The 57671-nt window shown below is 50.6% G+C and carries 51 protein-coding genes, 1 riboswitch and 1 other annotated feature (1 of these 53 only partly in view); of the genes, 27 read left to right on the top strand and 24 right to left on the bottom strand.

Annotation, left to right across the window (positions count from 1 at the left end):
• The 3 genes from ABT56_RS02695 to ABT56_RS02705 all read left to right on the top strand — a co-directional run.
• On the top strand, positions 1-1137 hold the 3' portion of the coding sequence (locus ABT56_RS02695; RefSeq protein ID WP_047877284.1) for a MalY/PatB family protein. It extends 21 nt beyond the left edge of the window; 1137 of the gene's 1158 nt are visible here — the last part of the coding sequence; its start codon lies off the left edge, out of view; its stop codon occupies positions 1135-1137.
• A 132-nt stretch (positions 1138-1269) separates the two neighbouring features.
• The gene (locus ABT56_RS02700; RefSeq protein WP_047877285.1) at positions 1270-1797 is read left to right on the top strand and encodes a VC2046/SO_2500 family protein; all 528 of its coding nucleotides are present in this window, start codon (positions 1270-1272) and stop codon (positions 1795-1797) included.
• A 285-nt stretch (positions 1798-2082) separates the two neighbouring features.
• Positions 2083-2766 (top strand): SDR family oxidoreductase, encoded by a 684-nt coding sequence (locus tag ABT56_RS02705; protein ID WP_047877286.1) that lies wholly within the window; start codon positions 2083-2085, stop codon positions 2764-2766.
• A gap of 114 nt (positions 2767-2880) precedes the next feature.
• On the opposite strand, the gene adhE is transcribed toward ABT56_RS02705, so the two are convergent.
• Positions 2881-5580, bottom strand: coding sequence for a bifunctional acetaldehyde-CoA/alcohol dehydrogenase (adhE, locus tag ABT56_RS02710; RefSeq protein ID WP_047877287.1), 2700 nt, complete (start codon positions 5578-5580; stop codon positions 2881-2883).
• A gap of 701 nt (positions 5581-6281) precedes the next feature.
• Between adhE and ABT56_RS02715 the strand changes: the two genes are divergently transcribed.
• From ABT56_RS02715 to ABT56_RS02725, 3 genes are all read left to right on the top strand, one after another.
• Complete coding sequence (locus ABT56_RS02715; protein ID WP_047877288.1) at positions 6282-6920, top strand: YchE family NAAT transporter; 639 nt, start codon at positions 6282-6284, stop codon at positions 6918-6920.
• A 144-nt stretch (positions 6921-7064) separates the two neighbouring features.
• Positions 7065-7883, top strand: a complete 819-nt coding sequence (locus ABT56_RS02720; protein WP_047877289.1) for an ion transporter — start codon at positions 7065-7067, stop codon at positions 7881-7883.
• A gap of 282 nt (positions 7884-8165) precedes the next feature.
• Complete coding sequence (locus tag ABT56_RS02725; protein WP_047877290.1) at positions 8166-11270, top strand: cadherin repeat domain-containing protein; 3105 nt, start codon at positions 8166-8168, stop codon at positions 11268-11270.
• 54 nt (positions 11271-11324) lie between these two features.
• Here ABT56_RS02725 and glpQ read toward each other — a convergent pair whose 3' ends face one another.
• Together glpQ and cysS are read right to left on the bottom strand one after the other, a co-directional pair.
• Positions 11325-12407 (bottom strand): glycerophosphodiester phosphodiesterase, encoded by a 1083-nt coding sequence (gene glpQ, locus ABT56_RS02730; RefSeq protein ID WP_047877291.1) that lies wholly within the window; start codon positions 12405-12407, stop codon positions 11325-11327.
• Positions 12408-12660: 253 nt separating this feature from the next.
• Positions 12661-14046 carry a cysteine--tRNA ligase gene (gene cysS, locus ABT56_RS02735; protein ID WP_047877292.1) on the bottom strand — a complete coding sequence of 462 codons (1386 nt, stop codon included), beginning with the start codon at positions 14044-14046 and terminating at the stop codon, positions 12661-12663.
• A 287-nt stretch (positions 14047-14333) separates the two neighbouring features.
• Between cysS and ABT56_RS02740 the strand changes: the two genes are divergently transcribed.
• A complete protein-coding gene (locus ABT56_RS02740; protein WP_047877293.1) occupies positions 14334-14831 on the top strand; it encodes a peptidylprolyl isomerase in 498 nt (165 codons plus the stop codon).
• Between the two features lie 41 nt (positions 14832-14872).
• Positions 14873-15628 carry a UDP-2,3-diacylglucosamine diphosphatase gene (gene lpxH / locus ABT56_RS02745; RefSeq protein ID WP_047877294.1) on the top strand — a complete coding sequence of 252 codons (756 nt, stop codon included), beginning with the start codon at positions 14873-14875 and terminating at the stop codon, positions 15626-15628.
• 64 nt (positions 15629-15692) lie between these two features.
• On the opposite strand, the gene ABT56_RS02750 is transcribed toward lpxH, so the two are convergent.
• A complete protein-coding gene (locus tag ABT56_RS02750; RefSeq protein ID WP_047877517.1) occupies positions 15693-16592 on the bottom strand; it encodes a sulfite exporter TauE/SafE family protein in 900 nt (299 codons plus the stop codon).
• Positions 16593-16959: 367 nt separating this feature from the next.
• On the opposite strand from ABT56_RS02750, the gene ABT56_RS02755 reads away from it, so the two are divergent.
• The 10 genes from ABT56_RS02755 to hisIE all read left to right on the top strand — a co-directional run bounded on the left by ABT56_RS02755 (position 16960) and on the right by hisIE (position 26417).
• A complete protein-coding gene (locus ABT56_RS02755) occupies positions 16960-18183 on the top strand; it encodes an EAL and HDOD domain-containing protein (protein ID WP_047877295.1) in 1224 nt (407 codons plus the stop codon).
• Between the two features lie 2 nt (positions 18184-18185).
• The gene (locus tag ABT56_RS02760; RefSeq protein WP_047877296.1) at positions 18186-18698 is read left to right on the top strand and encodes a YchJ family metal-binding protein; all 513 of its coding nucleotides are present in this window, start codon (positions 18186-18188) and stop codon (positions 18696-18698) included.
• Between the two features lie 399 nt (positions 18699-19097).
• Positions 19098-19235: a sequence feature (His leader region), on the top strand.
• A gap of 34 nt (positions 19236-19269) precedes the next feature.
• Positions 19270-20166, top strand: a complete 897-nt coding sequence (gene hisG, locus ABT56_RS02765) for an ATP phosphoribosyltransferase (protein WP_047877297.1) — start codon at positions 19270-19272, stop codon at positions 20164-20166.
• Positions 20167-20169: 3 nt separating this feature from the next.
• Positions 20170-21486, top strand: coding sequence for a histidinol dehydrogenase (gene hisD / locus ABT56_RS02770; RefSeq protein ID WP_047877298.1), 1317 nt, complete (start codon positions 20170-20172; stop codon positions 21484-21486).
• A 1-nt stretch (position 21487) separates the two neighbouring features.
• The gene (gene hisC / locus ABT56_RS02775) at positions 21488-22561 is read left to right on the top strand and encodes a histidinol-phosphate transaminase (RefSeq protein ID WP_047877299.1); all 1074 of its coding nucleotides are present in this window, start codon (positions 21488-21490) and stop codon (positions 22559-22561) included.
• Positions 22558-23628 carry a bifunctional histidinol-phosphatase/imidazoleglycerol-phosphate dehydratase HisB gene (gene hisB / locus ABT56_RS02780; protein ID WP_084722138.1) on the top strand — a complete coding sequence of 357 codons (1071 nt, stop codon included), beginning with the start codon at positions 22558-22560 and terminating at the stop codon, positions 23626-23628. Before hisC ends, hisB begins: the two co-directional genes overlap by 4 nt.
• Positions 23628-24263, top strand: a complete 636-nt coding sequence (gene hisH / locus ABT56_RS02785) for an imidazole glycerol phosphate synthase subunit HisH (protein ID WP_047877300.1) — start codon at positions 23628-23630, stop codon at positions 24261-24263. The genes hisB and hisH overlap by 1 nt, the downstream gene beginning before the upstream one ends.
• Before the next feature lie 17 nt (positions 24264-24280).
• Positions 24281-25015 carry a 1-(5-phosphoribosyl)-5-[(5-phosphoribosylamino)methylideneamino]imidazole-4-carboxamide isomerase gene (gene hisA / locus ABT56_RS02790; protein WP_047877301.1) on the top strand — a complete coding sequence of 245 codons (735 nt, stop codon included), beginning with the start codon at positions 24281-24283 and terminating at the stop codon, positions 25013-25015.
• Positions 25016-25029: 14 nt separating this feature from the next.
• Positions 25030-25803, top strand: coding sequence for an imidazole glycerol phosphate synthase subunit HisF (hisF, locus tag ABT56_RS02795; protein ID WP_047877302.1), 774 nt, complete (start codon positions 25030-25032; stop codon positions 25801-25803).
• Positions 25800-26417 (top strand): bifunctional phosphoribosyl-AMP cyclohydrolase/phosphoribosyl-ATP diphosphatase HisIE, encoded by a 618-nt coding sequence (gene hisIE / locus ABT56_RS02800; RefSeq protein ID WP_047877303.1) that lies wholly within the window; start codon positions 25800-25802, stop codon positions 26415-26417. The genes hisF and hisIE overlap by 4 nt, the downstream gene beginning before the upstream one ends.
• Positions 26418-26490: 73 nt before the next feature.
• On the opposite strand, the gene ABT56_RS02805 is transcribed toward hisIE, so the two are convergent.
• The gene (locus ABT56_RS02805; RefSeq protein WP_047877304.1) at positions 26491-27069 is read right to left on the bottom strand and encodes a thymidine kinase; all 579 of its coding nucleotides are present in this window, start codon (positions 27067-27069) and stop codon (positions 26491-26493) included.
• 150 nt (positions 27070-27219) lie between these two features.
• Positions 27220-28815, bottom strand: coding sequence for a Na+/H+ antiporter NhaC family protein (locus tag ABT56_RS02810; protein WP_047877305.1), 1596 nt, complete (start codon positions 28813-28815; stop codon positions 27220-27222).
• Between the two features lie 101 nt (positions 28816-28916).
• Positions 28917-29101, bottom strand: a riboswitch (Lysine riboswitch).
• 360 nt (positions 29102-29461) lie between these two features.
• On the opposite strand from ABT56_RS02810, the gene ABT56_RS02815 reads away from it, so the two are divergent.
• Positions 29462-29860, top strand: coding sequence for an H-NS family histone-like protein (locus ABT56_RS02815; RefSeq protein ID WP_047877306.1), 399 nt, complete (start codon positions 29462-29464; stop codon positions 29858-29860).
• 186 nt (positions 29861-30046) lie between these two features.
• Here the strand turns inward: ABT56_RS02815 and ABT56_RS02820 are convergent, their stop codons facing one another.
• The gene (locus ABT56_RS02820; protein WP_047877307.1) at positions 30047-31018 is read right to left on the bottom strand and encodes a lytic murein transglycosylase; all 972 of its coding nucleotides are present in this window, start codon (positions 31016-31018) and stop codon (positions 30047-30049) included.
• Positions 31019-31021: 3 nt separating this feature from the next.
• On the bottom strand, positions 31022-31306 hold the full coding sequence (locus ABT56_RS02825) for a YcgL domain-containing protein (RefSeq protein ID WP_047877519.1): 285 nt from the start codon (positions 31304-31306) through the stop codon (positions 31022-31024).
• A gap of 232 nt (positions 31307-31538) precedes the next feature.
• Between ABT56_RS02825 and minC the strand changes: the two genes are divergently transcribed.
• The 3 genes from minC to minE are packed head-to-tail and all read left to right on the top strand — an operon-like array spanning position 31539 to position 33316.
• Positions 31539-32213, top strand: coding sequence for a septum site-determining protein MinC (gene minC, locus ABT56_RS02830; RefSeq protein ID WP_047877308.1), 675 nt, complete (start codon positions 31539-31541; stop codon positions 32211-32213).
• A 20-nt stretch (positions 32214-32233) separates the two neighbouring features.
• Positions 32234-33046: a septum site-determining protein MinD gene (gene minD / locus ABT56_RS02835; RefSeq protein ID WP_047877309.1), complete on the top strand. Its 813-nt coding sequence runs from the start codon at positions 32234-32236 to the stop codon at positions 33044-33046.
• A gap of 6 nt (positions 33047-33052) precedes the next feature.
• On the top strand, positions 33053-33316 hold the full coding sequence (gene minE / locus ABT56_RS02840; RefSeq protein WP_047877310.1) for a cell division topological specificity factor MinE: 264 nt from the start codon (positions 33053-33055) through the stop codon (positions 33314-33316).
• A 62-nt stretch (positions 33317-33378) separates the two neighbouring features.
• Here the strand turns inward: minE and rnd are convergent, their stop codons facing one another.
• The 7 genes from rnd to ABT56_RS02875 all read right to left on the bottom strand — a co-directional run bounded on the left by rnd (position 33379) and on the right by ABT56_RS02875 (position 40996).
• The gene (gene rnd, locus ABT56_RS02845) at positions 33379-34506 is read right to left on the bottom strand and encodes a ribonuclease D (protein WP_047877520.1); all 1128 of its coding nucleotides are present in this window, start codon (positions 34504-34506) and stop codon (positions 33379-33381) included.
• A 61-nt stretch (positions 34507-34567) separates the two neighbouring features.
• Positions 34568-36256: a long-chain-fatty-acid--CoA ligase FadD gene (gene fadD, locus ABT56_RS02850; protein WP_047877311.1), complete on the bottom strand. Its 1689-nt coding sequence runs from the start codon at positions 36254-36256 to the stop codon at positions 34568-34570.
• A 96-nt stretch (positions 36257-36352) separates the two neighbouring features.
• Entirely contained in the window at positions 36353-37273 is a 921-nt protein-coding gene (locus tag ABT56_RS02855) for an alpha/beta fold hydrolase (protein WP_047877312.1), read from the bottom strand.
• 14 nt (positions 37274-37287) lie between these two features.
• Complete coding sequence (locus tag ABT56_RS02860) at positions 37288-37842, bottom strand: Slp family lipoprotein (RefSeq protein ID WP_047877313.1); 555 nt, start codon at positions 37840-37842, stop codon at positions 37288-37290.
• A gap of 79 nt (positions 37843-37921) precedes the next feature.
• A complete protein-coding gene (locus ABT56_RS02865) occupies positions 37922-38200 on the bottom strand; it encodes a hypothetical protein (protein WP_047877314.1) in 279 nt (92 codons plus the stop codon).
• Between the two features lie 135 nt (positions 38201-38335).
• Entirely contained in the window at positions 38336-39037 is a 702-nt protein-coding gene (tsaB, locus tag ABT56_RS02870) for a tRNA (adenosine(37)-N6)-threonylcarbamoyltransferase complex dimerization subunit type 1 TsaB (RefSeq protein ID WP_047877315.1), read from the bottom strand.
• Entirely contained in the window at positions 39038-40996 is a 1959-nt protein-coding gene (locus ABT56_RS02875; RefSeq protein WP_047877521.1) for a DNA repair helicase YoaA, read from the bottom strand.
• Between the two features lie 210 nt (positions 40997-41206).
• Here ABT56_RS02875 and purU point away from each other — a divergent pair, with 210 nt between their 5' ends.
• The gene (gene purU / locus ABT56_RS02880; protein WP_047877316.1) at positions 41207-42040 is read left to right on the top strand and encodes a formyltetrahydrofolate deformylase; all 834 of its coding nucleotides are present in this window, start codon (positions 41207-41209) and stop codon (positions 42038-42040) included.
• 79 nt (positions 42041-42119) lie between these two features.
• Here the strand turns inward: purU and ABT56_RS02885 are convergent, their stop codons facing one another.
• Positions 42120-42710 carry a VOC family protein gene (locus tag ABT56_RS02885; protein ID WP_047877317.1) on the bottom strand — a complete coding sequence of 197 codons (591 nt, stop codon included), beginning with the start codon at positions 42708-42710 and terminating at the stop codon, positions 42120-42122.
• A gap of 409 nt (positions 42711-43119) precedes the next feature.
• Here ABT56_RS02885 and argS point away from each other — a divergent pair, with 409 nt between their 5' ends.
• Positions 43120-44850 (top strand): arginine--tRNA ligase, encoded by a 1731-nt coding sequence (gene argS / locus ABT56_RS02890; RefSeq protein WP_047877318.1) that lies wholly within the window; start codon positions 43120-43122, stop codon positions 44848-44850.
• Between the two features lie 127 nt (positions 44851-44977).
• On the opposite strand, the gene ABT56_RS02895 is transcribed toward argS, so the two are convergent.
• A complete protein-coding gene (locus ABT56_RS02895) occupies positions 44978-45583 on the bottom strand; it encodes a DUF924 family protein (protein WP_047877319.1) in 606 nt (201 codons plus the stop codon).
• Between the two features lie 189 nt (positions 45584-45772).
• Here ABT56_RS02895 and ABT56_RS02900 point away from each other — a divergent pair, with 189 nt between their 5' ends.
• Positions 45773-46204 (top strand): HIT domain-containing protein, encoded by a 432-nt coding sequence (locus ABT56_RS02900; protein WP_047877320.1) that lies wholly within the window; start codon positions 45773-45775, stop codon positions 46202-46204.
• Positions 46205-46295: 91 nt separating this feature from the next.
• Here ABT56_RS02900 and ABT56_RS02905 read toward each other — a convergent pair whose 3' ends face one another.
• From ABT56_RS02905 to znuA, 6 genes are all read right to left on the bottom strand, one after another.
• Positions 46296-46541 (bottom strand): FeoC-like transcriptional regulator, encoded by a 246-nt coding sequence (locus ABT56_RS02905; protein ID WP_047877321.1) that lies wholly within the window; start codon positions 46539-46541, stop codon positions 46296-46298.
• Entirely contained in the window at positions 46538-48817 is a 2280-nt protein-coding gene (feoB, locus tag ABT56_RS02910; RefSeq protein WP_047877322.1) for a Fe(2+) transporter permease subunit FeoB, read from the bottom strand. Before feoB ends, ABT56_RS02905 begins: the two co-directional genes overlap by 4 nt.
• A complete protein-coding gene (locus ABT56_RS02915; protein WP_047877323.1) occupies positions 48817-49044 on the bottom strand; it encodes a FeoA family protein in 228 nt (75 codons plus the stop codon). Before ABT56_RS02915 ends, feoB begins: the two co-directional genes overlap by 1 nt.
• Positions 49045-49220: 176 nt before the next feature.
• Positions 49221-52781: a hybrid sensor histidine kinase/response regulator transcription factor gene (locus tag ABT56_RS02920; protein WP_169753879.1), complete on the bottom strand. Its 3561-nt coding sequence runs from the start codon at positions 52779-52781 to the stop codon at positions 49221-49223.
• A gap of 416 nt (positions 52782-53197) precedes the next feature.
• Positions 53198-54550, bottom strand: coding sequence for a murein DD-endopeptidase MepM (gene mepM / locus ABT56_RS02925; protein ID WP_047877325.1), 1353 nt, complete (start codon positions 54548-54550; stop codon positions 53198-53200).
• An 8-nt stretch (positions 54551-54558) separates the two neighbouring features.
• Positions 54559-55551 (bottom strand): zinc ABC transporter substrate-binding protein ZnuA, encoded by a 993-nt coding sequence (gene znuA / locus ABT56_RS02930; RefSeq protein WP_047877326.1) that lies wholly within the window; start codon positions 55549-55551, stop codon positions 54559-54561.
• A gap of 93 nt (positions 55552-55644) precedes the next feature.
• On the opposite strand from znuA, the gene znuC reads away from it, so the two are divergent.
• Positions 55645-56427, top strand: coding sequence for a zinc ABC transporter ATP-binding protein ZnuC (gene znuC / locus ABT56_RS02935; protein WP_047877327.1), 783 nt, complete (start codon positions 55645-55647; stop codon positions 56425-56427).
• Entirely contained in the window at positions 56420-57205 is a 786-nt protein-coding gene (gene znuB, locus ABT56_RS02940) for a zinc ABC transporter permease subunit ZnuB (protein ID WP_047877328.1), read from the top strand. The genes znuC and znuB overlap by 8 nt, the downstream gene beginning before the upstream one ends.
• Positions 57206-57268: 63 nt before the next feature.
• On the opposite strand, the gene ABT56_RS02945 is transcribed toward znuB, so the two are convergent.
• Entirely contained in the window at positions 57269-57580 is a 312-nt protein-coding gene (locus ABT56_RS02945; protein ID WP_047877329.1) for a VF_A0006 family four-cysteine protein, read from the bottom strand.
• Positions 57581-57671: the final 91 nt, after the last annotated feature.

The raw sequence follows: 57671 nt of genomic DNA on the forward strand, positions 1-57671 counted from the left end.
CCCCTGTTTGATCAAGCTATCGACCGCAACCAGAGCAACAGCATCAAATGGAAAAAATACCAAGGGCAGGACATCTTGCCTATGTGGGTGGCGGACAGTGACTTTAAAGTCCCCTCAGCAATTACCGACGCATTGCAGCACCATGTAGAGCATGGCGTTTTCGGTTATGGCCAAGCACCTGATAGCCTGAGTGCGCTAATCGTCGAACGAATGGCCCAGCGTTACGACTGGCAGATAGAGCCAGAATGGATTGTCTACCTGCCCGGCTTGGTCTGCGGCCTCAACCTTGCGGTACGGTCGGTAACCGACGATGATCAAGGCGTGCTGTGCCCGACCCCAATCTATCCGCCATTCAGATCATCAGCAAAACTGGCCAAGCGCCCTTTGACGACGTTGCCTGTTACTCTTAGCGATGAGAAACGCTGGCTGATGGCACTGGAGGATACACGGGTTGCCCCCAACAGCCGCCTGTTGCTATTTTGCAATCCGCTCAATCCCGGCGGGACAGTCTACCGCCGCAACGAGCTAGAGGCCGTGGCCGACTTTGCCCAACGCCATGATCTTGTAGTCTGCTCGGATGAGATACATTGCGATCTTATCCTCGACCCAAGCTGCCACCATATTCCTTTTGCCAGCCTCAATGATGATGCCGCACAGCGCTCAATTACGTTGATCGCACCGAGCAAGACCTTCAATATCGCAGGGCTTGGCGCTTCGATGGCAATTATTCCCAACCCAGCATTGCGACGCGCCTTTCTCCACGCCAAGGCCGGCATCGTGCCAGACGTGAATGTCCTCGCCTACACCGCCGCCGAAGCCGCCTACGCCGATGGCCAAGCATGGCTCGACCAGCAACTAGCGTATCTGCGCCGCAACAAGCAAAGGCTGGAAGCCGAAATTAATGCCCTGCCATACTTGACCCTTCACCCGATAGAAGGCACCTATCTGGCATGGATTGATGCATCTGCGCTACCTGTAAGCTCACCGTTCAAGTTCTTCGAACAAGCCGGAGTTGGGGTCTCTCCCGGCGCGGATTTCGGCGACTCTCACTTTGTCAGGCTCAACTTCGCCTGCCGGTATGAGTTGCTTGAGGAGGCCCTGAGGAGAATTGATATTGCCGTTAAGCGCTTGAGGTAGCCGAACACGTATCAAATATGGAAGAAGAAGGCCGTTCTCAGAAAATAATTTGAGAAATTTCCTAAAGTTATAGCAATATGTGCCGATAAGGCTATCATACCCTGATATTTTGCTCATTCGGCACAGCGTTACATGCAAATCCATACCATCGACAAAGCACAGCTGATCCATGAAGGCCAGCTCGGAAACCAGCTCAACCACGCGGTTGAACATGGTCGCCGTGCTGATTTTGCCTTGATGCTCGCTATGCTGTCGCCGGATCGCTTGGAAACAACGCCGATTGATATCCATCAGGATCCTGTCCACACTGATGAGACAATGCGGGCATACTTTGAACTGCAGCCACCGAAACCGCTGACAACCAGCGAGAACTGTTACAACCACAGCGCACGACAGGCAAAAGCCTTCCATGAGAGTGGCTTGGCTGATGTTCGCCTGCTTGATGGCCTAAAACCCATTGCCCTGACTTTCCCGCCACAAGGGACTAAAGGTATGCCGGAAGAGCTGTACCACAACCTGTCAGGCCACGAGCGCCGCCTACTGCCGCCAACAGAAACGACTCCGCTTAAAGTTTCACCACAGTCTCTTTACCGTTCTCTGATCGAAGCCAAGCGCTTTGACGAAATGTACGGCAGCCAGCGCTTATCTGTCGCAGCATAATCTTCTGCAGCTAGTCCCTTATCAACGTACTTTTTTCGTGACTCCCCTCATAGCTTTGTTCTCCCGTTGCGGCACGATGATCACACTTCACTAACATTCTATTACGTGTCTTGACGGATTGGGCGACCATTCACAGAACACCTGTTCGATACACGCTATCGTCAAATAAAATCACAAACAAAACTGCATTGGCACAAACAAAAATTTTTTAATACAAAGACTTAAACTATAAACATAAAGCCGCCATGCAATTATCATAGCCAGTAACAGAAGGCAGCAAGGATCATGAACATTTCTGAGTCAGTCATCCTTATCACCGCAGCAGGCAGTCCGTTAGGCAAAGCTATCTCTCTGCATTTTGCCTCACTCGGAGCAAGCCTCGCCTTGGTCGATACCCACAACAAAGCTCTGCAGCAAACCCTACGTGCCTGCCAAGCTATCGGAAGCCAGTGTCAATCGTACCTCATTACCAGCCAGGACGAACACTCGGTTGCCAGCATGATCAATAGCGTTCACCACCGCTATGGTAAAATCGATGTATTAGTCAATTGCTGGCTTGGGATGAAAATGCCACCGCTGCTAGGTCCCGAAGCCGTCGATCAATTCCGCCATACCATGAACGAGGCCGCTACCCCGTTTTTTATCTTCGGCAAGCACGCTGCACAGTACATGTGCGATCACCACCACCCAGGTGTGATCATCAATCTAGCAACCCACAACGACAGCGAACAGTACGCCATCAATGCCGGCTGCAAGGCCATGATTACCGGGCTAACCCAAAGCTGGGCCAAAGAGCTGGCTGCATTTAACATCCGGGTTGGTGGGGTCGTCCCGCTGACCATTGACCAAGGCGAACAGCCGATAGCCGCCGCGGGCCAGCCGATGCAGTACGAGATCGTGAGAAGTGCCGAGTATATTGTCGCCAATGACTATTTTAACGGACGAATGATTGAAGCTGAGGTGATATAAGCCTTCAGGCATAGCTACACCGCTATCCCCTTCTACCAAATACACCATATACACCGAATACAAAAAGCCCGCCAAAATGGCGGGCTAAAGATTTTGCGCTAGCTAAAACAATAATTATGCTTCGGCTTTATCTGATTTCTTAGCTTTGGCTGGTTTAGCTTCAACTGGCTCAGACTTCTTGATAACTGTTGTGCCTTCGAACGTCTCGCCCTCAACAAACGCCTTACCGTAGTAAGAAGCAAGCAGTACGTCTTTCAGCTCAGAAATCAATGGGTAACGTGGGTTCGCACCAGTACACTGGTCATCGAATGCTTCCACGGCCAACTCGTCAACTTTCGCTAGGAAGTCAGCTTCTGGTACGCCTGCAGCCTGAATAGACATAGGGATTTCCAGATTAACCTTCAGCTCGTCCAACCAGCCTAGTAGGCGCTCGATTTTCTGTGCTGTACGGTCACCAGCTTGGCTCAGGCCTAGGTGGTCTGCCACTTCTGCGTAACGACGACGTGCTTGCGGACGGTCATACTGAGAGAATGCAGTCTGCTTAGTTGGGTTGTCGTTCGCGTTGTAACGTACCACGTTAGAAATCAACAATGCGTTAGCCAAGCCGTGTGGAACATGGAACTCTGCACCTAGCTTGTGAGCCATTGAGTGACAAGCACCCAAGAAGGCGTTAGCAAACGCGATACCCGCGATAGTTGCCGCATTGTGTACTTTTTCGCGAGCGATTGGGTCGTTAGCACCATTCGCGTAGCTTGATGGTAGGTACTCTTTCAGCATCTTAAGTGCCTGAAGAGCCTGGCCGTCAGAGTATTCGTTCGCAAGAACAGATACGTAGGCTTCCAATGCGTGAGTCACGGCATCGTAACCACCGAATGCAGTCAGAGACTTAGGCATGTTCATCACCAAGTTGGCATCAACGATTGCCATCTGTGGTGTTAGCTCGTAGTCAGCCAATGGGTACTTAGCACCAGTCTTGTCATCGGTAACAACCGCAAATGGTGTTACTTCAGAACCTGTACCTGAAGTGGTTGTGATACATACCAACTCAGCTTTCTGACCCATTTTAGGGAACTTGTAGATACGCTTACGGATGTCCATAAAGCGCATTGCCAGTTCTTCGAAGTGAGTTTCTGGGTGCTCGTACAGAACCCACATGATCTTCGCCGCATCCATAGGTGAACCACCACCTAGCGCAAGGATTACGTCAGGCTGGAAGCTCTTCATTGCTTCAGCGCCCTTCTCAACCACAGAAAGTGTTGGATCCGCTTCTACATCGAAGAACGTCTGTACTTCCATGCCCTGTGCTTTAAGCAGGCGAACAACTTCATCACTGTAACCGTTGTTGAATAGGAAACGGTCAGTAACCAGGAATGCACGCTTCTTGCCTTCCAAATCGCCCAGTGCCACTGGCAGGCTGCCGCGACGGAAGTAGATAGACTTAGGTAGTTTATGCCACAACATGTTCTCAGCTCGCTTCGCTACAGTTTTCTTGTTGATCAGGTGTTTTGGACCTACGTTCTCAGAGATAGAGTTACCACCCCAAGAACCACAACCTAGCGTTAGAGACGGAGCCACGTTGAAGTTATACAAGTCACCGATACCACCGTGGGTTGTCGGGATATTGATAAGGATACGAGCCGTTTTCAGCTTATCGCCAAAGTACTTGATACGGTCAGCGTTAACATCTTGGTTAGTGTATAGACCAGACGTGTGGCCGATACCGCCGATTTCAACCATTGTCACAGCTTGGGCAACAGCGTCTTCGAAATCAGTCGCACGGAACATACCTAGCGTAGGTGACAGTTTCTCGTGTGCAAATGCATCATCGTAAGATACTTTACCTAGGCCTTCACCAATCAGTACCTTGGTATCAGCAGGAACAGTAACACCCGCCATTTCAGCAATAGCAGTTGCTGGCTGACCTACGATATTTGCGTTCAGGTTACCGTCGATAAGCAATACTTTACGTACTTTGTCAGCCTCAGACTTGCTTAGTACATAACCTTTGTGCGTTGCGAAACGCTGTTTCACTTCCTCGTAAACTGCATCTACAACGATAACAGCCTGCTCAGACGCACATACAACACCGTTATCGAATGTCTTAGACATAAGAACAGAAGCAACCGCACGTTTAACGTCAGCCGTTTCGTCGATAACAACAGGTACGTTACCCGCACCAACACCGATTGCAGGCTTACCAGAAGAGTATGCAGCCTTAACCATGCCTGGACCACCAGTAGCAAGGATCAATGCAATGTCATCGTGCTTCATCAGGGCGTTAGACAGCTCAACTGATGGCTCATCAATCCAGCCAATGATGTCTTTTGGCGCACCGGCTGCAATTGCAGCATCAAGTACTAGCTTGGCAGCATCGTTAGTTGAGTTTTTCGCACGAGGGTGTGGCGAGAAGATGATCGCGTTACGCGTTTTAAGAGAGATGAGAGATTTGAAGATGGCTGTAGATGTTGGGTTAGTCGTTGGGACGATACCGCAGATGATGCCGACAGGCTCAGCGATAGTCATCGTGCCCATGTTGTCATCTTCATCAAGAATGCCACAGGTCTTTTCGTCTTTGTACTTGTTGTAGATGTACTCTGACGCGAAGTGGTTTTTGATAACCTTATCTTCAACGATACCCATACCTGATTCCGCTACCGCTTGCTGGGCTAGAGGAATACGAGCTTGGTTAGCGGCCAGTGAAGCAGCACGGAAGATCTTGTCAACTTGCTCTTGAGAGTAAGTTGCAAACTCTTTTTGAGCCGCTTTTACGCGTGCAATCATTGCATCAAGTTCAGCCACATTAGTTACAGGCATAGTTAACTCCTAACTTAAGATTGAAAACTTTTTAGTAAGGACGCGTTCCACATCCTTTTCGTTACCTTCCGAGCATCCTGCGCAAACAATTCGGTAACACACACACTTAGTAAATTGCTTTCAAAACTGATTATATTCTTTCACACCGCGAAAAAAATTGATTTAGATCACTTGTTAATGTTGCTAATTACATTTTGTCAAAATTAGAACTTCATCATATAAAAACAGTAATTTATACGAAGAAAATGTGAAGTTTTCTATTTTAAATGCAACCAAGCGATTATGACCGCGGTAACTAACCGCCCTGATTATTACGTAATAAAGCTACACAATCACTCATAAGTAGAAAGAAACTGTGATAGCACTCACGTAAAGATTTCATTACAGGCATCAAATTTCAGCTTCGAAAGTAGCACATAATTCCCCCTTAGAGGGTACGCCAAAAAGCTTGCACTTTACAGTGGTGCAACATGAAATTCATAAATAACCGTTGCTATGTAGTACGGATGGCTATTTTTTATTGGTTAAAAGCAAACGATTAGCTTAAAGTAACGTCAACTTACGCTATCCAACAGTATTACTCGGTTTAGCCATGCGGTACGGCCTCTCGGCAACGCCCGCGTAACTCACCTCAGAATATGCGCAGGAATACGGGTAAGGATTAACACAGTGTCCACTCTCTAAATGTCCAGAATAATAAAATGCAAACATTTGACATCGCCATCTTCTTGCAGTTTTTTGTCGGCCTGATCGCCGCCGTCAACCCCATCGGCATTATGCCTATATTTGTCTCGTTAACCGGACATATGCCAGCGGAGGAGCGTAACAAAACAGCACTAACAGCCAATATCGGCGTTGCCGTGATCCTCACGGTCTCCCTGTTGGCGGGGCAACTATTGCTCGATATGTTTAGCATATCCCTTGACTCATTTCGCGTCGCCGGCGGCCTACTGCTGCTCACTATCGCCTTTTCGATGATGAGCGGCAAGCTCGGTGAAGATAAACAGAACAAACAAGAAAAATCAGAATCCATCAGCCGCGAGCAAATTGGTGTCGTTCCTCTTGCCATGCCCCTGATGGCCGGCCCCGGTGCCATCAGTTCGACGATTGTCTACGGCTCGCGCTACCCAGATCTCGGCAATACCCTCGGCATTGCTGCCACCATTCTCGCCTTTGCGTTCTGCTGTTGGATGTTGTTCCGTGCCGCACCGATCATTGTACGCGTCCTCGGCCAGACCGGGATCAACGTTATCACCCGTATCATGGGCCTGATCCTAGCAGCACTGGGGATCGAGTTTATCGCCAACGGCCTCCGCGCCCTGTTCCCCGGATTGGCATAATCCCGTCAGGTTAACCAGAATATCACCATCAGGCGGCAGGAAACCCCTGCCGCCGTTGCCTCGCCTTGCTATCTTTTATATGCTCATGCCTGCAAATTTACACTCCCCAGCCAAGACAACACCGAGCCTCAGGAGCCAAACAGGTTGAACCACCCTAACATCAGAAAAAAACTCTATAACATCATCTTCGGAACCCAGAGCAAGGCCGGGCAGTATTTTGATATCGCCCTGATTATCGCCATTCTGAGCTCCGAGCTGATCTTGATCCTCTCTTCCGTCCAAGATGTTGAATCCCAGTTCAGCCGAGTGCTGTATGTCCTCGAATGGACATTCACCATTTTGTTCACAATTGAGTATTTGCTTCGGTTGTATTGCTCACCCAAACCCTGGGCCTACGTACGCAGTTTTTATGGGGTCATCGATTTGATCGCCGTTTTGCCGAGTTACCTAGCGTTCTTGTTCCCTGGATCCAACTACCTGCTCATCGTTCGGCTTATCCGGGTAATGAGGATATTCCGAATCCTCAAACTGGCTAGATACTTACAAGACTCCAACATCTTGCTGCGCTCTTTACTGATGGCCCAGCGGAAAATTCTGGTCTTCTTCAGCACCGTTGCGATTTTGGTCACCGTGCTCGGCTCAATGCTGTATGCCATCGAAGGGCCTGAAAATGGCTTCACCAGTATTCCGACAAGTATTTACTGGGCCATTGTCACCATTACCACCGTAGGTTACGGCGATATCGTGCCGCAAACAGACCTTGGCAAAGCGATAGCTGCCTTTACTATGTTGTTAGGCTATTCCATCTTGGCGGTTCCAACCGGCATCATCACAGCAGAACTCAATCAGGAGATGAAGCACCACCGCAACCTGATCCGCTGCCCAAACTGCGCCACCAGCGGCCACGATACCGACGCGAACTACTGCCGAGAATGCGGAACCGAGCTTCCCGAACACCTCTAATACGTGGCGATAAGCCTGCAAAACTGAAAACATAACTTACGTTATTATTCCATATACCAATACCAGCCATACCCATGGGTATGGCTATCCTCCCGCCCAGTAACAATTTTTTACTTTTTTGCGATATTCATTCATCTAAAGATGCAAGCAATATGCATTTTTCTTTATTTTTCAGCCCATTGCACTTATTGCAACACCCCCATAGAATCGCCAAAAGGAATACCCCTTCACAAAACTTCAGGATTGAAGATCCATTTTTTATAACCATCCCAAAAGAAATCTATGAAAAAATTCAAATATTCTATGCTGACTGCCCTAGTCTGTGGCAGCCTGACACTATTCGGCTGCGGTGGCGGCGGTGATGACGGCGGAAGCTCTTCTGCCCCAGCAGGCTCTCTTCAGCCCACCAAGCAGGCACGAGAACCACTCACTAGTGAGGATACCACTCTCAACTATACCGATAATCTCACCTTCACCCCCGCATTGGGCAACCAGTATGGTTCCATCAAACTGCGCATTATCGACAGTCAACCTGCAGGAATGGCGACTCTATCACCCGACGCCACATCTATATCAGTCCTAAAACCTGGCATTCTAACTATCACAGCCATCGACCATAGCGGTGACTACCAAGATTCTGATACGACCTTTACCTTGTATGTCAACAAAGGCATCAACCCCGTTTTCCATGGTCAGGATCTCTCGGTTCACCTTAACGATGGCGACAAACAGCGTATTACCGTCAACAATGCCCACGGCGAGCTCTTTTTCTCGGTCGATCCTGCCAGCCAAAACCTGATTGATGTCGACCCAGTCACTGGTGAAATCACACCTTATGCTGCAGGGATCGCTACCGTCCATGTCACAGACCAAGGCAACGATCGCTTTGAGCCGGCCACAACCACTATCAATGTCACCATCTCGGCCCTTAATGCCCCTAGTCTGGGATTTGCCCCGCTGAGCGAACCCTATGCTCCCCAATATGAAATGCTGCCATGGCGAATTTATGGTAATGAAAATGCCATATATCACTACAGCTTGAGTGACGATAGCCCTGACAATGTCATCAATATTGATAAAGATTCCGGCTTGATCACTGTACTCAATGTCGGAGAGGTGACCGTTAATGTTATTGCTACCAACGGTGAAAGCTATGATCACCCGGTACAAACGACCTCATTTCCAGTAACGATCACCCAAGGAAACCGCCTTCCTATCACGGTCGATCCCGTCTCAGTAATCTTCCAGCCCGATGCGCTAATCGAGCCCAACGTTCGTTCTGTCATTGCACCTCCACGCTATGTTTTAGAAGGCAACAGTGACGCGGTCATGATCAACCCACTCAGCGGCCTGCCTCAAATTATCGGTACAGGCTCCGCCAGCATTACCGCCATTGACGATCGCGACCCGAACTACCCATCCTCTAATTACACCTTCAGCGTCGTCATAAACAAAGGTGAACACCCTGGGATAACCAAAACTGCAGCAATAGACGTCCCCTTCAATGATGGGCAGATCCTAAGCCCCCGTCTTGAGGGACAATTCGGAACCCTGACATTTAAGCCCGATCCAGCCAGCAGCGACAATCCAGTGGCAATCAACGGCGATAAGCTGATTATCCAGCATGCCGGAAAAACAACCTTGCGGGTAACAGATTCCGGCGGTACAAACTACCGAGAATCCACCCCGGTGCCGGTGGCGATCAACATCGAAAAGATTCCCCATCCAGGATGGGCAGTCAAGGATCTCAAGCAACCCTATCAGGCCATGTGTTACCCACTATCAAACCTTGTCAGCGGTAACCAGGCAGCGTTGGATATCACGGCCAATAGCAACCCTAATGTTGCCGATTACGACAGCGCCCTAAATTGCCTGAATATCAAAAATACAGGTACCACGACACTGACCCTGAATGTCAAGGAGAGCCAAAATTACCTCGCCTCGAAGAGCCAATCGCTCTCAGTGATCATGACCCCAGCCGACACCCAGCTCTCGGCATCCAGTGTCAAAGCCATCTACAAGGCTGGCAATGCCTCTCTCGCACCACCAGCCATCATAGGGAAACACGGCACCCTTCTCTATGCACTTGCCGACGGTGCCGACAACAGCGTTGTCCGTATTGATCCCGCCAACGGCCAAATGACTATTCTGAATGCAGGCAAGACAACCGTGGCAGTCAAGGACAGCGGATCGGCACTGTACAAACCGGCAGAGACTTTCTTCAACGTCGAGATAACCCCGTCGGTAGCGGTTGTCGAAGCCCACTATCCCGACACTACCTATACGCCCGGCAAATCGATTCTTCCTGTCGTTGAAGGACTCCCTAGCGATACCGTGCTGCGTTATAGCCTAGTGGACAAAGGCGATACGCCCGTCAAGCAGATCAGCTCAACATCCGGCGCTCTTGAAATCCAAAGCGCAGGTAACTTCACCGTGATGATCAATGCCGACTCGCGCAACTACACCGTCGATCCTTTCTCCGCCAACGGTAACATTGCCAAAGCTGAGCACCCTGGACTGAGCGTCAAACCGCTTCAGGTAACCTATGCACCGGGCAAACAGGTAACCCTGCCGATCGAGCAAGCGCCTATCGGCACCCGCCATTTTTCTGAAAGTGGCTCTAGCTACCTTGTTGATATAGATAATAATACCGGCCTGATTTCACTACTGGATTACACCTATCTATACTCCTCGGCCAGCCTGTATATCAGTGAAAGCGGTGATGAAAACTACTACCCGCTCAGTGACAACGCACAAACCAAAGTCACGGTTCTACCACCGCCAACGGGCAGCTCGAACCGTGATATCACCTTGGATCATGTCGGCACCCTGTTCGAAAGCCGACTCAACCCGACAGCAGACAATGACAGTTTCAAGAACCTTCAAGAAACCAAAGTCATGTTTGCAGGTACCCGACACGCCCCAGCTAGCGGGGAACTGCTAAAAAAACATGGCGCAGGGGAAATGGTCGTCGTCAGGATGGTGCCGGAGGGCGAGAGCCCAACACCGAGCAATATCAAGCCGGTCATGTTCCTTGTCCAGCGCTTTGATGGCTGCCCGTCACAAGTCAACCGTGATTCAGTGGCCGCCAAACGCGCAACACCGCAGCCAATGGACGAATACATCCGCTGTGACGGCGGTACGACTAACCGTTTTCTGACCTTCACCCTGATTGACGACAGCGCGCTCAATGCCGGCAACTGGCAAGCCGCCGTCCCGTTTGTGGCCTACCGCCAGTCACCCATGCCGTTCAAACCAACAGCAAACGGCGGCTGCAACGAAGGCACAACGGCAAACGGGGATATTGAATACTGTTCAGACAAAGGTCTCGAATCCCCTTCTACAATCAATGAATGGAACCGGATCGATATACGCCTGAGCAAGTAACCCGTACAAAAAAGCCAGCCTAATGGCTGGCTTTTTTGTACCTATATAAACGCTTTATTTCTTCTGCTCTGACAAATAATCAACGGCTTTGTCTGGGAAGTCAGTAAAGACCCCGTCAACACCGGCAGTCTTGTAGAACACATCGAGCATCCCATTAAAATCATCGGCATAAGCTGGAATACGGCCTTCGTCAGCTCGGAAGGTATACGGATGAACCTGCATGCCCTGTTCATGGGCCGCTTCAACCAGACCTGTCAGCTTGATATTCCCCTTGGTCGATGCATCGGATACCACCATTGGTTTCCATGGGCCAATACCGTCAGCATACTTCGCCACGGTTGCCATACCGCCCGGCTTGAACATCCAATCATAGTTGTATGGGGTTGCCTTACCATCCTTGCCGTAAACCATGGTCTCGTTCCAATCGGTGTAGGCCATTAGCTGAACCAATTTAACGTCCATCCCCATCTTGGGCATCAGCTCGTCGTGAATGCGTTTTAGTTCATCAAAATCAAAAGTTTGAAGATATACCTTGCTGTCTTTGCTGGTATAGCCGTAATCTTTAAGCACTTTCAATACGGCAGCACTGATATCTTTGCCTTCATGGCGATGGAACCACGGGGCCTTGATCTCAGGATAAATACCGATCCCATAGCCTAGCGACTTGTTCAGACCTTGGATCATTTCGATCTCTTCTTGGAAGGTCGGCACTTTAAAGTCTGACTTCCACATCGGGAAGCGCTGCGGGAACCCCTGTACCTGCTTACCGTCTTTGATATTGAAGCCTTCCGTCACACTCATCTGCTTAATTTCATCCAAAGTGAAATCAATCGCGTAGTAACGGCCGTCTTTACGGGCACGATCTGGGAAGAGTTCGGCCACATTGGTGACGCGATCCAGATAATGATCATGCAGCACCACCAGCTGGTTGTCCTTGGTCATCACGACATCCTGCTCAATGTAGTCTGGCTTCATCGCATAGGCCATCGCCTTGGCTGGCAAAGTATGCTCAGGCAAATAGCCTGACGCGCCACGGTGGGCAACCACAATTTTGTCGTCCATCGACTGGGCTGCAAACGATGCAGTCGCAGACAAACAAGCACAGCCAATCATTGTCGCAAGATAAATCTTATTCATTATTATCGTCCTGATGTGAATGTAGAGTTATTGGAAATATGATGCAGAATAATAGTCCAATAAATTTCCTTTTCAGCCACTTAAGTCACTGTTTACGAAAATCATCAGGGAAATAAGACAAATTAATATTCGAATGGTGATCTTTAGCCCGCGTTCAACAAGTTAGGTATATATCCAGCCACCATATCCAAACCATAAAAAACCGGAGCCAAAGCTCCGGTTTTCTATTCTTTAATAACTTATCTTGCGGCGATTACTTACGACGCCAAGTTGTACCCTGTGGGCCATCCTCTAGGATAATCCCCATTTCCGTCAACTTGTCGCGCGCCTCATCGGCTGCCGCCCAATCTTTTGCCGCACGGGCATCAAGACGCTGCTGAATCAATGCTTCAATTTCTGCAACGTCATCATCCTGACCGCTTGCACCCGCTTGCAAGAACGCCTCTGGCTCCTGACCCAAAAGACCAAGAACATCCGCCAGCTCACGCATACGCGCACCCAATACCGATGCTGCTGCCATATCTTCAGCTTTCAGACGGTTTACTTCACGAGCCATGTCAAACAGCGCCGAGTAAGCTTCTGGGGTGTTGAAGTCGTCATCCATCGCTTCTTTGAAGCGCGCAACAAACTCATCGCCGCCAGCGGCAATTGCTGTCGTATCCAAACCGCGTAGTGCGGTGTACAGACGCTCAAGAGCCGAACGCGCCTGCTTGAGGTTGTCTTCGCTGTAGTTCAGCTGGCTACGGTAATGGCCAGACATCAGGAAGTAACGCACAGTTTCAGGATCGAAGTACGCCAGTACATCACGGATGGTAAAGAAATTACCCAGTGATTTAGACATCTTCTCACGATCCACCATCACCATGCCGCTGTGCATCCAAGTGTTCACATACTGTGTACCGGTTGCGCAGCAAGATTGGGCAATTTCGTTTTCGTGGTGCGGGAACATCAGATCCGAACCGCCACCGTGGATATCGAAATGGTCACCAAGAATCGCGGAATTCATCGCAGAACATTCGATATGCCAACCTGGACGGCCAGCGCCCCATGGCGATTCCCAAGTCGGTTCGCCCGGCTTAGACATTTTCCACAGTACGAAATCAAGTGGGCTACGCTTGGCTGCCTCGATATCCACACGGGCACCCGCCTGCAACTGCTCAAGATCCTGCTTGGACAGCTTGCCGTACTCGTTGAACTTGCTCACTTCGAACATCACGTCGCCGTTGTCGGCAACATAGGCAAAGCCACGTTCGATAAGACGTTCACACAGGGCGATAATTTCAGCAATAAACTGTGTTGCACGCGGCTCGATATCAGGGCGCTTCAAACCCAGTGCATCAAAATCGGCATGCATTTCGCCGATCAGGCGCTCAGTCAATGACTCGCACGTTTCGCCGTTCTCCGCCGCTCGCTTGATAATTTTGTCATCGATGTCAGTAATGTTACGGACGAATGTCAGATCATAGCCGCTGTAACGCAGGTAGCGAGAAACCACATCAAACGAAACAAAGGTACGCCCGTGGCCAATGTGACACAAATCGTAAATGGTAACCCCACAGACATACATGCCTACTTTGCCAGGCTGGATGGGTTTGAATTCCTCTTTCTGTCTTGTCAGTGAGTTATAAATCTTCAACATGTCTCTTTTATACTCATGTGGTGGGATTACTGAATTTAGTCGGTTATTACACCTTTAATGACTATATATAGCAAGGAAAATCATGGATATTCCACCTTGCGGCAAACAGGTGACAGATACAATCTGTACCGAACAATGGCCTGCGCTCATCTATAATTATGCAAGCGGTTAATATCTCACCGATTTACTATCAACGGCACTCTCACGGGCTATCATTATTGACGCTTGATGCGGATAAGATAGAATTCAGTATTCAAAGCAATAGATATCCATTAAAGGACAAGCTCATGGTAACGCTTCACACTACTTTTGGTGACATCAAAATCAAGCTGAACACGGAACAAGCGCCTGAAACTTGCGCTAACTTCCTACAGTACTGCCGTGACGGTTTCTACAACGGTACTCTGTTCCACCGTGTTATCGACGGTTTCATGATCCAAGGCGGCGGTATGGCCTCTGGCATGGAAGAGAAAGAAACACGCACACCAATCAAGAACGAAGCAAACAACGGCCTAAGCAACAAAGTCGGCACGCTAGCAATGGCACGTACGATGGAACCGCATTCAGCTAGCTCGCAGTTCTTTATCAACGTGAACGACAACGACTTCCTTAACTTCAAATCTGAAACACCTAATGGCTGGGGCTACTGCGTGTTTGCTGAAGTTGTCGAAGGTATGGACGTAGTCAACAAGATCAAAGCCGTTCCAACAGGCAACTGGGGTTATGTACACCAGGACGTACCGGTTGAAGAAGTGCTGATCAACAGCGTAACTATCGAAGACTAATCGTCGCGAAGGGTGGCCACTGAGCCGCCCTTTTTCCTTCTATGATTCTATTTATCTCTGATCTGCACCTAAGTGCCGAGCGCCATGATATTACGGCCTGTTTCCTTAATTTCATGGCCAACGAAGCCAGCCAGGCCGATGCCCTGTACGTTCTTGGGGATTTGTTTGAAATGTGGGTTGGCGACGACGACGATTCCCCTTTCCACCAGCAAATCAAGACGGCCTTTCGCACGCTGACCGACAGTGGTGTCCCATGCTATTTCATTCATGGCAATCGTGACTTCCTTATTGGCCAACAATTTGCACGCGAAACCGGGGTGGAATTACTTGCCGAGCACACGGTGATCGACCTATACGGCACCCCGGCCTTGATCCTCCATGGCGATACGCTGTGCACTCTGGATCTGGACTATCAGCGCTACCGGAAGAAAGTCCACAACCGCTTTATCCAGTGGTTGTATTTCTGTCTTCCGCTGAGCTACCGCCAAAAAATCGGTGACAAGCTGCGCAGCAATAGCAGCAATACCAACCAAACCAAAAGCAATACCATCATGGATGTCACGCCCGACGAAGTCGTCAGCCAATTGCGTCAACATCAGGTCGCCCTGATGATCCACGGCCACACCCACCGACCAGCCGTTCACGAGCTCGACATGGATGGCTCGCCAGCCACCCGGATCGTCCTCGGCGACTGGTATGAACATGGCTCGGTGCTAGTTTGTACGCCCGATGGCAACATACTAGAAACTCGGGAGTTCGCGACACCGGAACTATCAACAAGGCATTGCGAACAATAAAAACAAAAAAGGTACGCCGTGGCGTACCTTTCTTTTTACTCGTCGAACAGTATCGCTGTCTTACTCAGCTTTCTGTCGCGACAACTACGGCAGGGGCAACCCGGCGCTCTTTAGACCACGAGCGGTACATGGTCAGTGATGTATACAACACCACGCCAATCACCAGCCACGCCAACAGATGCATATCCAGCGACTTCACCAGATACGCCGCAATCACCACCCCTATCGGTCCGGTAACGGCAACCACCAGCGCCGCACGGGCATTCACCCGGTTACGAATAATAAAACCACCGGCCGAGAAGAAGCTCAAAAATGCGCATGAGCACATCATGATCGGAAAGGCGGCCAGCGGATTCATGCCCAGCAGGTAGACCATCGTCATGCACGGGGCATACAAGCCGATCCCGACAGTCATCAAGGCCCCAAACAAGAAGTTGCCAGCAATGGCCAGCGCCAGTTTCCAGCCAGTCAGTCCCAAGGCCAATCCCCCTAGTGGAAATAGCTTCAGTTGCCCGGCCAGCATCAAACTCGCCACCACCAGTAAAGCAAGGCACATCACCAAACGGATGACCTGACGATCCCAGCTTGATACCAACTTCGCCCCGACAGTTGCCCCCAAGCAGGCAGCAACGACCATACTGACTAGGGTGACAGGGTCGACATCCACAGCGGTAAGGAAGATCAATGACTGGACAACCGTCGCCAACACAGCTTGGCTATTTAAGGTACCGGGGAGCAATTGATCGTCGACCAAGTTAAATTGCTTATACCCTGCGGTTTTGATGGCAAAACTGCCGATACCCAAGGTATCGCAAAAATTTGCAAAACCACCAATAATACCGATTGGGATGATCTTGGTATGCGCTTCCTGCTTTCGGTTTTTTTGCCAAGCCATTAAAAGCATAACAATAAAAACACCGCCACCTACAAGCAATCCCGCTTGTATGAATGTGAATACGGTCATGAGCAACACAGATTTTTTTACGGAAGGATTGACGATTATCCTCCATTGCGGCTGTTTTTTCTATAATTTATGCAAATTACGATGGTTCGTCGTTCTAAACTGAATAAGCAAGCGCATATATCCAAGCTATTTCGCAAGGCAGAATTCAAAGTAGCAAAATCTTTACTGCAAGTGAGTTGTCTTGAAATAGCCGAGGTATATACTGCTACGATATGTCGGGACAAATTTAAAATGTATAATTGCTATTAAGTTATCCTGTTTATAGTCGTTATATTTTGCGATACTAGCAGCTAAGTACAGACGGGAGCTTTTCCTGCCTCTTTCACTGGCTTATATTTTCATCGATGCCCAACTAACTTCATTATCCATGAACTCATATCTCGCTAGACAACCGATTCTAAATAAAAACAAAGAGACCATTGGTTATGAACTGCTCTTCAGGGATGGGCCGAATAACTGCTTTCCCGAAGTGGAAGATGAACACGCTACGCATCGCCTGCTTGCTGATAATTTTCTAACCTCGAGCACCGCAGAAGTGACGGCGGGCAAACGTGCGTTTGTTAATTTTCCCTATAGCAGCCTCATTAAACGCACTCCCCTGCTATTCCCTAAGCACTGTTTTATTATCGAAATATTGGAGTCATGCCAACCCAGCGATGAATTACTCGAGGCGATTATTGAACTCAATCGCAAGGGCTATACCCTCGCGCTGGACGATTTCATCCCATCGCCGGAATGGCTGCGTTTCTTGCCGTATATCCACATCATCAAATTCGATATCAAGCTAACGCCAATCGCTAAGGCCGGATTCTTTATCCGCCGCCAGCGTATACTCAACCGGCATTTGCAATTTCTGGCCGAAAAAGTTGAAACATACGAAGAATTTATCACCGCATGCGATAACGACTTCGACTTTTTCCAAGGTTTTTTCTTCAGTCGCCCAGAACTGGTTACCCGCAAGGCATTAACACCATCAGCTCTAACGACCCTGCAACTGTATCGGGAGATCACCAAGCCCGAGGTCAACTTCAATACCGTTGAGGCCATTATTGCCACCGACGTTTCGCTTTCGTACAAACTTCTACGTCATGTCAACAACATGACCGTGACTCTGGCCAAGCCGATATCGTCATTCAAACAGGCTCTCGTTTATCTGGGTGAAGAAAAGCTACGCCGCTTCATTACCTTTGTCGCTACCTCGCATGCAGCTGAAAATAAACCCCTTTCGCTCTACCTTCTTTCTCTGCAGCGAGCCCGGTTCTGCGAGCAGGTTAGTAACCACTTACCGGATATCGACAACAGTCAGGCCTTTCTTGTAGGCTTGTTTTCGCTACTGGATTCCATTCTCGATCAGCCAATTGAGCTATTGCTGGAACAACTGCCGCTAGACAGCCATATCCACCACGCCCTGATCAACCGCCAAGGTGACTTAGGCGCCCTGCTAGAGCTTATCTGCTCCTACGAAGAGGCCAACTGGACACGGATCCAACAAATAAGCGCGACGCTCGGCGTGAGTGAATCTGTTGTTGGCGATCTGTACTTGGAGTCTATAAAATGGGCGACAATTTTTGAAAAAAGAAACGCGGAATAACCATGGCCAAGCCTGATAATGCCTGCCCGTGCGGTAGCACACTGACCCTGGCGCAATGCTGCCAGCCGATCCACCACGATCCAAGTCTTGCCATTCAACCGGCACAGCTCATGCGTGCCCGCTATTGTGCCCATGTCCTCGGACTGGTCGATTTCGTGGTCGACACCTACCATCCAAGCTGCCACGCCGAGCAGCACCGTGAAGCCATTGCCGAATCTGTCGACAGCGAATGGCTGGGGCTAGAAGTGATCAGCAACGAAATCGCGCCAAGCGGTGAAGGCTTCGTCGAGTTCAATGCCTACTACCGCGACGGCAAAGAAGAATACTGCCTTCACGAACGCTCCCGCTTCCTGCACGAAGAACATAACGGCAAAGCACAATGGTTCTACATTGACGGTGAATACCCGGAGCCTGCCGAACCAGAAGCACCACAGCCAGCAACCAGCAACAAGGTTGGACGCAACGATCCTTGCCCATGTGGTAGCGGTAAAAAACACAAGAAGTGCTGCGGGTAATACCGGCTAACAACCGCCCCCCAGTAAAAGCCCCGGGATACCGACAATAACGTTGTCCCGGCGGCCATCTCTTTACTATCCCCCGGCAAGAAAAAAGCGCCCCCAACAAGAAAAAGCTAGCTACTGCACCACAATAGATATTCCCACCACCTCGTAACGCCGTTGCAACGTTCAATACCACCGTCGATTTGTTCACACAACCATTGGCGTACAAAATCACACCGCAAAACTGAAATATGACCAATTTCCACCCGCGCTTGTTAGCATAATGAAATTTTAATATTTCTTTAATTTTGTTATTGCAAAATAAATTCAGCTTAGTTAGTGTAAATATCAGACACGACATCAAATAAAGACTTACAAAGAGCACATAATTATGCGTATCGCTATGGCTAACATTCATCATCACCATCATCCTGATTAGTCTTTCGGGAGGATAAGCCTCGGCCGGGAAGACTTAACACATCTCTTCCAACGGTCAGCGATAGCACAGTTTCAAAGACCCTCGGAAGCAAAGACTTCCGAGGGTTTTTTGTTTTCAGGGTAAAACATCAAGTACAGGGATCAGACAATGCAAACACAACGACTTCGAATTGCCATACAGAAAAAAGGGCGGCTGAGCAAAGAGTGCCAAGAACTGCTCAAACGCTGCGGGGTAAAGTTCAACATGATCGGCGAGCGTCTGGTGGTCCATGCCGAGAATATGCCTATCGACCTGTTACTGGTACGCGATGATGACATCCCCGGCCTGATTATGGACGGCGTGGTTGATCTTGGCGTGATTGGCGAAAACGAGCTTGAGGAAGTTAGCCTTGAGCGCATGGCTCGCGGCGAGCCAGCCGAGTACATCAAACTCCGTCGCCTTGATTTTGGTGGCTGCCGCCTGTCAATCGCCATCGACAAGGATACCGAATACAACGGACCGCAAGATCTCCAAGGCAAGCGCATCGCCACCACCTACCCCCAGTTGGTGAAACGCTACATGGACACCCTCGGGGTAAGCTTCAGTACCTGTATGCTCAATGGCTCGGTCGAAGTCGCTCCCCGGGCAGGATTGGCTGATGCGATCTGCGATCTGGTTTCAACCGGAGCAACCCTCGAGGCAAACGGCTTGAAAGAGGCCGAGGTGATCCTGCGTTCCAAGGCTGTCCTCATCCAGCAATCAGGGACATTGCCAAACGAGAAACAAGCACTGATCGGGCGGCTGCTAACCCGAATGCAAGGGGTTATCCAAGCCAAAGAATCAAAATACATCATGCTGCATGCTCCTACAGACCGACTGGAACAAATCAAAGACCTGTTACCCGGCGCAGAAGATCCGACCGTAATGCCATTGTCCCAAGACAAAAACCGGGTGGCTGTGCACCTTGTTAGTGCCGAGAACCTCTTTTGGGAAACGATGGAACAGCTAAAAGAGCTCGGGGCAAGTTCGATTCTGGTCCTGCCAATCGAAAAGATGATGGAGTAAGCGATGAAAACTGTTGTATGGCAATCCCTTAGCTGCAACCAGCAAGAAAGCCTGCTGGAGCGTCCGGCCATTACCGAGGGAGCCAATATCACCACGATTGTCGAGACGGTGATCCGCGATGTACGCCAGCGGGGCGATGAAGCCCTGCTTGAACTCACGGAAAAGTTTGATGGCATAAAACCCGACAATATCAAGGTCAGCAATGAGGAGGTCACCGCCGCCTCAGCGCGCCTCAGTGACGAGATGAAGCAGGCACTCCAGCACGCTTACCGCAATATCGCCACCTTCCACAAGTCTCAGCAGCTCCCCCCGCTAAAAATTGAAACGCAGCCGGGCGTGGTATGTGAGCAGGTCACCCGGCCAATCAACTCGGTCGGCCTGTATATCCCCGGAGGCAGCGCACCGCTACCGTCGACTGTCCTAATGCTTGGTGTCCCGGCACAAATCGCCGGATGCCGCCAAATCATACTGTGCTCGCCACCACCCATTGCCGATGAAATCTTGTACGTGGCACAACTGTGCGGAATCACCGAGATCTTCAATGTTGGCGGCTCTCAGGCAATTGCTGCTATGGCATACGGGACCCAGAGCGTGGCGAAAGTCGACAAGATTTTCGGACCGGGCAATGCGTTCGTCACCGAAGCCAAACGCCAAGTCAGCAACGACTTCCGCGGTGCTGCCATTGACATGCCAGCCGGCCCGTCGGAAGTACTGGTGATCGCCGATGCTAGCGCCGATCCGGATTTCATTGCTGCCGATTTGCTCAGCCAAGCCGAACACGGCCCCGATTCACAAGTCGTTCTGGTTACCCCGGACCCCGCTATAGCCGAGCGCACGGCCGATGCGATCCAACGCCAACTCAAAGCCCTTCCCCGGGCAGACATTGCCCGTAAAGCATTGGGGGCCAGCCAGTTGATTGTGACCGATGACCTTTCTCAATGTATTGAAATTTCGAACCTTTATGGCCCAGAACACCTTATCGTTCAGACCCGCAACCCACGAGATCTTGTCCCGCAGCTCGACAATGCCGGTTCGATATTCCTCGGTGACTGGTCCCCCGAGTCAGTGGGTGACTACGCATCAGGGACTAACCATGTCCTACCAACGTACGGCTACACCCGCACCTACTCCAGCCTCGGCCTTGCCGATTTCAGCAAGCGGATGACGGTGCAGGAGCTCAGTGCACAAGGCCTGCAAGAACTGGCGCCTACCGTGGTCGCCATCGCCGATGCAGAGGGACTCGGCGCCCACAAGCGAGCCGTCACTATTCGCGTCGAAAAACTGGCAGCCCAACAACAAACGCCAAGGAACGAGGCCTGATATGAGCATCAAACAACTGGCACGGAAAACCGTGCGCAACCTAACACCTTACCAATCGGCACGGAGACTGGGGGGGAACGGCGATATCTGGCTCAATGCCAATGAATCCCCATTCTCCAACGAGTACAGCGTTAGCGGCGAGCGCCTCAACCGCTACAGCACCTGCCAGCCGACAGAGCTGATCGCCGCCTACGCCGACTATGCGGGTGTACGCTACGAGCAGGTGCTGACCTCACGAGGTGCTGACGAGGGGATTGAACTGCTGATCAGGGCGTTCTGTGAACCCAACCAAGACAGCATCATCTATTGCCCGCCAACCTATGGCATGTATGCCATCAGTGCTGAGATCTTCGATGTGAAGACCAAAACGGTCCCTCTCACCGAGCAATGGCAACTTGATCTGCCCGCGATAGCTAATAACCTAGAGGGCACCAAACTCGTTTTCGTCTGCAGCCCCAACAACCCGACCGGGAACCTGATCGACCGGGACGATATCGAAGCGCTGCTGGAGATGACCGCAGGTAACGCTCTGGTCGTCGTCGATGAGGCTTATATCGATTTTTGCCCTGAAGCGACCACCGCCGACTTGCTCGGTCGCTATCCAAACTTGGTGATCCTGCGAACGCTGTCCAAAGCCTTTGCCCTTGCAGGGCTACGCTGTGGTTTCACCCTCGCTCACCCCGATATTATCGAGCTGCTACTCAAAATCATCGCACCGTATCCGGTTCCGGTGCCGGTCACGGAAATTGCAGTCCAAGCCCTGTCGGAATCAGGACGGGCAAAAACCAAGTTTCAAGTACTGGACATCAGTGCCAACCGTGCCTATCTCCAGGCCGGCCTTGGAATGCTTGACGGCGTAACCGTTTTCGATGGCTACGGCAATTACCTGCTGGTTCGCTTCCCTGACAGCGACGAACTGTTCAAGGCACTCTGGGAGCACGGCATTATCCTGCGCCGTTCACCGATAGAAAACTGTATCCGCATCAGCATTGGAAGCCGCGATGAGTGCGAAAAAACCCTCGCCTTTATCCGAGAGCAACTGACACAAAACAGCGAGAAAAGGACGGCATTGTGAGCAAGGAAAAAATCTTATTTATCGACCGTGACGGCACCCTGATCGTCGAACCTCCCGTTGACTTCCAAGTCGACCGTCTCGACAAACTACAACTGGAGCCCTTCGTGATCCCTGCACTGCTCAAGCTACAAGATGCGGGCTACCGGCTAGTCATGGTCACCAATCAGGACGGTCTTGGTACCGACAGCTACCCACAAGCGGATTTCGATGCCCCGCACAATATGATGATGGCGATATTCGAATCCCAAGGCATCACCTTTGACGATGTACTGATTTGCCCGCACTTCGAAGCCGACAACTGCAGTTGCCGCAAGCCCAAGCTCGGATTGGTCAAAGAATACCTCCAGCAAGGCAAGGTCGATTTCGAAACATCTGCCGTGATTGGCGATCGCCAAACAGATTTGACCCTTGCCGAAAACATGGCGATCAGGGGTATCCAGTACCACCCACAAAATATGGGCTGGCAACAAATCGTCACCGATCTCACTACCCGCCCGCGTATCGCCGAGGTTGTGCGCACCACCAAAGAAACCGATATCCGCGTTAGGGTAAACCTCGATCAAAGCGGCGGGAACAAGATTGAAACTGGTCTTGGCTTTTTTGACCACATGCTTGATCAGATCGCAACCCACGGCGGTTTTCGCCTCGAACTGAGCGTCTCCGGCGATCTCCATATCGATGACCACCACAGTGTCGAAGATGCCGCTCTGGCGCTGGGCGAAGCACTGAAAACAGCACTGGGAGACAAGCGCGGGATCGGCCGTTTCGGCTTCAGCCTGCCGATGGATGAATGTTTGGCCCAGTGTGCGCTTGATCTCTCAGGACGCCCTTACCTCAAATTTGAGGCAAAATTCAGCCGTGATCGTGTTGGCGACCTGTCCACCGAAATGGTGCCGCATTTTTTCCGCTCTCTGACCGATGCGCTGGCTTGCACCCTTCACCTGAGTTCGACAGGCAATAACGACCACCACATCATCGAAAGCCTGTTCAAGGCCTTTGGCCGTACACTACGCCAAGCCATCAAGGTCGAAGGCAACGAGCTACCAAGCAGCAAGGGGGTACTCTAATGAACGCGACCAGCCAGAAGATCGTAATCATCGATACCGGCTGTGCCAACGTCTCTTCGGTGAGGTTCGCTATCGAGCGGCTTGGCTACCGCGTTGAGATCAGCCGAGAGCCGACTGTCGTGCTAGCGGCAGACAAACTCTTCCTGCCAGGCGTCGGCACAGCCAGCGAGGCCATGAAAAACCTCGCCGAACGCGATCTGATCAACTTGGTCAGGCAGGTCGAAAAACCGCTGCTTGGCATCTGCCTCGGGATGCAGCTCCTTGGCAAGGAATCAGACGAGCAAGGGCAAGATGGCCAGCAGCAGGTCCCTTGCTTGGCACTGTGTGATGCCTCTGTCCATAAAATGAAAACAGGGACGCTGCCACTGCCGCATATGGGATGGAACACCATCACCCCTGAACAAGATCACCCGCTATTTAGGGGGATCCCTGCTGGCAGCTACTTTTACTTCGTCCATAGCTATGCGATGCCTATTTTCAATCAAGGAGCGGGAGGCAGAACCATCGCCCGCTGTGACTATGGCGATGCCTTTACCGCCGCCGTACAACGCGGTAACTACTACGGCGTCCAGTTCCATCCCGAACGGTCAAGCAAAGCCGGCTCCCAGTTGATCAAGAACTTTCTTGAATTGTAAGGACACTAAGGACAGACATGATTATTCCCGCATTAGATTTGATTGATGGGCAGGTAGTCCGCCTCTTTCAAGGCGACTATGGCAAGGTCACCGAATACAAGGTCAACCCCGCAGAGCAGTTCAACCTTTACCAACAAGCCGGGGCCGACTGGCTCCACTTGGTTGATCTTACGGGGGCCAAGGATACCAAAGCCCGCCAACTTGACCTGATCCGCAACTTGCTTGCCAGTACTCCGGCCAATATCCAGATCGGGGGGGGCGTACGCTGTGAGCAGGACGTTGCCGATCTGCTTGCCGCAGGGGCGCAGCGCGTGGTGATCGGCTCGACAGCCGTCAAGCAGCCAGACATGGTCAAGGGCTGGATAGAAAAATACGGCCCGGCGCATATCGTGCTTGCTCTTGACGTGAACATTGACCGCGATGGACAACGAAGGGTCGCCGTTTCCGGTTGGCAGGAAGATTCGGGGGTAACCATCGAAGCACTGCTGGATGACTTTCTCACCGTCGGCCTTGAACATGTATTGTGTACCGATATTTCACGCGACGGCACGCTCACCGGATCGAATGTCGCCTTGTACCGTGAGCTTTGCGATCGCTACCCACAGGTACAATTCCAGTCATCGGGCGGCATAGGCTCGTTGGATGATATTGCTGCACTCAAAGGCAGCGGGGTCGCCGGCGTGATTGTCGGCCGGGCCCTACTCGATGGCAAATTTACCGCCGAGCAAGCCTTTGCTTGCTGGGCAGAATAAGGCGGAGGTTCATCATGCTCGCCAAACGCATCATCCCCTGCCTTGACGTCCGTGACGGTCAGGTTGTCAAAGGGGTACAGTTTCGCAATCACGAAATCATCGGTGATATTGTCCCGCTGGCCAAACGCTATGCCGAAGAAGGCGCAGATGAACTGGTCTTTTATGATATCACCGCCTCAAGTGACGGCCGGGTGGTCGACAAAAGCTGGGTCGCCCGCGTCGCAGAGGTGATTGATATTCCGTTCTGTGTTGCCGGCGGGATCCGCTCTGCCGACGATGCCAGCCGGATCCTCCAGTACGGAGCCGACAAGGTCTCCATCAACTCACCAGCACTGGCCGACCCAAGCCTGATCACCCTGTTAGCCGACAAATTCGGGGTACAGTGTATCGTCGTCGGTATCGACTCCTACTTCGATTCGCAAACCGGAAAATATCAGGTCTACCAGTTTACCGGCGATGAAAAGCGCACTCAGGCCACCCGCTGGGAAACCTGCGACTGGGTCAAGGAAGTTCAGCGCCGGGGCGCAGGGGAAATCGTTCTCAATATGATGAACCAAGACGGCGTTCGCAACGGCTATGACCTCGACCAGCTCAATATGGTGCGGGCCGTCTGCCATGTACCACTCATCGCCTCTGGCGGTGCCGGCGAAATGTCCCACTTTGCCGACGCCTTCAATCAAGCCAATGTCGACGGGGCACTGGCGGCTTCGGTGTTCCACAAGCAAATTATCAATATCGGCGAACTGAAACACTACCTGAAACAACAAGACGTGGAGATCCGACTATGAGCCTTGCCAGCCAGATCAATTGGGAAAAAGTCGGCGGATTAGTGCCGGCCATCATTCAGGACAACACCAGCGGCCAAGTCCTGATGCTCGGCTATATGAACGAACAAGCTCTGAGCCAAACACTCGAAACCAAGCAGGTTACCTTCTGGTCTCGAACCAAAAACCGCCTCTGGACCAAAGGGGAAACCTCTGGCAATGTCCTTGCGCTTGAAAGCATCAGCCTTGACTGTGACCAGGATACCCTGCTGGTCACGGTGACGCCGGCAGGGCCAACCTGCCACCTCGGTACCGAAACCTGTTTCGACCACGGCGACACAGCCGCCGCTCAGCCCGCGTTGGTTTTCCTTCATCAACTTGAACAGCTCCTCGCTAGCCGGAAAGAAGCCGATCCCGACTCGTCCTATACCGCAAGCCTCTACGCTCGTGGCACCAAGCGGATTTCGCAGAAGGTTGGCGAAGAAGGCGTTGAAGTCGCGCTGGCGGCAACGTCAGGTGATAAGGCGGAGCTAGTTAGCGAATCTGCCGATTTGATCTACCACTTGCTGGTATTGCTGCAAGATCAGGGATTGTCACTCGCCGATGTCACGGCCAAGCTACAATCCCGCCATCGCTAGACAATCGCGAAACAAAACAGCCCGGCCAAATGGCCGGGCTGTCAATCATCTTCACAGGGCGCTTACACTGCCATTAACGGCCCAGCGCATCTTTGTAGTGAGTACGACAAACGGAGACATAACGATCGTTACCGCCGATCTCAACCTGATCGCCATCAGCAATAGCACGGCCGGTCTCATCTTGACGGATCACCATATTCGCCTTGCGGCCACAGTGGCAGATTGTCTTTAGCTCGACCAATTTATCAGCCCAAGCCAACAGATACTGACTCCCTTCGAAAAGCTCACCACGGAAATCGGAACGCAGCCCGTAACACAATACTGGAATATCAAGCTTATCAACCACTTCCGTTAGCTGGTAAACCTGAGTCTTGGTCAAGAACTGGCATTCGTCAATCAATACGCAGTCAATCTTGCCATCTGCAGCCATACTCTGTAGGCGAACATACAAATCGTCACTATCGCCAAATAATTCGGCTTCTTCTTCCAAACCGATCCGAGAGCTTACTTTGCCCTTGCCAAAACGATCATCAATTGCTGCAGTAAAAATCACCGGTGTCATGCCGCGCTCGCGGTAATTAAACGATGACTGCAACAAGGTGGTCGATTTACCCGCATTCATTGCCGAGTAATAGAAATACATCTGGGCCATTAAGCTTTCCTAGTCGAAGTAGGTTGAGTCAAAAAAACTGCCGTGATGCTACAGAAATCCCCCCAAGATTAAAAGCCGCCGTCTCAAAATCACAGGCATAAAAAAGAGTCTGTATCGCAAATACAGACTCTTTGTCGTTGGTATGTCCAATTATGCTTTGGCTGTTAAATCAGAAGATCTCCGGGATATCCAATACAACACGCTACACATGATGATAAAGGCAACCGTCGCGGCCAAGAAAGCGACCGCCAATGAGTCCGTCGCACCCAGTACAAGAAAACCTATGGTCGATACCAAAGCAATTGACAGCGCATAAGGCAACTGGGTGGAAACGTGGTCGATATGGTGACACCGGGCACCGGTCGAGGACAAAATCGTGGTATCGGATATCGGCGAGCAGTGGTCACCAAATACGGAACCAGCCAATACCGCGCCAAGCATTGGCAGCATCAACATAATATCTGTTGCCGCCGCCAAATCCCCAGCGATTGGCAACATAATACCAAACGTCCCCCACGATGTACCCGTCGCAAACGCCATCACGCCAGCGAGCAAAAATAAAATAGCGGGCAACAACATCGGATCTAGGCTGCCTTCAACCAAGGTCGACAAATATTTGCCTGTTGCCATATCACCGATCACGCTACCGATACTCCACGCAAAGAGTAGGATCAATATTGCACCAAACATCGACTTAGCCCCAATCCACATTGTTGAGACCACATCCCCCATTGCGATACGCTGGCGAAAAATAGGAATTAAGGCAGAGACCAGACCAATAAGTCCACCATATACCAATGACATCCCCACATCGGTATTTTCAAATGCTCCCAATAAGGTAAACGGCAAATCATCGGCGGAAAGTGCTTGGCTACCGGTATAAATCATAAAGAAGAAGGTGGCGATAATCAGAGCAATAATTGGCATCACCAAATCGGAAACTTTACCATTAGCGCTTTCGACAATTTCCAACTCTTCATTTAAATCCTTGGCGCGCTTATCCGCATCCCCTTCATCGAAGCCACGGCAATGACTCGCCTCTAGTTCGTGCTTCTTCATTGGGCCAATATCCAATTGAAACCATGCCACCACAAAAACCATTAACAGGGCAAAAACGGCATAGAAGTTCATTGGGGCCAACTGAAGGAACGCACCTAACGGGGTGTACTCTGTCACACCGTGAGACACTAATATTCCACCAATCAAGGTAATAATATAAGCCCCCCAGCTTGAAGCTGGCATCAATACACACATCGGTGCAGCGGTAGAGTCAAGAATATACGCCAATTTTGCGCGGGATACGTAAAAACGGTCAGTAACAGGGCGAGAAATCGACCCCACGGCAAGACTATTGAAATAATCGTCGACAAAAATGAAGACGCCCAAGAATGCTGCGAGTAGCTTTGCCCCCCGTTTTGTTTTTATCTTGGTTTGTGCCCACTCGGCAAAAGCACGGGTACCGCCTGACAGCGTCAACAACGCCGTTGTCATACCCAATAAAATAAGAAAGGCAACAATGCTCATATTCCAGCTATTAATGCTGCCATCATCGATAAACAACCCTTTTACCGTTGTACCTATATACGATGCGGCCTGTAATGGAGCAAAATCGCTTAACAGTAAGGCACCTAACACAATGCCTACCCCAAGAGAAAATAGGACATGGCGAGTTAATATTGCCAACCCCAACGCAACCAGAGGGGGAATAATCGATACTACCGAATGGGAAAAATCTACTATATTCATGATCTCTACTACAACCGTTCCTGGTTGGAGACCTACTGCGAAACACAACGTCATGTCATGCGTAAAGAGTATAAGGAAGGGAGGGCTATACCCTCGTCCGACTCCACAGTAGCGCTCCATAGTTAATGTCATTATATACTATGGCAGTGTTGCCCCTATTCGGCGACAACCCCAGCAAGCTGGCTTGATAACCCAAAACTCACTTCGGCACTGGCTCCTTTCGTTATCCCTCTTTGGTATCACCCTAAGGCTAACTACTATTAGACAATGCTCCTCTACCTATGGTCTAGGTAAAGTCAATAATACGGAATGGAAATCCAATTGCAACAACGAAGCGTGAAAGATTTAACAATATTGGTGAATAGTTTTGCAGTAGCGATTAAAAAAACATCACACCAGTTCAATCACAACCATGCGATAAGCAACATGTAGCACCGCTTCTTTGGGATCTTGATAACAATTAAGTGGGGTTTACAATTAGCAACAGAATATTACTAATGAGAGTTATCCCCTATTAATAATCATTTTTTTAATTGAAGTATTAAATTTCTATTTGGCTTATCAAGTTCAAAGTATTAATATTGCAATTATAGAATTATTACTGCTATTCTTTTTTTACAGTATTTAGCCAACAGGAAATAACAACATGTCTGATCTAATGAAAGTGCTAACGAATCTTCGTAGTCTTCGCGCACTATCTCGTGAATATACTCTTGAACAACTACAAGAAGCGCTAGAAAAACTAACTACCGTTGTTGAAGAACGCGCAGAGCAAGAACAAGAAGTTCGCGCTAAAGAAGAAGAGCGCAATGAAAAGTTGGCTCAATATCGTGAAATGCTACTTGCTGACGGTATTGACCCAGAAGAACTTCTAGCAACACTATCTAAAGCACCAAAAGCAAAACGCGCTCAGCGTCCTGCTAAATACCGCTTTATTGATGAAAACGGTGAAGAGAAAACTTGGACTGGCCAAGGCCGTACACCAAGTGCACTTAAAAAAGCACTTGATGAAGGTAAATCTCTAGAAGAGTTCGAAATCAAATAATCGACTAATTTATTAAAAACCCGACACATGGTCGGGTTTTTTATTTGCACTATTTAAAATCTATTTCTAAACCTTTGAATTAAAAAGCCAATACGTTAAAGGGATAGCGAATAGATATATATAGCAAAAACTTATCCATATTGAGTAAAAAGCCAGACATCAATGCTGGCTTTTTTTGTTTGAGCTCTAACGAATACTATCAGCCAAGTGACTTACCGCTAAAGCAAAATAGTGTGAGCGATTCCAATGGAGCAGTACTTGGTAATTACCATACACCAAATATGCTCTACCATGTCTATCATCTGGTTGAATAAGCCAGGCTTTTATATCTACCTTCGGCAAATCCGTTCCATTTAAACGACGAACACCTAGCGATTCCCATTCGGCAAGAGAACGTCCTTTATCTTTATCGATTCCCATAAGGGCACTATCAATGTTCTCAGGCAATTTAACCTGTCGGCCCCAGGTATATTGATCGTTCCATCCTTCCTGATGAAGATAATTAGCTGCAGAAGCAAATACATCGGCTTGGGTTTTCCAAATATCAATCTTATCATCGCTATTACCATCAACGGCATAGGTCAGAAAAGAGGTTGGCATGAACTGTGGTTGTCCCATTGCCCCCGCCCATGAGCCTTTCATCTCTTGTGGTTCGATATGGCCGGCATCCAATATTTCCAAGGCTGCCATTACCTGCTTGCGGAAAAATGCTTCCCGGCGGCCTTCATAAGCCATCGTTGATAATGCTTCAATCACATTATAATTTCCGGTTAAGCGTCCGAAATTACTTTCCACACCCCACAAAGCAACAATAAAACGTGGCTGCACACCGTATTTCTTTCCGATGTCATCAAGCACACTTTTATGCTTCTGGTATAAATCGCGAGCCTGCTTCACTTTCCAAGCCGGTACTGCACGAGGAATATATTCATCGAGCGTTAATTTTTTCTCCGGCTGATTTTTATCCGCCTTGACTGCGCGCTCTACAAACTCAATGCCATCAAAAGCCGTATTGAGGATTGGTTCTGAAATTCCATTTTCCCGGGCTTCGGCTTTTAGCCCTTCAACATATTGATCAAATTCAGTATCTGCCGCCGAAGCAACAGATGTCAGTCCTAATCCTAAGGCCACTAAGGCCGATACCAATCGCTTTTGCATAATTTACCCTTGGCTTTTGGCAGCCTTGTCAGCCTTGTACATCTCAAGCAAGTTCGGTACCGGCGGCGGTACTTGCAAGTAATAACCCGGCGCAACCAATGCTGCTCTTACTTTCTCTATATCCGCTTGTGCCAGTTTCCGTCTTTCGTCTAGCTTAATCACCATCACGAACTGCGGGGTTCCAAATGTCGACATCAACGCATCCGGCACAGACGAAAAGTCATCCTTCTTACTGATATATAAGTAGGTACTGTCTTTTTTCGGACTTCTATAAATTGCACACAACATGCTTTGCATAACCTTTACGATAATTATCTATTATGACCGCAGAATCCATCAATCATTCCCAGCCAGCCCTATTCCCGCTTCCAAACTCGCAAAACACGATGAGATACGGCTCCGAATTTGCAACCTTAGGGCAAGGATAGCTTGCTGATATACGGTTTGGAATATAACATGCTAGGTATCTCGAGATAACGTACCCAACCGGCTAATTTAGCGACAGTCATCCTGATACCTCATGACAAAAACAGCAGAACTAAAGGGAGGCTCCTTTACCCTCTCTGCCCTCCACTTGGTGGATGGTGACATCCAAAAAGCCGCCGACTTCCTAAAACAGAAAGTTGAGCAGGCACCTCATTTTTTCACGGCAGCTCCGGTTGTCATTGACGTCAGCCAAGCTGGCGAAAATATCGATTTTAATGAATTAAATCAACGTATTCGTCAAGCTGGTGTCATTCCTGTCGGTATTAGTGGCTGCAAAGGCAACATTCAGCGCGAACAGGCCAAAGAGGCGGGCTTCGCAATTATGAATGCCGCACGCCATACCAAAGCGACAGAAACCGCAGAAACCGTTACCATGGAACCGACGCGGATCATTACCAATCCCGTGCGTTCAGGCCAACAAGTGTATGCCAAGAACTGTGATCTTGTTGTCATGAGCCATATTAGTGCAGGGGCAGAAATTATCGCTGATGGCTGCATCCATATCTATGGCACCTTACGCGGACGTGCGATTGCCGGGGCCAATGGGCAACCCAATGCGAAAATTTTTTGCCATAACCTACAACCAGAACTAATCTCGATTGCTGGGAATTACTGGTTAAGTGACAATATTCAGGACGAATTTTGGGGTAAGCAAGTCGTTATCTCACTCGCTGACAGTAATTTGAACATAGAGCCTCTCGCTCTATAACGTTTAATAAGGAATTAATGATGGCACGTATTATCGTTGTTACCTCAGGAAAAGGTGGCGTTGGTAAGACTACCTCTAGTGCAGCCATTGCTTCGGGCCTGGCCATTCTTGGCAAAAAGACCGCTGTAATTGACTTTGATATCGGCTTGCGCAACCTCGATTTAATCATGGGTTGTGAACGCCGTGTCGTTTATGATTTTGTTAACGTGATCAATGGTGAAGCTACGCTGAACCAGGCCATGATCAAAGATAAGCGTGTTGACAACCTCTATGTTCTGCCTGCATCTCAAACCCGAGATAAAGAAGCGCTGAACAAAGAAGGGGTCGGCCGTATTCTTGATGAACTAAAAGAAATGGACTTCGAGTTCATTATCTGTGACTCACCAGCCGGTATCGAAACCGGTGCCCTGATGGCACTGTACTTTGCCGATGAAGCCATCGTTACAACCAATCCGGAAGTGTCTTCTGTACGCGACTCAGATCGTATCCTTGGCATTCTTGATTCTAAGTCACGCCGGGCCGAACAATCCTTGGATCCAGTAAAGACTCATCTTCTACTTACCCGCTACAACCCAGCCCGCGTGACACTGGGTGAAATGCTGAGTGTTGGCGATGTAGAAGAGATCCTACGCATACCGCTAGTAGGGGTTATCCCTGAGAGCCAAGCCGTACTCAACGCCTCCAACAAAGGCGAGCCAGTCATCTTCGACAAAGAGTCAGATGCTGGTATGGCTTATGCAGATATGGTCGCCCGCCTACTTGGCGAGGAGCGTCCTTTCCGTTTTCTTGAAGAAGAGAAAAAAGGGTTCCTTAAACGACTGTTCGGAGGGTAATACAATATGGCACTGTTAGAGTTTTTCCGTCCCAAGAAACCGACGACAGCCAGTGTTGCCAAAGAGCGGCTGCAAATTATTGTTGCGGAACGCCGCTCTGCCAATCAGGGTGCACCAAGCTATTTGCCTCAGCTGAAGCAAGACATACTGGAAGTCATTCAAAAGTATGTTGCTATCAGCCCGGATCAGGTTACGGTCAACCTAGACCAGCGAGAAGAAGATCTCTCGGTACTAGAGTTAAACGTCACCCTGCCCGATGACGACAAATAAAACAAAGCCCCGCTTCTGCGGGGCTGTGTTTATCTGATACGGCGAACTGACATATCCATCAGTTACTGGCTATTGTCCAGTAATGGCAGTACCTTTGCCTCGAACAACGGTTGACGCCAGTTTTTGAGCATCTCCGGGCGAAGGGCTTCCGCACGGTCTTTGTTCCATGCCCAACTGATCAGCTGGTTAATCTGTTTTTTTGATGCCAACAGTTCTGGCAACAGGCCTGTTTGCTCCTGTACTTCCGCCACAACATCTTTGAGTGCCTTGACCGTCTGCTTATAACGCGGGTGATCAACCAAACGGGTGATCTTCTCCGGGTAGTGTTCGGCAGCCATGTCCTCGACATCAAACACCATCTTGATCAAACGGCTTCCATGGCGCTGTATTTCCATGCTGTCAAAGCCTTCTTTTTCCATAACGGCTTTGGACTTGATGCCCAACCGAGCCAGCTTCCAAATATTCAGCTCCTTAACGACGAAGTTCAAAGCCAAGTCACGCTTGCGCGCCTCAAGCATCCGCCACTTTGCTGCCTGCTGCAGCACAGCCAGTTGCTTCGGATTGAGCATCCAGGCGTTCTTCACGTCCAAATAAGCACGCTCAGGATCAGCCGACTTCATCCGCTTTAGCATCTGGCTGGCGCATTCCTGCTCAAGAGCCTCTGCCCACCCACGCGCTTCAACCTGCGGCAACAAAGCCTCGTAAAGCGGCAGCAGGTAAAATACATCGGCTGCGGCATAATCAAGCTGCTTGTCAGTCAACGGACGAGCCAACCAGTTGGTTCTCGCTTCGCCCTTGTCGAGCTCTACGCCAAGAAAATCCTTCACCAAGGTGCCAAATCCAGCCGAAACGCCATAGCCTAAAAATGCCGCCATGATCTGAGTATCAACCATAGGCACAGGCAGACAGCCCGCATAATGCTGGAACACCTCAAGATCTTCACCACAAGCATGAAGCACCTTCACCACCGACTGATCGCGAAGCAAATCCCATAGCGGCTCAAGATCATCAATAGCCAGCGGGTCAATCAGAGCGAGGTTATCGCCATCAAACAGCTGTACCAATCCCAATTTTGGATACAAGGTACGGGTACGGACAAATTCGGTATCCAGCATCACTACCGGCTTCTTTCGAGCCTGGCCACAAACGGTTTCCAAGCGCGCTGCGCTGGTAATAATTTCAAAATTCACGGTTATCTCACCAATAAAATGCCGGCTTACTGCCGGCATTAGTTATTCAAATTCCAGTTCGTTAGGCCTGCTCGGACGACGTCTTGTCAGCTTCCTCGCGCAAGGCTCTGCGAAGGATCTTACCCACATTGGTCTTTGGCAGTTCCTCGCGGAACTCGATAATTTTAGGCACCTTGTAGCCTGTCAGGTGTTCGCGGCAGTGCTCCAGCAAGTCCTCACGAGTCAAGCTGATATCGCGTTTAACCACACAAATCTTCACAATTTCGCCAGACACTTCATGCGGCTCACCAATCGCGGCCACTTCCAGTACCTTGTCGTGCAACGCAACCACATCTTCGATCTCGTTCGGGTACACATTGAAGCCCGACACCAAGATCATGTCCTTCTTGCGATCGACGATATGCAAGAAGCCCTCGTCGTCAAAGCGGACAATATCACCCGTCGACAACCAGCCTTCGTCATTCAGGACTTCCTTGGTTGCCTCCGGACGCTGCCAGTAACCACGCATCACTTGAGGGCCACGAACCTGTAGTTCGCCAGTCTGGTCATTGCCTAGGACGTTGCCTTCATCATCAACCATACGAACTTCGGTCGATGGAACTGGCAAGCCAATAGAGCCATTATAGTCAACCAAGTCGTAAGGGTAAGCGGCCACCAGCGGCGAACACTCGGTCAAGCCGTAGCCTTCCAGCAGGTAGTTACCGGTGATCTGCTTCCATTTTTCGGCCACGGCACGCTGTACCGCCATGCCACCGCCAACAGAAAGGCGGAGATTGCTAAAATCAATCTCGTGGAAATCCTCGTTGTTCACCAAGGCATTGAACAGGGTATTAACCCCTGTGATCGCGGTGAATGGGTAACGCTGAAGTTCTTTGACAAACGTCGGGATATCGCGCGGGTTGGTGATCAGCAGGTTGCGACCGCCCATTTCGATAAACAACAGGCAGTTTACGGTCAAGGCAAAGACATGATATAGCGGCAATGCCGTTACGATCATTTCACGCCCCTCGGTCAGCACAGGGCCATAAGCCCCTTTGGCCTGCATCAAGTTAGCCAGCATGTTGCGATGGCTAAGAACGGCACCTTTGGCTACACCGGTTGTTCCGCCCGTATACTGCAAGAACGCCATGTCATCGCCAGACATGAACGGTTTCACATACTGCATGCGACGGCCCTTGCGCAGTGCCATTCGCAATGAGGTGGCATGCGGAAGATTGTATTTCGGCACCATCTTCTTGATGTATTTCACCACGAAGTTCACCAAAGTGCCCTTCGGACGAGACAGCTGATCGCCCAGACTGGTCAGAACAACGTGCTCGACGCCGGTGTTCTTAACAACAGTTTCAAGGGTATGGGCAAAGTTAGAGACAATCACAATCGCTTTGGCGCCGGAGTCATTCAACTGATGCTCAAGCTCGCGCGGCGTGTACAGCGGATTGACGTTAACCACCACACAGCCAGCACGCAAAATACCAAACAGCGCAATCGGATATTGCAACAAATTCGGCATCATCACGGCAACACGGTCGCCCTTTTGCAGATTCAGCTCATTTTGCAGGTAGGCGGCGAATGCACGGCTACGCTCTTCCAGCTTACGGAAGGTCATTACCTGACCCATATTGATGAACGCCGTTTGGTCGGCATACTTCTGAACAGACTGCTCAAACATTTCAACCAAAGACGGATAGAGATCCGGGTTGATCTCAGCCGGTACATCTTCCGGATAGCGGTTAAGCCAAACCTTATCCACTTGCACTCTCCTTATATATCATGGCGCAAGGCCAATACTGCATGGCAACGGTCAGGCACAAGGACATGCCGACAACAATTACCACACAGTCAACAATTAACTTACATTCGGTTCAAAAACCGAATTCTTCATATTCGAACGAAACAATATAATCTGCTCGGCCACCCGTTCAGGGCTTTCCAGATGGCAATGGTGGCCGCCCGGCACCTCATGCTGGATCAACGTCGGCCAATCCGGCAAGCGGCCAGACTGCCCCTTCAACGATGCAAAGCCACTTTGCCCAACAATAGACAAAACCGGGCATGACAGTGATAAGACATAAGCCGCTGCCTGCTCCTCTCCCATTCGATACAGAGAATCGCAACGCAGACGCGGATCATGACGCCAGAACCAACGCCCCCCATCATTGTATGTACCCCGTTCAACCAACGGCCGCACTTGCTCCGGTGACAGGCCATTGATCTGACAACGCAACCGCACAGCCAGCTCAAGGTCGGGCATGGTTCGAGGGAGTCTTGCTTGCCGAAGGCGAAAGCGCTGTCGGCTCTCGATCCCCTGCCTTAACCTCAATACCGCATTCTGTGGTGATTCAGATAACGGAGCCAATCCTTCAAGCAGCACAGCCCCATCCACCCGCTCAGGAAACGCCGCAGCATAGCAAACTGAGACCAATGCGCCCAATGAATGCCCGAGCAATACCACACGGTTGCTCGGCAGCGCGTCAACAACCAGTGCCAGATCATCGATATAGTCAACAAAATGGTAATAGTTGTCCGAGCTCCGGTGCGAGGACAAACCATGCCCAGGCCAATCCAGTGCTACAAGGTAGTAGTCATCAACCAGTAACGGAAAGAGCGGAGTAAAACTGGCGGCATTATCCTGCCAGCCATGCAGCAGCAAAAGAACCGGTTTATCGAGCCCTCGTGGGGCCCCGCCGCCATCAGTCAGCCAGCTTGGGGGAAATGAGCACAACCCATGTAGGGATGCTCCCGCCAATCCTAGCGTGAACGGTGACATTGTGCCTCCGTTACTCAAGGCGTGACCCGCTCGCGTACTTCACCTCGGGAATAACCGCCATACCAGGTATTTTGGCGACAGTGAACCCCAAAGCAAGGCGGGAAACGGTCAAAATCATCAATCCATATTTCCTGCTTCACAGTCCACAGCTTAGTGCCTGTGGCAGAGACGACCGGATAGGTATAGTCGTACTCCCCGACTTTCCCTTGCTCCTTACCCTGCACTTTACCGGCAACCGTGATCAGCCTGCCGGGCTGGTACTCCATCGGCTCAAGAAAGCCATCGACATAGGCTACAAACCTCGACTGAGGCTTGCTTTTTATCTTAGGGCGAGCATCACTGCCAATCGGTACGGCAACGATTTCAAGCCGTGTTTGACTCTGACCGTTACTGATAGCCGCAATAATACCGCCAAGGCGTACATCCTGGCCGGCAGATTGTTGAATCTGGCCTTCAAGGTCACGAATATCACTGATTGGGGCCGGTGATTCTGTTACCAGCGCCTCTGGGATCGAGGCGCAGCCTACCATAAACGTACTAACCAGCCCAACAATAAGCTTTCTAAACATCCTTATCTCCTTGGTAATTGGCGAAGATCCAAGCAGCCCAGCGACTAGCAACAAATTATCGATTTATTCCCCTACCGCATCAAACATAGACATCCACCCCAACCATAGCCGAAAGCTCATCCCGCCGCTGTTGGTTCATCACCCCAAGATAAGAGGAGACGGCCTCGTGGCCTTTTCCTTGCGGCTGATCATACTGAATATGCCCGCGGGCTTCTTCAATAAGCGAGGGATCCCTCACTGTCTGGGCGACAGCACGGGCGACCTCTGTCGGTTGGCTGGGCGTTTGCGACGACGACACCGGCTTCGAGCGCGGTGATGACTGCGGAAGAGTAACGGGGAGGCGATGAATCGAGACCATATGAAATTCCAGTGTCAAATGGACCAATGCCGCCTCAGCGGGGCTGGGCCGGCGACTCGTATGGCAAACGGCATCATAAGATGCCGTTTTCTTGCCTGACTATATATGACAGGTACCTAACCGAGATAAAGGGAATTACTCACGTCCCGGCAGCTTTTTCCATGTTACGGTATCGCGCAGGTAAACCGGGCTTGCAAGTTCGGCCGCAACAGTTTCTCCACGCGCCAGTGCATATTTAGCCAAGTGTACCATATCCGCAGAATCTGGATACAGAACAGTACCTTGCTCCATTTTTGCAGGAATACTCGCTAATGCCTCGGCATAACTTTCCCAGCCCGTACCGGCACAGGTCCAAATACCCTCTGCCGCACCAAGCTGCTCGGCCAATGTGGCAGGCTTGATCACCTGCTCGGCACCGATAACCTGCCAATCACCGTCTGCCTGACGAAGGTATTGCCCCCAGTAGATTTCATCCATCCGCGCATCAATGGCGGTGAATACCTGTTCTGACTGATGGATCCGATACGTACCTTGGGCCATTGCCGCCAAGGTTGAAATGCCCAGCATTGGCAGATCGGCACCAAATGCCAAGCCCTGCGCAATACCAATTCCAATACGCACCCCGGTAAAGCTACCAGGGCCACGGCCAAACGCCAGAGCATCCAGCTGACTCAGGGTCAAACCGCCCTCGGCCAGAACCTCATCGACCATTGGTAGGATCTTGGTGGTATGCTCGCGCGGTGCATATTCGCAACGAGAAATCACATCATCGCCCACAAGCAGGGCAACGGAACAATTTTCAGTAGCAGTATCAACTGCAAGGATTTTGTTGCTCATTCAAGCCTCAGTGTGCTGTTCCTCAGTGTCCTCGGGCTCTTGTTGGCCATTCACTGAAGATAGAAACTGCCCGACACGCCCCACGTCACGAGTACGGGGGATCGCTGGCAGGCTTTGTAAAAACACCGACCCGTACGGGCGGGTGACTAAACGGTTGTCGCAGATCACTAATGCCCCTTTATCCTGCGTATCGCGGATCAATCGGCCAACCCCCTGTTTGAGGGTGATCACCGCGTCAGGGATCTGGACCTGCGAGAAGGGATCACCACCACGCAGGCGGCAATCTTCTATTCGTGCTTTCAGCAGCGGGTCATCCGGTGCTGTAAACGGTAATTTATCAATGATAACACAGCTTAGGGCCTGTCCTCTAACATCGACCCCCTCCCAGAACGCACCGGTCGCAATAAGCAGCGCATCCCCTAAGGCCAGGTATTCTTCCAGAAGTTTCTGCTTGGTCGTTTCGCCCTGGGCCAGCACCGGCAACGCCAATGCCGCCCGGAACCCTTCTGCCAGCTCACGTACCATCTGGTGCGAAGTACACAAAAAGAAACAGCGCCCGTTGTTAGCCGTGATCACCGGAGCCAGCAATGCCACCAGCCGGTCAGCTATCCCAAAGCTATTGGGTTCAGGAAGAAAACGGGGGACGCAGAGCAATGCCTGCTGCTGGTAATCGAACGGGCTGTCCAACGAAAACTGTCGTTTGGGCGCCAACCCAAGACGCTCGCTAAAATGGCTGAAGTCATCATTGACCGCCAGCGTCGCCGAGGTAAAGATCCATGCCCCGCCCTGCTCGCTGATCTGCTCGTGAAATTTATCGGCAACTGACAGCGGCGTAATATGTAAGCTGAAATGGCGCGGCGTGCATTCGTACCAATAGGAATACCCGGTAATGGTGGTATCACACACCCGCTCGAGCCTCGCCTTGAGCAGGGTCGCCCGCTCGAAGGCCGCATCCAGCAACTGGCTACGACCCAGCGCCAACTTGAGCACCTCATGGGTCAGCTCTAAGGCATCTTTCAGGCGGGTGATCTCGCGCTGGATGGCCGGGCTATTAACCACCTCGCGCCAATTGCCGCGGAACCCCGGCTCGCCAAGCACAATACGCAGATCCGACGCCGACTGGTGCAACCGCTCGGCCGTCTTTTGCAGCTGGCGCATATCCTTGGCTTCCGTCCGGTAGCCAATCTCAATATCCTTGGCCAGATCCTGGAGCTGGCGACTCGACAAACTCTGGCCAAAATACTGGCTGGCAATATCCGGCAACTGATGGGCTTCGTCAAAAATGAACACATCGGCTTCGGGGATCAGCTCGCCAAAACCGGTCTCCTTGATGGCCAAATCGGCCAAGAACAAATGGTGGTTGACGACAACCACATCGGCTTCCATCGCCCGGCGCCGGGCCTTGACGACAAAGCAGTCCTCATAGGACGGGCATTCCCGGCCCAGGCAGTTGTCATTGTTCGAGGTGATCAACGGGATAACCGGGCTATCCTCGGCAATATCGGCGCACTCGCCCAAATCGCCCGTCTTGGTCGAAGATGACCAGCTACGCACTTGCACCATCTGGCCAAGCTGCTTGGGATCCGTATGCACACCGTGGCTTTCGGTGATCTGGCGGCTCATCCGGTCGAGGCACAGATAGTTGCTCCGCCCCTTGAGCAAGGCGACCCGGCCACTAAAGCCCAGCGCATCTTTCATCAAAGGGAGATCACGATGGAACAGCTGATCCTGAAGGTTCTTAGAACCGGTGGAAATGATGGTTTTCTTGCCGCTGACCAGCGCCGGCACCAAGTACGCAAAGGTTTTGCCCGTACCCGTACCGGCCTCTACGACCAACTGGCCGTCGGACTGAATAGCATCGGCGACCGCTTCGGCCATGTCTATCTGGGGCTGGCGGGCCTGAAAACCAGGAATGGCTTTGTCCAACGCACCGCCGGCGGCAAAAAACTTCGCAATCATCATTCTAAGACTATGGGGTTATCGAACCGCTCATTATGCCAATATTCCATCAGGGCGACCATGTTTAATTGCCAGTCCCCCTGAAGGGCATTTAGGCTTTGACCCCGCTTCCAATCCGCGGTAAATAACTAGTTCCCCCCGATGCGCCGACGATGGACACACTCGCTCGGATCAGTAACGGTAACGATATACGTTCAAGGAAGATCATTTATGGAAAAGAAAACCCTGTTGACAGATTGCCCGGATGCGATGGGACTGATCAGCAAAATCACCAACATTTGCTACAAGCACCAGCTCAACATCATCCACAACCGCGAATTTGTCGACAATACCTACAATCGGTTCTTCATGCGTACCGAACTTGAAGGGTATTTCAATGACAAGACCTTCCTGCTGGATCTCGACCACGCCCTGCCAACAGGCAGTCGACGCCACCTGATCGGCCCTGAACGCAAGCGGGTTGTTATCATGGTCACCAAGGAAGCCCATTGCCTCGGCGATATTCTTGTCAAGGTTCTCGACGGCACCCTTAACATCGATATTGCCGCCATTGTCGGAAACTACGATGACCTGTCCGATCTTTCAGAGAAGTTTGGCGTTCCCTACCACTTCGTCAGCCACGATGGCCTCACCCGCGAGGAACACGAAGAAGCCCTGCTAGCAGTCATTGAGCCCTACCAGCCCCACTACGTGGTTCTGGCAAAGTACATGCGGATTCTGTCGCCATCTTTTGTCAGCAAGTTCCCCAATAAAATCATCAATATCCACCATAGCTTCCTCCCTGCTTTCATCGGTGCCAAACCATACCAGCAAGCCTACGAGCGCGGGGTGAAAATCATTGGGGCAACCGCCCACTTCGTCACCAACGATCTCGACGAAGGACCGATCATTACTCAGAATGTCATCCCGGTTGATCACAACTTCAATGCCGCAGACATGGCCAAGGCCGGGCGAGATGTCGAAAAATCTGTCCTCAGCAAGGCGCTAGGACTGGTCACCGACGACAAAGTCTTTGTCTACGCCAACCGGACTGTAGTGCTGTAAGCAGATAGATAGACAGAAGGAAACAGCAGGTATTCATGCTCGTCCCAGCCAGCGGCGGGACAAGCATGATCGAAAGAGATTATTCGGCTTCGCTCGCAATCACGTCCTTGAGCGAGCAAGGGTGGAGCTTGATACAAACACCATCGTGCTTGAATGCAAATGTCGGGTTGGCCAACCGCTCTTTTTCACCCGCCGGACTGCTTGCCTTTATTTTAACGTTCAGAGCATACAATTCGTTCCAACACTGTGCCAACGACGGAAAAGTCTCTTCCAAATCTACCTTGAGCCCATCTGTCGTGGCTGCCGTCGATGGCACGACAAACTCCAGATGTTCCCAGCCTTCTGAGGGATATTGCTTGCTTCCCGGATAAGGCAATTCCAGAGCTTCGACTTGCCAAGACCCAACTTGCAATGGCTCGCGCAGGCCAATCACCACTATCGGTCGGCCGTTGATTTCGGTGTTCGACCACTCTTCGCCATAGGCCAACCAAGCCTTGTGAAGCCGCTCAGCACAGTCCCAGTCATTGACCCTCAAGGCAATGTGGTCGGCCTGATAGTCATCCAGTGTCAGCCCAAGTTTTTCAGCTAAAGCCTCAATTCTCGCCGCAAAATCCGGCAATGCATCTATCATCTGCTCAGGAAGCAACCCTTTTTCTTCGAGCTTCTGCATGTATTTTCTCCAGTTTTTACTGCCTAGCGGTTGAACGCATAATTATCCACAGTTTAACTATTTGTGACAGCCCTTATTGATGGTGGCAAAGGCCTTGTACTCTCTTGGATTGTGCATATTTTTCGAGCTACGATACTTATTTAAAAAAAAACGCAATCTATCGCCTTTACACCTTGCCAAATGCCCTAAGTTTGTGGGTATTATTAGGGCAATACACGTTATGTATTCAAGATGTTTTCTCTCCAAATGGGGAGATTAACCCGTCAAAAATACTCACGTTCCTATCTTTTCCCGAAACTATCTCTACTTTCGGGGGGACGTGACTATTGTTGATGGCAAAGACTTTTGAATACACAGCGATTGTGGCCTCGCCATTTACCGGCGTATCAATGATTTGAAGGATAAGCGTGTGAACATTCAAGCACTTATTAATGACAAAGTTTCCCAGGCGCTAGAAGCCGCAGGTGCTCCTGCCGGTAGCCCTGCCGCAGTTCGCCAGTCGGCGAAAATTCAGTTTGGTGATTACCAGGCCAACGGTGTAATGGGCGTTGCCAAAAAACTTGGCACCAACCCTCGCGAGTTCGCACAGAAAGTCATCGAGCAACTAGACCTAGACGGCATTGCCGAGAAAGTTGAGATTGCTGGCCCTGGCTTCATCAATATCTTCCTGAACAAAGAATGGCTGGCCGAGCAAGCTGAGACTGCCCTTCGCAGCCCACGCCTTGCTGTAGAGACAGAAGAGAAGAAAAACATCGTTGTTGACTACTCTGCGCCAAACGTTGCCAAAGAGATGCACGTGGGCCACCTGCGCTCTACTATCATCGGTGATGCCGTAGTACGTACCCTTGAATTCCTGGGTCACAACGTGATCCGTGCTAACCACCTTGGTGACTGGGGTACCCAGTTCGGTATGCTTATCGCCAACATGGTTCGCAAGGAGCAAGAAGGCGCTGACGTATCAATGAACATCAGCGATCTTGAAGGTTTCTACCGCGAATCAAAAGTCCTATACGATGAAGATGCCGAGTTTGCCGAGACTGCGCGTAACTACGTTGTTCGCCTACAGAGCGGTGACGAGTACTGCCTAGAGAAGTGGAAGCAACTGGTTGAGATCACCCTGAAGCAAAACCAGCGCAACTACGACCGCCTAAACGTGTCTCTGACTGACGAGAACGTAATGGGTGAGTCAATGTACAACGAAATGCTGCCAGGCATCGTGGCTGACCTGAAAGAAAAAGGTCTGGCTGTGGAAGATGACGGCGCGATGGTTGTCTACCTTGACGAGTACAAGAACAAAGACGGCGAGCCTATGGGTGTTATCATCCAGAAGCGTGACGGCGGCTTCCTGTACACCACTACCGATATCGCCTGTGCCAAGTACCGCTACGAGAAACTAGGCGCAGACCGCGTGCTTTACTTCATCGACTCACGCCAGCACCAGCACCTGATGATGGCTTGGTCTATCGTTCGTAAAGCCGGCTACGTGCCAGAGAGCGTTTCTCTTGAGCACCACGCATTCGGTATGATGCTGGGCAAAGACGGTCGTCCGTTCAAGACCCGTGCCGGTGGTACTGTTCGCCTTGCTGATCTGCTGGACGAAGCAGAAGAGCGCGCTGCGAAACTAATCGAAATGAAAAACCCAGAGTTGGATGCTGCAGAGAAAGACAACATCGCGAAAACTGTTGCTATGGCAGCGGTTAAGTACGCGGATCTTTCTAAGCACCGTACCACTGACTACATCTTCGACTGGGACAACATGCTGGCATTCGAAGGCAACACTGCACCGTACATGCAGTATGCCTACACCCGTGTTGCCTCTATCTTCAAGCGTGCCGGTGTTGAGCTGTCTGATCTGACTCACCCAATCGTGATCAACGAAGAGAAAGAGCAGGCATTGCTATCTAAGCTGCTTCAGTTCGAAGAAGCCGTACAGACTGTTGCTCGCGAAGGCCACCCACACGTAATGTGTGCATACCTGTTCGAGCTTGCAGGCCTATTCTCAAGCTTCTACGAAGCGTGCCCAATTCTGAACGCAGAAGAAGCCGTGAAGCAGAGCCGCCTGAAGCTGGCCAACCTGACAGCGAAGACCATCAAGCAAGGTCTGGATCTGCTAGGTATCGAAACACTAGAGCGCATGTAATTCGCCTTAGGCCAAGATGCACACTACGGTGTGCAATCTTGAGCACAGCAAAAAGCCTTCCGTTATCGCGGAAGGCTTTTTTATTGCTTGCAACCAAGCTAAACAAGAATGACCCACCTCTCATCCGCTACTGGCCAAAGCGCTGCCCGCCATGATGGAGCCAGCTCAACTCATCCTGAGTCGATAGCCGCCCAAGCACGGCATTTCGGTGAGGAAAGCGGCCGAATCGCTTTATCACATCAAGATGGCTTACCGCATAGCGATAGAAGTGGTCAAACTGGGCATAATGCAATGGTGTCACTGACTGACGCAAGCGGTCAAAACGAAATACGGCTTCTTCCTGATCTTCCAATGCCTCCGAGTGTTCAAGCGGCATGTAGAAAAAGACCCGCTCAATAGGTGTCAACTGCAAGTCCTGATCCAGAGCCAGCCCCCGTTTGCACATTGCTAATGCCATCGAGTCATAACGAAATGCCGCCCCCAACCCGCGATAGATATTACGGGTAAACTGATCGAGCAAAATGATCAGAGCCAGTGTCCCCCTCGGATGTTCCGTCCAATGGCTCAATTCACCGACTCCACCCTTGCTGACCAAAGCACGAAATTGTTCGGCTATCGCAAGATCAACCTCTTCTCCGCCCTGAAACCAAAGCTTGTTGCGGTTTTCGAGTGTGACTTCTTCGTCGATTTCGCCAAACCAATAGTCCAATACCTGTTGATAGTCAGCCATCATGAGCCCCCTTTGGATTTATACCCCAGTCACATAGCACCTTGACCGGGTATACTGACTGTTCTGACAATAACCCGCATAGCCAGCGGTAACTTATTGCCAGTTATATGACTTTATCCTAACCTAGTCACCATCGACAGCCGTACTTATTCTCTCAGCCTGTGAGCTGGACAATACATTTAAGGTATAACCATGACACAATTTTCACTCCATCCGAGACTCGCAGCAGATACCACTGTGCTGGGTGATCTGCCGCTAAGCCGTGTCCTCCTATCCAAAGAATCGCTCGGGCCGTGGTTAATCCTGGTACCACGCAAAGAGGATCTTCGTGAGATCCACCACCTTCCAGAGCAAGAACAGCAACAGCTGATGCGCGAATCCAGTGCCGTTGCCGCTATTTTGGAAAGCGACTACAAAGCCGACAAAATCAATGTCGGAGCACTGGGCAATCTGGTTCCCCAGCTCCACGTCCACCATATTGCCCGCTTCGAAGGGGATATCGCATGGCCAGGACCTATCTGGGGCAATACCGATGGCACCCAGCGCAGCGAAGATCTGCAGCAGGCGCTGGCTGAAGAATTGCGCGCCGAGCTATCCTCCATCGATGGATTCACCGCCGCCTAACCAAGGATAATTGCTGAGCATACGCTTATCGCAGGTAACAAAAAGGCAGCCAATTGGCTGCCTTCTTTATTGATTGGACTCGCAATATTTGTCAGCTGCGCATGACCGTCACGGCCAGCTCATCGCTGCGAAGCGGGCGGTACCAGATCTCCTGCGCCCCTTGGCAACAAGCATCACTACTGCAACCAACCAGCTCCCTGCCGACTTTCCCCTTGCGGATCCATACGTCAAGCATTGCTTCGACACCGTCTTCCGACATCCCGAAATGACGGGCTATCGACTGGCGGCTCGCACGGCCATGCTGTTCAAGATACTGTTTTAGCTGCTGTAGGATCATTGTGTTGCCCACTCTTTGGCTTGTTGGCTGCCTTTACGCTTGAAGTATACAAACAAACCGCCGTTCAGCAGGGTAAACACACCTATCCACATCATGCTGGTCGCCGGATGATCGCTAAAGTGTGCAATCTGATACCAGTAAGTTGCAAAGGTATATGCCAAAAGCATGGTGTAGCTTGCAATGAACACCGAGTATTTCTGGCCAAATTCTCGAACATAGGCACCCATTGCAGCCGCACAAGGCGTATACAGCAAGATGAAGATCAGATAAGCCATCGCCGCTGCCGAGCTCACAAAATGCGCCTGGATATTGCCAAAGATAGATGCATCAACTTCCTGCTCTTCTGCCGCGATGCTCTGGTTTTCCAGCTCGCCGACGGTAATACCCAGCGGATCGCTATAGCTCAAATCAGACAGATTGGCTGGAATAGACATCACCGCCTCGTTAAGGCTGCCCAGCAGGTCATACTCAGCTTCGCCCTCATCTCCCGCAGCGGGTGCATATAGGTTGTTCAACGTACCCACTACGGCTTCTTTGGCAAAAATACCCGTCAGGATACCGACTGTCGCTGGCCAGTTATCTTCATTGATACCGATAGGCGCCAATACCGGAGTGACGATTTGTGCCGTCTTGGCCAACACAGAGTTTGGCGTGTCTTCATTACCGAATGAACCATCAACGCCCAATGAGTTGAAGAAGCTCAAAATAGCAACCACAACCACGATGGTCTTGCCTGCACCCATCACGAACTTGTTCAACTTCTGCCAAGTCTTGATACCCACATTACGCAGCGTTGGCAGCTCGTAATCCGGCAGCTCCATAATAAAACTGTCGCTTGTACCCGGGTAGATCGTATGGCGCAAAACCAAACCGGTCATCACCGCTGCGGCAATCCCCAGAATATATAGGCCGAACACCACATTCTGGCCGCTCTCAGGGAAGAATGCAGCGGCAAACAGCGCATACACCGGCAAGCGAGCACCACAAGACATGAACGGAGCCATCGCAGCTGCCAGCTTACGCTCACGCTCCTGCTCAAGGGTACGGGTTGCCATGATAGCCGGCACGTTACAGCCAAAACCCAATACCAAAGGAACAAATGCTTTACCCGGCAAGCCGATTTTCTGCATGACCTTGTCAAGCACGAAGGCTGCACGAGCCATGTAACCTGAGCTCTCAAGCATTGCCAAAAACAGATACAGGCAGGCGATAACCGGAATAAAGGTCGCGACAGTCTGAATACCACCACCAATGCCATCGGCAATCACTGTTACCAACCAAACCGGCAAATGGCCATCAAGCAGGTAATGCCCCCCGTCAACCAGCACCGCTCCAACACTAATATCAAAGAAATCGATGAAGGAACTGCCGATGTTGATGGAGAACATAAACATCAGGTACATCACGACAAAGAAAAACGGGATCCCGAAGAGACGGTTGAGCAACACGCTGTCAATCTTGTCGCTCATGCTGCGGCTCAACTTACCTTCCTGGCGGCGAACCTGCTGGCAAAGTGTGTGCAAAAAGCTATAGCGGGTATCAGCCACCTGAATATCCGGATCAACGTCAACTTGAAGCTTGTTACGGATATTACAAGCAAGATCTTTCTGCTCGTCATGCAGGGTATTGATGATCAGAGTGTCATTTTCCAGCGCGCGAATCGCCTGTGCACGAACATTCAGATGCTCATCTGAAAATAGCGGCATCAACGCAGCAACAGCCTTCTCGAACGGGACACCATAGTCAAGATGCATATCCGCCATCGCAATGCCTTGCGCCAGCATCTTATGCAGCTTGGTCTTGAATTCGGCAACTTGTGATTGGTTATTGGCAGATAAGCAAAGTACCGGACAACCCAGTGCTTTTTCCAGACCTTTGACATCCAATACCTGACGCTGACGATCGAGTACATCCATCTTGTTGAGGACAACGACCATCGGTCGGCCTAGCTCACGGAGCTGCAATGTCATGTACAAGCTACGCTCAAGACACGAAGCATCAACAACATTAATAATCACGTCAGCCGGGGTGGTCAAAATAGCACGCGATGCAATGGCTTCATCCAAACTGTTAGCATCATTGGCACTATCTAGGCTATAGATACCCGGAAGATCGGTCAGGGCAAAGCTGTCACCTGCGCAATCATAGCGGCCGGTTTTCTTCTCTACTGTTACCCCAGCCCAGTTACCGACTTGCTGCTTAGCACCGGTCAGGCCATTGAAAAGTGTCGTCTTACCACTGTTCGGGTTACCGACTGTCAAAATACTGTATTGCATTAATCCAACTCCACTTCAATGTTCTCAGCCAACGTTTTACGCAGTGCAATATCAACACCGCGTACTCGTACTTGCAGAGGATCACCCAAGGGAGCGACTCGCACGACACTGATAGGGGTATTAGGCAATACCCCCATCACCATCAGCTTCTTGCGAGTATCAGGTGCTAAACGCGACATCCCAGTCACGCGCCCTTCTGTTCCGCACACCATTTCTGACAGTTTCATATAAACCGATACCTTAATAAGAACAATTAGCATTTACCGGTATTATGTTACATTCTGAAACACATTTAAATTTGTTTTGAGTCAATAAAGACTCGCGTAAAGTGAAATCTTTTATTCCAAAAATGAAACATGACGTAATACACACGGTAAAATAGAGCTGGATAAACAAGAATCATCTAGCCTACCACTGATTCTTCGGCCTCTGATGATACAAATTGGCTTGGTGTCAAACCGGTGTGACTTTTAAAGCGAGCCGTAAAATATGAAGGATCGTTAAATCCACAGGCCAAAGCGACATCAGCCACCTTATCACCTTGTTTAAGCATGATAACTGCCTGTTCGAAGCGGAGCTGATCGATATAGTCTTTAAATGTCATACCAAATTGGAGTTGGAACTGACGTTGTAGGCTTCGCTCCGGCATACCAAGCGCCTTCGCAGCCATTGTCAAATCAAACTCCAGCTCATGAAAATGCTTAACGACCAATGCCTTGACTCGATCTTGCCACGCAAAATCGTTCATATCATAAAACTCGGAGTGCCCTGCCGCCTTACTCACGGGAAGCAGGTGGGTGATGTGTTCTAGCAGCTGGTTGGCATCTACAGGTTTAAGCAACACGCGGTGAAGCCAACCCGCAGAGAGGTATTCACGGTGGCTATCCCTTGATTCCACATCAACAAGTAACCGCTTCGGCTGATAATCATCAGGGCATTCTTCCGCAACCCGCTGCAATAGCTGGCTCCCCGTTAATCCCGGTAATGACTGATCGGCAATCAACATATCAGGCAACTGTTCAAACATTATGATCAGGGCCTCGTAACCATCGCTTACCGTCGTCAAGGCGTAATCCTGACCGAGCAGCATTTCCCAACACTCAATCGCTGCCTTATCGGTACTGGCAATCAAAATATGTGGCAGGCTACCTGACCGTCGCAAAACAGTGCCGTTCTCGCACTTATTGCCATTGTTGCTACGATAAATTGGCAGCCTAACAATAAATTCACTGCCTAGCCCCTGATAACTGATCACTGAGATGTCACCGCCATACACTTCTAGCAGTTGCTTCACCGTGCTCAAACCGAGACCATACCCGGTCTCTTTCCCTTGCTGATAGCTTTCTTGGTAGTAACTCTCGAATAAATGCGCTTTGGTTTCTTCCGACATCCCCTTGCCGGTATCACTCACCGACATCACAATCTGCGACTGTAGCGATTTGATCGTGACGGTGATCCCACCTTTGCTGTCGGTATACTTCAACGCATTAGATAACAGGTTTCCAAGGATAATTTCCAAATGGTACGGCGCCATAAAGACGCTCAACCCCGAGGTAGTATCCTCAAGGCACAGCGCAATCTGCTTTTTGTCTGCCTCAATCTGCCAGCTCAGGCACGTCGCCTGAATAATCGGACTGACAAGCTGCTCGCACTGCCTTTCAGGTTCATTGAGCGCAAGGGCATCTTTAGACAACATCTGCTCAGCCACATGCAATGCATGGGCAATATGCCCCTCGAGCATTGCCAGTTTACTGCCAGCCTCGACACTCCCTCGAGATCCATTAATAAGCCCCATAGCCAAACGCAACGGCATCCTGAGCTCATTGGACAACTGAGCCATGATAGTCTGGCGGACCTCTAGGATCCGCTGCAGCTGAATATTACTGGCATTAAGCTGCTTCTTATGCAGTTCTATCTTGGCAGTTTTTTGAAAAACAGCCTGCTTAAGCTGCATATTTTGCTCAGTATAATGACGCGAACGCCAATACAGCCCACCAAGGACAATAACACCGGCTAAACTCAGGACCACAAAGGTCAAGCCGGCTGACATATACCAAGGCTTATCAACGACGATGGGAAAACGCAATACTGTCGAAGGCGGCAGCCCAGGCTGATTTATCCGAGCTTCAAGGACAAAGCCACCAGGCATCAACCGGTCAAGCGACAAACTCGGGCTACCCATTTCATGCCATGGGCCATTCCCCTGCAAATCCCGAACCAAACGATATTCAACCTTTGGATTCAATATTCCCGGCATAATGCTGAATTCAACGTTAATCGCCGAACCGTACGGCAAAACGAAGTTACCCCCGCTACCGCCACCAATCTGGTAGAGTTGATTATCAACCCTCACTTCACTGATGGTCAGACGCAGAGGCTCACGAGGAGCATTAAGCAAGCGATCTGCCGAAATCTCGACAATACCTTCGCGGCTCCCCAGCAAGATATTGCCCAAAAGAGAATGCTGGCACGCGGATACATTAAATTCATTGGGAACAATGGCATCGGTTTGGGCAAACAATCGCTTCAGGGTTGCATCAAACGACAGATACGCCAGCCCATGACTGGACGCAGCCCACACCCCGCTACTATTGCCCACCAGACACACTGGGCGTGCTCGGGTACTACCCAGATCAACCCCTTGCAATGCCAAGGGGTTCAGCCCCTGCGAATAAGAGAGCCCATATTGGCCAGCGACCCAAAGCTGCCCCATCCGGTCTTCATAGATATCAATGATGCCGCCATTGGCCAGTGAGCTTTCTTCAAGATAAAGATGACCAGAATCAAATAGATAAAGACCATAATTGGTCCCAATCCAAATTTGGTGCTCACTATCTTCATAAATCACATTAATAGATTCATCACCCAACGGATCTTTCTGCCAGTGGCTACCAAACACCATCCACTCTGCGGTATCTGGCCAATAGCGATAAAGGCTCGCGCCAGCCGCTACCCACAGCGAACCATACTGGTCGAGCTTGATTGCCGTTACCGACATATCCAGCGTAGGGATGGCGAGCTTCCGCCACTTGTGAGTCAGAGGGGAATAGCGATAAATCCCTTTTTCTGCCGCCAGCCACAGCCCTTCGGCCGACATCGCCAATTGGCGAATAGAACCAAAGCGAGGTTCATGATGACGGACGTCCAAAAACGGAGAGAGTTCGAATAACCCATTATCCGTTGCCAGCCAATAATTGCCATTGCTGCTATAAGCCATATCATTGACGACTGATGCATCAATCTGACCTGGCAAGTCACCAAAGCGCCGCCGCTTCAGGTTCTTCCCCATCTGTGGCAAATAACGCAGCCCCTTGACCGTCGAGACCCAGAGCGCGCCATAAGAATCACCTTGTAACGACAAAATATGATCACTTGGCAGCGAAAAGTCATTGTGCAGTTCGTATTGAGATACCGTTAAACGCCTATCGTCACGGTCAAACTGGTACAAGCCAAATTTCGTCCCAACCCAAAATCCTTGGCTGTTCTCGACGATGCTCGTCACCGCTTTGTTTAACGCTTTTCCGTTGCTAAAAACAACCTGCTGACCATTGCGCCCTTTTAGCAAACCATTGTGGGTGCCAAACCACCACTCTCCCGAGCTATCTTCATAGGCTGCCGTTACCCGGTGCTGACTAAGCAGCGTGCCTTTGGGCTCTGGCACCAAATGATTATCTGCGATTGTATATTCCGTCACGCCTTGCATCGAAGCCACCAGCAATGCGTGCTTGGTACGGTACAACCCCGATAGGTTCATCGGGTAAGGGAATGCGGTAAACCGGGGAGATTGTTCAGAGGTCGCGACATGGTAAATACCACGACGGTTGGCAAACCAAGCACCGTCATCGGCAGGGGCGACAAACTCGATTTCTACCATGCTGATATTCAGCTTGGTCAACATTGTTCTATGTGGGTGATAGCGGTAAGCAAAGCCGTCTTTTACCAACCAAAGATAACGGCCTACCATAACAGCATCCGTTACCCCGATTATAGGCGCTCCGGACTGGTCCAAGGCGGGACGTAGATTGCGGCCATCGTAAAAATTGAGGTACCCCCTCGCCCCAACCAACCACAAGCCATTATATTCATCTTGTATGATTTTCTTGGCAGCAATAACATTACCCGCCTCCTGATAAGGAAGCGGAAAGAAGAGGTTGTTGGAAGCTAGGGCAGGAAAAAGAGTTCCGGCGGCTATGACCAAGCACAAAGAAAACAAAGAGATAAATCTAGCCATACGGCAGGGGGAATACTCGGATTCATTCAAGTCAACACATCGCTATTATGCTACATCCCCCACATGATTATAAGTTGGCATTTATAAAATGAGGCAGAATGCATAAAAAAACGCACTAATGTGCGTTTTTTCATTACAAATATTACGTGCTACCCCGGCATCACATCCGCAAGGGCGGCTTTCTCTTTCTGCGCCTGCTGCTTGAATGCTCCTCGCTGCGAAGACGGTATCGGAGCTGCCTGTGGCAATGGAACTTTCATTGCGTTCACAGGGCGGTTTTTCTTGATCAATTCATAATGAAGATGAGGCCCCGTTGAGCGTCCTGTATTACCACTCAAAGCGATCCTCTGCCCCATTTCAACCCGGTCACCAACCTTGACGAGCAACCGATGCAAATGCAAGTAACGCGTCGTATATTCGCGGCCATGCTTGATAACAATGTAATTGCCAGCCAGAGGGTGTTTACGCGCCTTAACCACCACGCCATCCCCTGCGGCAAGAACCGGTGTGCCAATTGGCGTTGCGAAATCGGTCCCGTTATGGGGAGATATTCGGCCGGTGATCGGGTGCTTACGGTGCGGATTAAATGAAGAACTAATCCGATAACGTTTATCCAACGGAATACGGCGCAGGGCACGGTTAAGGCTCTGCCCGTTCTCGTCATAGAACTGGCCGTCGCTATATCGCATCACAAACACATCACGGCTACCCGACAGGTAGTGCAATGCCTTGACCGTTCCTCGGCTAACGGCCTTGCCATCGATAAACTCTCGCTCGACAGCAACTGCAAAACGATCCCCTTTGCGCGCATCACGGCCGAAATCAAAACGCCACTGCAATGCCTGCACCAGCGTCTGGATTTGGCTAGGCGTCAGCCCTGCAGCCAATGCCGAGTTATAAAAACTGCCAGATACCCGCCCCGTCAGCATCACCGGTTTTAGCACGCCCGTCTCTTCATGCTGCCGGTACTGATAGCCAGAGGCACCCAATTTATACTCGTCTCGGATCTTGGCCGATCGCTTTATCTGCAACTCGGCCACCCGCCCGCTATCATCCAAGGTCCATGTCAGCGTCTGGCCAACACCCAAATTCTGGATAGATCGATCCGCAGCGACCAATTGATACATATCGGCCAATGGCAAGCCATATTGCTGGAAAATAGCACTCAGATTCTCGCCAGCTGCCACCTGATGACTATGGGCAACCGTCACATTCTCTGCCAGCTGTTGATCCAATTCGTCTTTTGGCGCTTGAAAATCAGGATCTTGTGGATCAATTGCGGCCCCAAGCGGTTCACTGTTCTGCTCAGAAAGAATATCAAGATCCGTCAGTGGAATGGCCACCGTCTTGCGCAAAGGCTCCCCGACAACCTGGCCCGAAGAATCTGGCTCAGGTTGCCAGAGAAATACAGCAAGCAGGAAAAACGATATTGATCCAAGCGCAAAACGATGTTGGCGAGGCAGCTCACGCAAGGCCGCCACCGCCCCCTTAACTTTATTCATTTATCTTATCAATTGGTTAAACATTGCGCGAAGGTATTACCAAGCTGACGCAAGAAGCGGGTATAGCCCCCCTGCCCTTCAGCGATATCAGTTGCCATCGGATCCAGAGTCTCAATTTTCACGCCGGTTCCACGAACAACACTATCAACGACAGCAGGGGAAAATTGCGGCTCGCTAAAGACACATTTAGCCTTGGCATCCTTTAGCGAAGAGCGGATAGCAATCAAGGTTTTAGCCCCTGGGCGACGATCTGGCTCTACGGTAAAATGACCCAACTGGTTCAGACCGAAGCTCTGCTCAAAATAGCCATAGCCGTCGTGGAAAACGAAATAGCCGTGATCGGCGACAGGCTCAAGCTGCTTGGTAATATCTGCACGTGCTGATTTGACATCAGCAGCAAAGCGCGAAAGGTTAGCCTCATATTGCTGTTTGTGCAACGGGTCAATCTCGATCAGCTTTTGCGCCACTGCACTGGCAGCCTGAACGGCTTGATTTGGCCCTAGCCACAAATGCGGATCGATCCCCTCATGGCTGTGGCCATGGTGCTCATCGTGGTGCTCCCCCTCATGGTGGGCATGGGTATCGTGATCATGATGAGTATCATGTTCATGTTCATGTTCATGTTCATGTTCATGTTCATGTTCATGTTCATCATGAGCCTCATCAGTATAATGACGGAAATCAATGCCCTCGCTGCGAGTCAGCGCAAGCGCATTCTCTTTGCCATCGAGGATCTTGGTCAGGAACATTTCCAATTCCGGCCCACCCCACACTACAAGATCCGCCTCATGGAGTTTTTTGGCATCAGATGGGCGCAAAGCGTAATCATGCGGAGATACCCCCGGCGGCAACAAGGTCTCGCTCGTTGCTACACCCTGTGTGATTTCCTGGACAATCATATTGAGCGGTTTCACTGTCGTGACAATATTGAGCTCATCAGCCTGTGCATATGAAGAAATCATTAGCGCGAAGGAGCTGCAGGAAAGTAATAAACGGCGCATAATATGTGTCCCTAAAATTTTAGTAATACAACAACCAGACGAAATGTTATATTATAACATCTCACTTTGGCAAATACCTTTAGCAAAGAAATCATGACAACTCTAGTTGAATTACAGACGGTCACAGTCACCTTTGGCGAACGCCATGTACTGGATCAGGTATCCTTGAAAGTTGAAAGGGGCCAGATCACGACCTTAATCGGCCCGAACGGGGCCGGCAAGTCGACTCTTGTCAAAGTCATTACCGGCCTGCGTAAAGTCAGTGCCGGTAAAGTTATACGCCAAAAGGGATTGCGTATTGGTTATGTTCCACAAAAACTGGCACTTAATAGCTCGCTGCCACTGACTGTCGACCGCTTTATGCGGCTTGCGGGTCGCTACAGTGAAACCGACCGCGTTCATGCACTTGAACTTGTGGGCGGCCAGCATCTCCACCACAGTAACATGCATTCGCTATCTGGCGGTGAAATGCAGCGCGTACTGCTTTCCCGTGCCTTGTTGCAAAAACCGGACTTGCTGGTGTTAGATGAACCGGTGCAGGGCGTTGACGTCAACGGCCAACTTGAGCTCTACAGCCTTATTCAGTCACTACGCGACAAACTCAACTGCGCGATATTGATGGTGTCGCACGACCTGCATCTGGTAATGGCCAAAACAGACAACGTGATTTGTCTCCACCACCATGTATGCTGCTCCGGTGCCCCGGAATCCATTACCAACCATCCGTCGTACGTCGCATTGTTCGGTCGCCAACAAAGCGAACAACTGGCGCTGTACCAGCACCACCACAACCATGAGCATGATCTGGCGGGCAGCCCGATCGGCCCATGCCAACACCATCATCACCCAGAACAGCACGAGAAAAACAATGCTTGAGTTTCTGCTCCCAGCCCTGATCGCAGGGATCGGTATCGCCGTATTGGCCGGCCCACTAGGCTCATTTGTGGTATGGCGAAAAATGGCCTATTTCGGCGATACGCTCTCGCACGCCTCACTGCTGGGGATCGCCCTCGGGTTCCTGTTCGATATCAACCTGAATTTAGCCTTGATCATCTGCTGCTTGGCCCTCGCCGTGATTTTGGTGAGCTTGCAAAAACAAAAAGTCGTGGCGACAGATACCCTGCTCGGGATATTGGCACACAGTGCCTTGTCGCTCGGTCTGGTTGCCGTCAGCTTTCTCGATCACGTTCGAATTGACCTGATGTCATACCTATTTGGTGATCTGCTCGCAGTGACCCCGCTCGACCTATATTGGATCTACGGTGGCGGGCTGGTTGTCATCGCCATGCTAGTTTATCTATGGCGCCCACTGCTCTCCATGACCATCAACGAGGATCTGGCCCAAGTGGAAGGCGTCAATGTCGATCTAATGCGTTTGCTACTAATGCTAATGGTCGGCTTGGTGATTGCTGTGGCCATGAAGTTTGTCGGCGCCTTGATCATCACATCACTACTGATCATTCCAGCAGCTACGGCACGCCGTTTCTCGCAAAGCCCAGAAATGATGGCCGGGCTAGCGTCTCTGATCGGCTCCATTGCCGTTGTAATGGGACTGGCTATGTCATGGCACTATGACACACCGGCAGGCCCGTCAGTGGTTGTCTCTGCGGCAATACTCTTCCTTGTGAGCCAGCTAAGACGCTCGGAAGCTTAACGGCTAATAAAAAAACAGCCCACCTCGGGCTGTTTTTTTATAGCTATCATTCGCGGTCCCAAACTAGTTAAACAAACTGCGGTGCCGCTTGTTGCAAGTCGCCTTCACCTGAAAAGCGGCCTGATCATTTTTCACTACAGGCAAATATTGCAGCTGGCACTCAAAGTAAGCCCGATCCTTGTCAGAGAGCATAAAATTATCGATAAACAGCCGATGGCAGGCATTTGTCATCAGGTTGGTGGCCACGGCATTTTCTGAAGGCGGCACATGCTCAAGAATGCATGTTTCGTACCCCTCCTTATCTTCTTTCGCGACAGCGGGCACAGCCGCTGCCATCATCCCGATCACAACTATCGCATATAACCTAATCATCATGGGGCTTACCTATCATCCAAAGGTATCCCTATAATTTATCATAAAAAAACCCGCCAAGCGGCGGGTTGTTAATTTTTGACTCTAAGCCGGC

This window comes from Photobacterium aquae (assembly GCF_001029445.1).
In the GTDB taxonomy this organism is placed as follows: Bacteria; Pseudomonadota; Gammaproteobacteria; order Enterobacterales; family Vibrionaceae; genus Photobacterium; species Photobacterium aquae.

Coding starts and splice junctions, on each gene's coding strand:
- ABT56_RS02700 (WP_047877285.1), top strand. CDS start 1,270: ATGCAAATCCATACCATCGACAAAGCACAGCTGATCCATGAAGGCCAG.
- ABT56_RS02705 (WP_047877286.1), top strand. CDS start 2,083: ATGAACATTTCTGAGTCAGTCATCCTTATCACCGCAGCAGGCAGTCCG.
- adhE (WP_047877287.1), bottom strand. CDS start 5,580: ATGCCTGTAACTAATGTGGCTGAACTTGATGCAATGATTGCACGCGTA.
- ABT56_RS02715 (WP_047877288.1), top strand. CDS start 6,282: ATGCAAACATTTGACATCGCCATCTTCTTGCAGTTTTTTGTCGGCCTG.
- ABT56_RS02725 (WP_047877290.1), top strand. CDS start 8,166: ATGAAAAAATTCAAATATTCTATGCTGACTGCCCTAGTCTGTGGCAGC.
- glpQ (WP_047877291.1), bottom strand. CDS start 12,407: ATGAATAAGATTTATCTTGCGACAATGATTGGCTGTGCTTGTTTGTCT.
- cysS (WP_047877292.1), bottom strand. CDS start 14,046: ATGTTGAAGATTTATAACTCACTGACAAGACAGAAAGAGGAATTCAAA.
- ABT56_RS02740 (WP_047877293.1), top strand. CDS start 14,334: ATGGTAACGCTTCACACTACTTTTGGTGACATCAAAATCAAGCTGAAC.
- lpxH (WP_047877294.1), top strand. CDS start 14,873: ATGATTCTATTTATCTCTGATCTGCACCTAAGTGCCGAGCGCCATGAT.
- ABT56_RS02750 (WP_047877517.1), bottom strand. CDS start 16,592: ATGACCGTATTCACATTCATACAAGCGGGATTGCTTGTAGGTGGCGGT.
- ABT56_RS02755 (WP_047877295.1), top strand. CDS start 16,960: ATGAACTCATATCTCGCTAGACAACCGATTCTAAATAAAAACAAAGAG.
- ABT56_RS02760 (WP_047877296.1), top strand. CDS start 18,186: ATGGCCAAGCCTGATAATGCCTGCCCGTGCGGTAGCACACTGACCCTG.
- hisG (WP_047877297.1), top strand. CDS start 19,270: ATGCAAACACAACGACTTCGAATTGCCATACAGAAAAAAGGGCGGCTG.
- hisD (WP_047877298.1), top strand. CDS start 20,170: ATGAAAACTGTTGTATGGCAATCCCTTAGCTGCAACCAGCAAGAAAGC.
- hisC (WP_047877299.1), top strand. CDS start 21,488: ATGAGCATCAAACAACTGGCACGGAAAACCGTGCGCAACCTAACACCT.
- hisH (WP_047877300.1), top strand. CDS start 23,628: ATGAACGCGACCAGCCAGAAGATCGTAATCATCGATACCGGCTGTGCC.
- hisA (WP_047877301.1), top strand. CDS start 24,281: ATGATTATTCCCGCATTAGATTTGATTGATGGGCAGGTAGTCCGCCTC.
- hisF (WP_047877302.1), top strand. CDS start 25,030: ATGCTCGCCAAACGCATCATCCCCTGCCTTGACGTCCGTGACGGTCAG.
- hisIE (WP_047877303.1), top strand. CDS start 25,800: ATGAGCCTTGCCAGCCAGATCAATTGGGAAAAAGTCGGCGGATTAGTG.
- ABT56_RS02805 (WP_047877304.1), bottom strand. CDS start 27,069: ATGGCCCAGATGTATTTCTATTACTCGGCAATGAATGCGGGTAAATCG.
- ABT56_RS02810 (WP_047877305.1), bottom strand. CDS start 28,815: ATGAATATAGTAGATTTTTCCCATTCGGTAGTATCGATTATTCCCCCT.
- ABT56_RS02815 (WP_047877306.1), top strand. CDS start 29,462: ATGTCTGATCTAATGAAAGTGCTAACGAATCTTCGTAGTCTTCGCGCA.
- ABT56_RS02820 (WP_047877307.1), bottom strand. CDS start 31,018: ATGCAAAAGCGATTGGTATCGGCCTTAGTGGCCTTAGGATTAGGACTG.
- ABT56_RS02825 (WP_047877519.1), bottom strand. CDS start 31,306: ATGTTGTGTGCAATTTATAGAAGTCCGAAAAAAGACAGTACCTACTTA.
- minC (WP_047877308.1), top strand. CDS start 31,539: ATGACAAAAACAGCAGAACTAAAGGGAGGCTCCTTTACCCTCTCTGCC.
- minD (WP_047877309.1), top strand. CDS start 32,234: ATGGCACGTATTATCGTTGTTACCTCAGGAAAAGGTGGCGTTGGTAAG.
- minE (WP_047877310.1), top strand. CDS start 33,053: ATGGCACTGTTAGAGTTTTTCCGTCCCAAGAAACCGACGACAGCCAGT.
- ABT56_RS02855 (WP_047877312.1), bottom strand. CDS start 37,273: ATGTCACCGTTCACGCTAGGATTGGCGGGAGCATCCCTACATGGGTTG.
- ABT56_RS02860 (WP_047877313.1), bottom strand. CDS start 37,842: ATGTTTAGAAAGCTTATTGTTGGGCTGGTTAGTACGTTTATGGTAGGC.
- ABT56_RS02865 (WP_047877314.1), bottom strand. CDS start 38,200: ATGGTCTCGATTCATCGCCTCCCCGTTACTCTTCCGCAGTCATCACCG.
- tsaB (WP_047877315.1), bottom strand. CDS start 39,037: ATGAGCAACAAAATCCTTGCAGTTGATACTGCTACTGAAAATTGTTCC.
- ABT56_RS02875 (WP_047877521.1), bottom strand. CDS start 40,996: ATGATTGCGAAGTTTTTTGCCGCCGGCGGTGCGTTGGACAAAGCCATT.
- purU (WP_047877316.1), top strand. CDS start 41,207: ATGGAAAAGAAAACCCTGTTGACAGATTGCCCGGATGCGATGGGACTG.
- ABT56_RS02885 (WP_047877317.1), bottom strand. CDS start 42,710: ATGCAGAAGCTCGAAGAAAAAGGGTTGCTTCCTGAGCAGATGATAGAT.
- ABT56_RS02895 (WP_047877319.1), bottom strand. CDS start 45,583: ATGATGGCTGACTATCAACAGGTATTGGACTATTGGTTTGGCGAAATC.
- ABT56_RS02900 (WP_047877320.1), top strand. CDS start 45,773: ATGACACAATTTTCACTCCATCCGAGACTCGCAGCAGATACCACTGTG.
- ABT56_RS02905 (WP_047877321.1), bottom strand. CDS start 46,541: ATGATCCTACAGCAGCTAAAACAGTATCTTGAACAGCATGGCCGTGCG.
- feoB (WP_047877322.1), bottom strand. CDS start 48,817: ATGCAATACAGTATTTTGACAGTCGGTAACCCGAACAGTGGTAAGACG.
- ABT56_RS02915 (WP_047877323.1), bottom strand. CDS start 49,044: ATGAAACTGTCAGAAATGGTGTGCGGAACAGAAGGGCGCGTGACTGGG.
- ABT56_RS02920 (WP_169753879.1), bottom strand. CDS start 52,781: ATGGTAGGCCGTTATCTTTGGTTGGTAAAAGACGGCTTTGCTTACCGC.
- mepM (WP_047877325.1), bottom strand. CDS start 54,550: ATGAATAAAGTTAAGGGGGCGGTGGCGGCCTTGCGTGAGCTGCCTCGC.
- znuA (WP_047877326.1), bottom strand. CDS start 55,551: ATGCGCCGTTTATTACTTTCCTGCAGCTCCTTCGCGCTAATGATTTCT.
- znuC (WP_047877327.1), top strand. CDS start 55,645: ATGACAACTCTAGTTGAATTACAGACGGTCACAGTCACCTTTGGCGAA.
- znuB (WP_047877328.1), top strand. CDS start 56,420: ATGCTTGAGTTTCTGCTCCCAGCCCTGATCGCAGGGATCGGTATCGCC.
- ABT56_RS02945 (WP_047877329.1), bottom strand. CDS start 57,580: ATGATGATTAGGTTATATGCGATAGTTGTGATCGGGATGATGGCAGCG.